The 56,535-nt window shown below is 59.3% G+C and carries 52 protein-coding genes and 2 pseudogenes (1 of these 54 only partly in view); 26 read left to right on the plus strand and 28 right to left on the minus strand.

What is annotated here, in order from left to right; translation table 11 throughout:
* Positions 1 to 70: 70 nt before the first annotated feature.
* From IC37_RS15640 to algW, 3 genes are all read right to left on the minus strand, one after another.
* Entirely contained in the window at positions 71 to 799 is a 729-nt protein-coding gene (locus IC37_RS15640) for a DUF4198 domain-containing protein (protein ID WP_030128616.1), read from the minus strand.
* Positions 800 to 813: 14 nt separating this feature from the next.
* Positions 814 to 2,919 carry a TonB-dependent siderophore receptor gene (locus IC37_RS15645; RefSeq protein ID WP_030128617.1) on the minus strand — a complete coding sequence of 702 codons (2,106 nt, stop codon included), beginning with the start codon at positions 2,917 to 2,919 and terminating at the stop codon, positions 814 to 816.
* Positions 2,920 to 3,064: 145 nt separating this feature from the next.
* Entirely contained in the window at positions 3,065 to 4,231 is a 1,167-nt protein-coding gene (algW, locus tag IC37_RS15650) for a Do family serine endopeptidase AlgW (protein WP_030128618.1), read from the minus strand.
* 103 nt (positions 4,232 to 4,334) lie between these two features.
* Between algW and IC37_RS15655 the strand changes: the two genes are divergently transcribed.
* From IC37_RS15655 to cysN, 3 genes are all read left to right on the plus strand, one after another.
* Positions 4,335 to 5,093, plus strand: coding sequence for a Nif3-like dinuclear metal center hexameric protein (locus IC37_RS15655; RefSeq protein ID WP_030128619.1), 759 nt, complete (start codon positions 4,335 to 4,337; stop codon positions 5,091 to 5,093).
* 270 nt (positions 5,094 to 5,363) lie between these two features.
* Positions 5,364 to 6,281: a sulfate adenylyltransferase subunit CysD gene (gene cysD / locus IC37_RS15660; RefSeq protein ID WP_030128620.1), complete on the plus strand. Its 918-nt coding sequence runs from the start codon at positions 5,364 to 5,366 to the stop codon at positions 6,279 to 6,281.
* A 9-nt stretch (positions 6,282 to 6,290) separates the two neighbouring features.
* The gene (gene cysN / locus IC37_RS15665) at positions 6,291 to 8,189 is read left to right on the plus strand and encodes a sulfate adenylyltransferase subunit CysN (RefSeq protein ID WP_030128621.1); all 1,899 of its coding nucleotides are present in this window, start codon (positions 6,291 to 6,293) and stop codon (positions 8,187 to 8,189) included.
* A 166-nt stretch (positions 8,190 to 8,355) separates the two neighbouring features.
* Here the strand turns inward: cysN and IC37_RS15670 are convergent, their stop codons facing one another.
* The 3 genes from IC37_RS15670 to IC37_RS15680 are packed head-to-tail and all read right to left on the minus strand — an operon-like array spanning position 8,356 to position 11,763.
* Positions 8,356 to 9,264 (minus strand): acyltransferase, encoded by a 909-nt coding sequence (locus IC37_RS15670; protein WP_030128622.1) that lies wholly within the window; start codon positions 9,262 to 9,264, stop codon positions 8,356 to 8,358.
* Positions 9,265 to 11,364: a phosphate acetyltransferase gene (gene pta / locus IC37_RS15675; RefSeq protein ID WP_030128623.1), complete on the minus strand. Its 2,100-nt coding sequence runs from the start codon at positions 11,362 to 11,364 to the stop codon at positions 9,265 to 9,267.
* 60 nt (positions 11,365 to 11,424) lie between these two features.
* On the minus strand, positions 11,425 to 11,763 hold the full coding sequence (locus IC37_RS15680; protein WP_030128624.1) for a DUF3565 domain-containing protein: 339 nt from the start codon (positions 11,761 to 11,763) through the stop codon (positions 11,425 to 11,427).
* Between IC37_RS15680 and IC37_RS15685 the strand changes: the two genes are divergently transcribed.
* From IC37_RS15685 to IC37_RS15695, 3 genes are all read left to right on the plus strand, one after another.
* On the plus strand, positions 11,732 to 12,217 hold the full coding sequence (locus IC37_RS15685) for a peptidylprolyl isomerase (RefSeq protein WP_007901600.1): 486 nt from the start codon (positions 11,732 to 11,734) through the stop codon (positions 12,215 to 12,217). The genes IC37_RS15680 and IC37_RS15685 overlap by 32 nt on opposite strands.
* A gap of 123 nt (positions 12,218 to 12,340) precedes the next feature.
* Positions 12,341 to 12,823 carry a glutathione peroxidase gene (locus IC37_RS15690; RefSeq protein WP_030128625.1) on the plus strand — a complete coding sequence of 161 codons (483 nt, stop codon included), beginning with the start codon at positions 12,341 to 12,343 and terminating at the stop codon, positions 12,821 to 12,823.
* 225 nt (positions 12,824 to 13,048) lie between these two features.
* The gene (locus IC37_RS15695; RefSeq protein ID WP_030128626.1) at positions 13,049 to 14,152 is read left to right on the plus strand and encodes an NADH:flavin oxidoreductase; all 1,104 of its coding nucleotides are present in this window, start codon (positions 13,049 to 13,051) and stop codon (positions 14,150 to 14,152) included.
* Positions 14,153 to 14,278: 126 nt separating this feature from the next.
* Here IC37_RS15695 and IC37_RS15700 read toward each other — a convergent pair whose 3' ends face one another.
* Both IC37_RS15700 and cysZ read right to left on the minus strand, forming a co-directional pair.
* A complete protein-coding gene (locus IC37_RS15700; RefSeq protein ID WP_030128627.1) occupies positions 14,279 to 15,478 on the minus strand; it encodes a glycosyltransferase family 1 protein in 1,200 nt (399 codons plus the stop codon).
* A gap of 40 nt (positions 15,479 to 15,518) precedes the next feature.
* Positions 15,519 to 16,274: a sulfate transporter CysZ gene (cysZ, locus tag IC37_RS15705; protein WP_030128628.1), complete on the minus strand. Its 756-nt coding sequence runs from the start codon at positions 16,272 to 16,274 to the stop codon at positions 15,519 to 15,521.
* Between the two features lie 315 nt (positions 16,275 to 16,589).
* Here cysZ and trxB point away from each other — a divergent pair, with 315 nt between their 5' ends.
* A complete protein-coding gene (gene trxB, locus IC37_RS15715; protein WP_030128629.1) occupies positions 16,590 to 17,546 on the plus strand; it encodes a thioredoxin-disulfide reductase in 957 nt (318 codons plus the stop codon).
* Positions 17,547 to 17,737: 191 nt separating this feature from the next.
* Here the strand turns inward: trxB and IC37_RS15720 are convergent, their stop codons facing one another.
* The 7 genes from IC37_RS15720 to IC37_RS15750 all read right to left on the minus strand — a co-directional run bounded on the left by IC37_RS15720 (position 17,738) and on the right by IC37_RS15750 (position 22,345).
* On the minus strand, positions 17,738 to 18,988 hold the full coding sequence (locus tag IC37_RS15720) for an aspartate aminotransferase family protein (protein ID WP_030128630.1): 1,251 nt from the start codon (positions 18,986 to 18,988) through the stop codon (positions 17,738 to 17,740).
* A 254-nt stretch (positions 18,989 to 19,242) separates the two neighbouring features.
* Entirely contained in the window at positions 19,243 to 19,581 is a 339-nt protein-coding gene (locus IC37_RS15725; protein WP_030128631.1) for a HopJ type III effector protein, read from the minus strand.
* Positions 19,574 to 19,870: a DUF1244 domain-containing protein gene (locus tag IC37_RS15730; RefSeq protein ID WP_030128632.1), complete on the minus strand. Its 297-nt coding sequence runs from the start codon at positions 19,868 to 19,870 to the stop codon at positions 19,574 to 19,576. Before IC37_RS15730 ends, IC37_RS15725 begins: the two co-directional genes overlap by 8 nt.
* Positions 19,871 to 19,938: 68 nt before the next feature.
* Complete coding sequence (folX, locus tag IC37_RS15735) at positions 19,939 to 20,310, minus strand: dihydroneopterin triphosphate 2'-epimerase (RefSeq protein ID WP_030128633.1); 372 nt, start codon at positions 20,308 to 20,310, stop codon at positions 19,939 to 19,941.
* A gap of 2 nt (positions 20,311 to 20,312) precedes the next feature.
* On the minus strand, positions 20,313 to 20,888 hold the full coding sequence (gene folE / locus IC37_RS15740) for a GTP cyclohydrolase I FolE (protein WP_030128634.1): 576 nt from the start codon (positions 20,886 to 20,888) through the stop codon (positions 20,313 to 20,315).
* A gap of 22 nt (positions 20,889 to 20,910) precedes the next feature.
* Positions 20,911 to 21,621 carry a dihydromonapterin reductase gene (folM, locus tag IC37_RS15745; RefSeq protein WP_030128635.1) on the minus strand — a complete coding sequence of 237 codons (711 nt, stop codon included), beginning with the start codon at positions 21,619 to 21,621 and terminating at the stop codon, positions 20,911 to 20,913.
* A 154-nt stretch (positions 21,622 to 21,775) separates the two neighbouring features.
* Positions 21,776 to 22,345, minus strand: a complete 570-nt coding sequence (locus IC37_RS15750; protein ID WP_030128636.1) for an antibiotic biosynthesis monooxygenase — start codon at positions 22,343 to 22,345, stop codon at positions 21,776 to 21,778.
* Positions 22,346 to 22,537: 192 nt separating this feature from the next.
* Between IC37_RS15750 and IC37_RS15755 the strand changes: the two genes are divergently transcribed.
* Positions 22,538 to 23,506: a MerR family transcriptional regulator gene (locus IC37_RS15755; protein ID WP_081729274.1), complete on the plus strand. Its 969-nt coding sequence runs from the start codon at positions 22,538 to 22,540 to the stop codon at positions 23,504 to 23,506.
* A gap of 3 nt (positions 23,507 to 23,509) precedes the next feature.
* Here IC37_RS15755 and IC37_RS15760 read toward each other — a convergent pair whose 3' ends face one another.
* Together IC37_RS15760 and IC37_RS15765 are read right to left on the minus strand one after the other, a co-directional pair.
* Positions 23,510 to 24,115: a hypothetical protein gene (locus tag IC37_RS15760; protein WP_030128638.1), complete on the minus strand. Its 606-nt coding sequence runs from the start codon at positions 24,113 to 24,115 to the stop codon at positions 23,510 to 23,512.
* A gap of 54 nt (positions 24,116 to 24,169) precedes the next feature.
* Positions 24,170 to 24,646 (minus strand): PAS domain-containing protein, encoded by a 477-nt coding sequence (locus IC37_RS15765; RefSeq protein ID WP_030128639.1) that lies wholly within the window; start codon positions 24,644 to 24,646, stop codon positions 24,170 to 24,172.
* A 105-nt stretch (positions 24,647 to 24,751) separates the two neighbouring features.
* On the opposite strand from IC37_RS15765, the gene IC37_RS15770 reads away from it, so the two are divergent.
* The 4 genes from IC37_RS15770 (at position 24,752) to IC37_RS15785 (ending at position 28,103) form a co-directional block, all read left to right on the plus strand.
* Complete coding sequence (locus IC37_RS15770; protein ID WP_030128640.1) at positions 24,752 to 25,234, plus strand: flavodoxin; 483 nt, start codon at positions 24,752 to 24,754, stop codon at positions 25,232 to 25,234.
* A 161-nt stretch (positions 25,235 to 25,395) separates the two neighbouring features.
* A complete protein-coding gene (locus IC37_RS15775; protein WP_030128641.1) occupies positions 25,396 to 26,178 on the plus strand; it encodes a class II aldolase/adducin family protein in 783 nt (260 codons plus the stop codon).
* Complete coding sequence (locus IC37_RS15780; protein ID WP_030128642.1) at positions 26,179 to 27,081, plus strand: alpha/beta fold hydrolase; 903 nt, start codon at positions 26,179 to 26,181, stop codon at positions 27,079 to 27,081.
* Between the two features lie 110 nt (positions 27,082 to 27,191).
* A complete protein-coding gene (locus tag IC37_RS15785) occupies positions 27,192 to 28,103 on the plus strand; it encodes an SDR family oxidoreductase (protein WP_030128643.1) in 912 nt (303 codons plus the stop codon).
* A 44-nt stretch (positions 28,104 to 28,147) separates the two neighbouring features.
* Here the strand turns inward: IC37_RS15785 and IC37_RS15790 are convergent, their stop codons facing one another.
* The gene (locus tag IC37_RS15790; protein WP_030128644.1) at positions 28,148 to 28,405 is read right to left on the minus strand and encodes a hypothetical protein; all 258 of its coding nucleotides are present in this window, start codon (positions 28,403 to 28,405) and stop codon (positions 28,148 to 28,150) included.
* A 240-nt stretch (positions 28,406 to 28,645) separates the two neighbouring features.
* Entirely contained in the window at positions 28,646 to 30,430 is a 1,785-nt protein-coding gene (locus tag IC37_RS15795; RefSeq protein WP_051414799.1) for an S-type pyocin domain-containing protein, read from the minus strand.
* A 911-nt stretch (positions 30,431 to 31,341) separates the two neighbouring features.
* On the opposite strand from IC37_RS15795, the gene IC37_RS15805 reads away from it, so the two are divergent.
* The 3 genes from IC37_RS15805 (at position 31,342) to IC37_RS15815 (ending at position 37,219) form a co-directional block, all read left to right on the plus strand.
* On the plus strand, positions 31,342 to 33,135 hold the full coding sequence (locus IC37_RS15805) for a DUF1302 domain-containing protein (protein ID WP_030128646.1): 1,794 nt from the start codon (positions 31,342 to 31,344) through the stop codon (positions 33,133 to 33,135).
* A gap of 23 nt (positions 33,136 to 33,158) precedes the next feature.
* Positions 33,159 to 34,526, plus strand: a complete 1,368-nt coding sequence (locus tag IC37_RS15810) for a DUF1329 domain-containing protein (RefSeq protein WP_030128647.1) — start codon at positions 33,159 to 33,161, stop codon at positions 34,524 to 34,526.
* 140 nt (positions 34,527 to 34,666) lie between these two features.
* Complete coding sequence (locus IC37_RS15815; protein WP_030128648.1) at positions 34,667 to 37,219, plus strand: LuxR C-terminal-related transcriptional regulator; 2,553 nt, start codon at positions 34,667 to 34,669, stop codon at positions 37,217 to 37,219.
* A gap of 37 nt (positions 37,220 to 37,256) precedes the next feature.
* On the opposite strand, the gene IC37_RS15820 is transcribed toward IC37_RS15815, so the two are convergent.
* Complete coding sequence (locus tag IC37_RS15820) at positions 37,257 to 38,045, minus strand: IclR family transcriptional regulator (RefSeq protein ID WP_030128649.1); 789 nt, start codon at positions 38,043 to 38,045, stop codon at positions 37,257 to 37,259.
* A gap of 164 nt (positions 38,046 to 38,209) precedes the next feature.
* Here IC37_RS15820 and hmgA point away from each other — a divergent pair, with 164 nt between their 5' ends.
* Genes hmgA through maiA form a run of 3 tightly spaced genes read left to right on the plus strand, consistent with a single transcriptional unit; the run spans position 38,210 to position 41,470 of the window.
* On the plus strand, positions 38,210 to 39,514 hold the full coding sequence (gene hmgA / locus IC37_RS15825; RefSeq protein WP_030128650.1) for a homogentisate 1,2-dioxygenase: 1,305 nt from the start codon (positions 38,210 to 38,212) through the stop codon (positions 39,512 to 39,514).
* Positions 39,515 to 39,517: 3 nt separating this feature from the next.
* Positions 39,518 to 40,822, plus strand: coding sequence for a fumarylacetoacetase (gene fahA, locus IC37_RS15830; RefSeq protein WP_030128651.1), 1,305 nt, complete (start codon positions 39,518 to 39,520; stop codon positions 40,820 to 40,822).
* 12 nt (positions 40,823 to 40,834) lie between these two features.
* Entirely contained in the window at positions 40,835 to 41,470 is a 636-nt protein-coding gene (gene maiA / locus IC37_RS15835; protein WP_030128652.1) for a maleylacetoacetate isomerase, read from the plus strand.
* Between the two features lie 113 nt (positions 41,471 to 41,583).
* Here maiA and IC37_RS15840 read toward each other — a convergent pair whose 3' ends face one another.
* Positions 41,584 to 42,387, minus strand: a complete 804-nt coding sequence (locus IC37_RS15840) for a SirB1 family protein (protein ID WP_030128653.1) — start codon at positions 42,385 to 42,387, stop codon at positions 41,584 to 41,586.
* Positions 42,388 to 42,570: 183 nt separating this feature from the next.
* On the opposite strand from IC37_RS15840, the gene IC37_RS15845 reads away from it, so the two are divergent.
* The 4 genes from IC37_RS15845 to IC37_RS15860 all read left to right on the plus strand — a co-directional run bounded on the left by IC37_RS15845 (position 42,571) and on the right by IC37_RS15860 (position 46,897).
* Positions 42,571 to 43,590 carry a Glu/Leu/Phe/Val dehydrogenase dimerization domain-containing protein gene (locus IC37_RS15845; RefSeq protein ID WP_030128654.1) on the plus strand — a complete coding sequence of 340 codons (1,020 nt, stop codon included), beginning with the start codon at positions 42,571 to 42,573 and terminating at the stop codon, positions 43,588 to 43,590.
* A 115-nt stretch (positions 43,591 to 43,705) separates the two neighbouring features.
* Complete coding sequence (gene pdhA, locus IC37_RS15850; RefSeq protein WP_030128655.1) at positions 43,706 to 44,800, plus strand: pyruvate dehydrogenase (acetyl-transferring) E1 component subunit alpha; 1,095 nt, start codon at positions 43,706 to 43,708, stop codon at positions 44,798 to 44,800.
* Positions 44,793 to 45,779, plus strand: a complete 987-nt coding sequence (locus IC37_RS15855; protein ID WP_030128656.1) for an alpha-ketoacid dehydrogenase subunit beta — start codon at positions 44,793 to 44,795, stop codon at positions 45,777 to 45,779. The genes pdhA and IC37_RS15855 overlap by 8 nt, the downstream gene beginning before the upstream one ends.
* A 14-nt stretch (positions 45,780 to 45,793) precedes the next feature.
* Positions 45,794 to 46,897, plus strand: coding sequence for a dihydrolipoamide acetyltransferase family protein (locus tag IC37_RS15860; RefSeq protein ID WP_030128657.1), 1,104 nt, complete (start codon positions 45,794 to 45,796; stop codon positions 46,895 to 46,897).
* A gap of 166 nt (positions 46,898 to 47,063) precedes the next feature.
* Here the strand turns inward: IC37_RS15860 and IC37_RS15865 are convergent.
* Positions 47,064 to 47,318: pseudogene (locus IC37_RS15865) on the minus strand (YebG family protein); the annotation flags it as partial.
* 471 nt (positions 47,319 to 47,789) lie between these two features.
* Between IC37_RS15865 and IC37_RS15870 the strand changes: the two are divergent.
* Positions 47,790 to 48,290 carry a phosphate-starvation-inducible protein PsiE gene (locus IC37_RS15870; protein ID WP_030128659.1) on the plus strand — a complete coding sequence of 167 codons (501 nt, stop codon included), beginning with the start codon at positions 47,790 to 47,792 and terminating at the stop codon, positions 48,288 to 48,290.
* Here IC37_RS15870 and IC37_RS15875 read toward each other — a convergent pair.
* A complete protein-coding gene (locus tag IC37_RS15875; RefSeq protein ID WP_007903270.1) occupies positions 48,287 to 48,601 on the minus strand; it encodes a DUF3509 domain-containing protein in 315 nt (104 codons plus the stop codon). The genes IC37_RS15870 and IC37_RS15875 overlap by 4 nt on opposite strands.
* Before the next feature lie 275 nt (positions 48,602 to 48,876).
* Between IC37_RS15875 and IC37_RS15880 the strand changes: the two are divergent.
* Positions 48,877 to 48,996 (plus strand): annotated as a pseudogene (locus IC37_RS15880) (LysR family transcriptional regulator); the annotation flags it as partial.
* A 199-nt stretch (positions 48,997 to 49,195) separates the two neighbouring features.
* Positions 49,196 to 49,603: an HPF/RaiA family ribosome-associated protein gene (locus IC37_RS15885; protein WP_008070486.1), complete on the plus strand. Its 408-nt coding sequence runs from the start codon at positions 49,196 to 49,198 to the stop codon at positions 49,601 to 49,603.
* Between the two features lie 137 nt (positions 49,604 to 49,740).
* Here IC37_RS15885 and fecA read toward each other — a convergent pair whose 3' ends face one another.
* The 4 genes from fecA to IC37_RS15905 form a co-directional block, all read right to left on the minus strand.
* A complete protein-coding gene (gene fecA, locus IC37_RS15890) occupies positions 49,741 to 52,074 on the minus strand; it encodes a TonB-dependent Fe(3+) dicitrate receptor FecA (protein ID WP_030128660.1) in 2,334 nt (777 codons plus the stop codon).
* 218 nt (positions 52,075 to 52,292) lie between these two features.
* Positions 52,293 to 53,231: a FecR domain-containing protein gene (locus tag IC37_RS15895; protein ID WP_030128661.1), complete on the minus strand. Its 939-nt coding sequence runs from the start codon at positions 53,229 to 53,231 to the stop codon at positions 52,293 to 52,295.
* A complete protein-coding gene (locus IC37_RS15900; protein WP_030128662.1) occupies positions 53,228 to 53,716 on the minus strand; it encodes a sigma-70 family RNA polymerase sigma factor in 489 nt (162 codons plus the stop codon). Before IC37_RS15900 ends, IC37_RS15895 begins: the two co-directional genes overlap by 4 nt.
* 248 nt (positions 53,717 to 53,964) lie before the next feature.
* Positions 53,965 to 54,840, minus strand: a complete 876-nt coding sequence (locus tag IC37_RS15905) for an AraC family transcriptional regulator (protein ID WP_030128663.1) — start codon at positions 54,838 to 54,840, stop codon at positions 53,965 to 53,967.
* A gap of 390 nt (positions 54,841 to 55,230) precedes the next feature.
* Between IC37_RS15905 and IC37_RS15910 the strand changes: the two genes are divergently transcribed.
* Positions 55,231 to 56,133: a DMT family transporter gene (locus IC37_RS15910; RefSeq protein ID WP_030128664.1), complete on the plus strand. Its 903-nt coding sequence runs from the start codon at positions 55,231 to 55,233 to the stop codon at positions 56,131 to 56,133.
* Positions 56,134 to 56,188: 55 nt separating this feature from the next.
* Here the strand turns inward: IC37_RS15910 and IC37_RS15915 are convergent, their stop codons facing one another.
* On the minus strand, positions 56,189 to 56,535 hold the 3' end of the coding sequence (locus IC37_RS15915; RefSeq protein ID WP_030128665.1) for a D-glycerate dehydrogenase. The gene runs 628 nt beyond the window's last position; only the last 347 of its 975 coding nucleotides appear in the window; its start codon lies beyond the right edge, outside the window — the gene reads right to left on this strand; it ends in the stop codon at positions 56,189 to 56,191.

Raw genomic sequence — 56,535 nt, forward strand, 5'->3', positions numbered from 1 at the left:
GCAGCCTTCAGCTATGAAACATGTTTACCGGACACTAGTGACGCAGAGCGTGGGAACGATCATACGGTGGTTATTCGTGATGCGGTTCGCCAAGGAAGGTCAGCGACGTGAACAGCCCGCGTGTCGCCACATCCGGGTTGTCCTTCAGCGCAATCTCCATCTGCGCCGCAATCACATTCAACCCTTCATTACGCACCAATACTTGCGCCCGACCCTCTGCATCGGTTTCGGTACTCAAGGTATTCGGCGCACTGCGATAGTCACCCACCAGCTTCACGCCCGCCGCCGGCTTGCCGTCCAATAGCACTCGAACCGGCAACGACTTGCCCGGCCCAACGGTCAGTGGATCAACCTCCGGCAGAATCAGCAATTTCATCTGATCAAGCTTCGGCAGTTTCGCCCCCGGCTGGTATATCGCCAGGCTGTACTTGAAGGTCTGGGTCGACTCAATGGCCCCCGGCACTTTGCTGCGTCCTTCGTTGATCCACTTTTTGTCGGCGGTCTGCGACCACATGCCATTGTCCAGTGCGACTGCTAGCGCCGCAGGTGGTTTGAGTGGCTGCAGGCGCGCGTGATCGGCCAGGCGTTGCACGGTAACCGGGATCATCTTTCCCTCGGCGTCGTAGGCCCAGGCTCCGCTGATTTTCTGCGCCTTGAAGGCATTGTCCTCGGCGCCATCACCATAAATGGCTTCGATATTGCCGCGACGTTGTTCGGTCCACAGGCCATGGGCCGAAACGTGGGTGGCGAACATCGCGCCGAACAGTCCCAGCAGGACCAATGATTTGCCTTGTTGCATGGAGATTTTTCCTTTTACAGATCGAGTGTCAGGCTGACAGTGAAATTGCGCGGCTCACCGGGATTGACCCAGTAGTTGCTGTAGGAGCGCTCGAAGTATTTCTCGTCGAACAGGTTGTTCAGGTTCAGGCCGAAGGTGACGTTTTCGCTGGCTCTATAATGCGCCAGCAGATCGACGGTGTGGTAGGCCGGCAGTTCGAAATCGCTGCCGGCTTCACCCGAGCGATCGCCAACATAAGTGAACGCGGCGCCGAGATCCGAACCGCGTAAATGGCCATCCTGAAATTCGTAAACCCCCAGCAAACTGCCGCTGCGTTTGGCCACGCCGAGAATCCGGCTGCCGGTGGGAATGACCTTGTCGCCTTGGGTGACTTCGGCATCGATGTAAGCGAAGGCGCCGATCACTCGCACGGCATCGGTGACTTGCCCGGTGACTTGCAGGTCGACACCCTGGCTGCGGGCCTTGCCCATGGCGCGGCTGGAATCGGTGCTCGGATCAAGCGCCAGGACGTTTTCCTTTTCGATATGGAAGGCGGCGAGGGTGGTGCTCAAGCGGTCGTCGAACAGCTCGCTCTTGATCCCGACTTCATAACCGACGCCTTCTTCCGGATCGAAGGATTTGCCGGCGGCGTCCAGCCCGTTGTTCGGTTTGAACGAGGTGGAGGCGTTGGCGAACAGCCCCACTTCGGGCGTCAGTTGGTAGAGCAGGCCAGCCCGCTGGGTCAGGGCATCGTGGCGCTGGCGGCTGGTTGCGTTGCGGCTGTGATCGTCGATGCTTTGTTCGAAATGCTCGAAGCGCGCACCGATCATGCCGCGCAGTTTGTCGGTGAAAGCGATCTGGTCCTGAAGGTTCAGCGCCTGGCTTTCGACGTGCTCGAAGAAGTCGGTCCCGGAGCGTGCGCCATCGGGTTTTGGCTGACCGTAAATCGGCCGATAGATATCGATGGCGTACGGGCCGCCGGCAATGGTCGTGACCCGTTCGTTCTTGCGGAAATTCTCGTATTCGCTGCCGATCAGCAGTTCGTGTTGCCAACTGCCGATGTCGAACAAACCGCGCAGTTCGAGTTGGGTGATGCTGTCGTGCCAGTTGGTATCGCGCTCGCGGTAGCGACGGTTGACGGTGTGGCCGTCAGCGTTCAAGGGACGGTTTTCGGAGGCGAAGCCCCAGAGTTTGCCTTCCTTGTAATGGCTGGCGAGGCGTAGTTTCCAACTGTCGTTGAGCTGATGTTCGAGGGCGGCCTGCAGCAGGTTGTTGTGGTTGTCGATGTCGCCGTCGTTGGGTTCGCCAAGGAAGGTCGAACGGGAGACGCCGCTCCATTTATTGTTCGGCGCGACGATACCGCGATCGAATGTCGAGCTGTGGCGCACGAACTCGCTCTCCACCAACAGGCTGGTGTCCGGGCTCAGTTGCCAGCTGAAGGAAGGCGCAACGAACACACGCTGGCTGTCGACGTGATCGCGGAAACTGTGGTTGTCCTCGACAGCCAGGTTCACCCGGGACAGAACATTGCCGTCATCATCCAGCGGTGTGTTGACGTCCACGGCGGTGCGATAGCGATCCCAGCTGCCGGCGCTGGTTTGCAGTGTGGTGAAGGCTTCAGGCTGGGGTTTCTTGGTGACGATGTTCACCGTACCGCCCGGATCACCACGACCATAGAGGCTGGCGGCCGGGCCTTTGAGCACTTCGATGCGTTCGATGTTGGCCACGTCCGGCGTGCTTGGATAACCACGGTTGGCGCTGAAACCGTCCTTGTAGAACTCCGACGTGGTGAAGCCGCGCACGCTGTATTCGTAGAGCGTCAGGCCGCCGAAGTTGTTCTGCTTCGACACGCCACCGGCAAATTCCAGTGCGCGTTCGACGCTGGTGCTGCCCAGATCCTTGAGCACACTGACGGGAATCACACTGATCGATTGCGGGATATCGCGAAGGGCGGTGTCGGTTTTGGTGGCGCTGGAAGAGCGGGCGGCGCGGTAACCCTTGACCGGGCCGGTGGGGGATTCGTAGTCGGAGGTGACGCTGATGGCGTCCAGCTCAAGGGGTTGAGGCTCTTCAGCGAAGACCGGATCCCCCAGCAAACTGAGGGCCAGACCTGCCAGGGACGCCATTGTTCGAGACGACATGTTAGGTTGTTCCAATAGTAATATTGAAACAATATAACATGCCTAATGAGAATGTCTGCTGTTAAGGCTGAATCTCTCTTGTGCCTTCAAAGGCCCTGAAAAGATCGTCCGAACGCGGCTCGAACCTTTGGCAGCGCCTACGGGCTTACTCTTCTTCTTTTTCCTTGATTGCCATCGGCGCGGGTGGCGGACGCAGACCGATTTCTGCCGTGAGCTTGAGTTCTTTGCCGTTGCGCATCACCTGAATGGTGACCTTGTCGGTCGGCTTGATTCGCGCCACCTGATTCATCGAGCGGCGACCGTCGCCGGCCGGTTCACCGTCGATGCTGAGGATCACGTCACCCAGTTGCAGGCCAGCCTTCTGCGCCGGGCCATCACGGAAAATTCCCGCGACCACAATCCCCGGACGTCCCGACAGACCAAACGATTCCGCGAGTTCCTGACTCAACGGTTGCACTTCAATACCGAGCCAGCCGCGAATTACCTGGCCGTGTTCGATGATCGACTTCATCACTTCCATCGCCAGTTTCACCGGGATCGCGAAGCCGATGCCCTGAGAACCGCCGGACTTGGAGAAAATCGCCGTGTTGATGCCGGTCAGGTTGCCATTGGCGTCCACCAGCGCACCACCGGAGTTGCCAGGGTTGATCGCGGCGTCGGTCTGAATGAAATCTTCGTAGTTGTTCAGCCCGAGCTGATTGCGCCCGGTGGCGCTGATGATGCCCATGGTCACGGTCTGGCCGACGCCGAACGGGTTGCCGATGGCCAGGGCCACGTCGCCGATACGGATGTTGTCGGAACGGCCGACGGTGATCGATGGCAGGTTTTTCAGGTCAATCTTCAATACCGCGAGGTCGGTTTCCGGGTCGCTGCCGATGATCCGGGCCAGGGTTTCACGGCCATCCTTGAGCGCTACCACGATCTGGTCGGCACCGCTGGTCACGTGGTTGTTGGTCAGCAGGTAACCTTCCGGGCTCATGATCACGCCCGAACCGAGGCTCGACTCCATGCGCTTCTGCTTGGGCGAGTTGTCGCCGAAGAAACGGCGGAACTGCGGATCTTCGAACAACGGATGGCTGGGTTTGTTGACCACTTTGGTGGTGTACAGGTTGACCACCGATGGCGCAGCCGTGGTCACCGCGTCGGCATAGGACACCGGACCCTGCTGCAGACCGAGAGTTTGCGGGGCTTGCTGCAGATTGACGTCCAGGCTCGGTAGCCCGACCCACTCCGGGTAACGCTGCATAATCAATAGAGCAACAAGCACACCGGCCAACAACGGCCAGCCGGAAAAACGCAGCGCCTTGAGCATTAAGCACGTCCTACAGAGGTTGCAGGCGGTGTGAGACCGCCCATAATGTCGCGCATTATACGAGGCCGCGCGCGCCTCTGAACGGGATATTTAGGAGTCTTTTATGGCCGTCGCCCTGAGCACCCTGGTCGAAGAAGCCGACCGCTACCTGGCAAGTGCGAAGATCGCCGATTACTGCCCCAACGGTTTGCAGGTCGAAGGCCGGCCGCAAGTGATGCGCATCGTCAGCGGTGTCACCGCAAGCCAGGCGTTGCTGGACGCTGCGGTGGAGGCCCAGGCCGATCTGGTGCTGGTACATCACGGCTATTTCTGGAAAGGCGAGAACCCGTGCATCACCGGCATGAAGCAGCGCCGGTTGAAAACCCTGCTCAAGCACGATATCAGCCTGCTGTCTTATCACTTGCCGCTGGATCTGCACCCGGAGGTCGGTAACAACGTGCAGCTTGCCCGGCAACTGGATATCACCATCGAAGGCCCGCTGGATCCGGACAATCTGAAAGTCGTTGGCCTGGTCGGCTCGTTGAGCGAGCCGATGACCCCTCGCGATTTCGCCCGTCGCGTGCAGGAAGTCATGGGGCGCGAGCCATTGCTGATCGAAGGCAGCGAGATGATTCGTCGGGTCGGCTGGTGCACCGGTGGCGGCCAGGGTTACATTGATCAGGCGGTGTTGGCTGGCGTCGATCTGTACCTCAGCGGCGAGGCCTCCGAGCAGACGTTCCACAGCGCCCGGGAAAACGACATCAGCTTCATCGCCGCCGGCCACCATGCCACCGAGCGCTACGGTGTACAGGCTTTGGGCGATTACCTGGCGCGACGTTTCGCCCTCGAGCACATCTTCATCGATTGCCCGAACCCTATTTGACGGGCGAATTTTTTGATGAACACCCCGGATCAAATGTGGGAGCGGGCTTGCTCGCGAAAGCAATATCTCAGTCAACATCTGCGTTGAATGTGAATCCGCATTCGCGAGCAAGCCCGCTCCCGCACAGATCCTCGAACACCCGAACGGGCAGGTATATTCATATACCCTTTCGATCTAGCCAGCGTCCTGATTAGAAGAGGGCGCTGTGCTAGGATTCCCCGCTCGAACACGGCCCGCCGGCCGTCCATAAGATCGTTTTCGTGAGTAGCCATGGTCGACAAACTGACGCATCTGAAACAGCTGGAGGCCGAAAGCATCCACATCATCCGCGAGGTCGCCGCCGAGTTCGATAACCCGGTGATGCTGTACTCCGTCGGTAAAGACTCCGCCGTGATGCTGCACCTGGCACGCAAGGCATTCTTCCCGGGCAAACTTCCGTTTCCGGTGATGCACGTCGACACCCGGTGGAAGTTCAAGGAAATGTACGCGTTCCGCGACCGCATGGTCGAAGAGCTCGGCCTGGACCTGCTGGTGCACGTCAATCCCGAGGGTGTTGCTCAGGGTATCAACCCGCTCACCCACGGCAGTGCCAAGCACACCGACATCATGAAGACCGAAGGCCTCAAGCAGGCCCTCGACAAGTACGGCTTCGATGCTGCATTCGGTGGCGCCCGTCGCGACGAAGAGAAATCCCGTGCCAAAGAGCGCGTGTATTCCTTCCGTGACACCAAGCACCGCTGGGACCCGAAAAACCAGCGTCCCGAGTTGTGGAACGTCTACAACGGCAAGGTCAACAAGGGTGAATCGATCCGCGTATTCCCATTGTCGAACTGGACCGAGCTGGACATCTGGCAGTACATCTACCTCGAAGGCATCCCGATCGTGCCGCTGTATTTCGCCGCCGAACGCGATGTCATCGAGATGAACGGCACCTGGATCATGATCGACGACGAACGCCTGCTCAATCACCTGAGCGACGAAGACAAGGCGCGCATCGTCAAGAAGAAGGTCCGTTTCCGTACGCTCGGCGACTACCCGTTGACCGGTGCGGTCGAGTCCGAGGCCACCAGCCTGACCGACATCATTCAGGAAATGCTCCTGACGCGAACTTCCGAACGCCAGGGCCGAGTCATCGATCACGATGGCGCAGGTTCGATGGAAGAAAAGAAACGTCAGGGTTATTTCTAAGGGGTTGTCATGTCGCACGCATCTGATTTGATCAGCGAGGACATCCTCGCCTATCTGGGCCAGCACGAACGCAAGGAAATGCTGCGCTTTCTTACCTGTGGCAACGTCGACGACGGCAAGAGCACCCTGATCGGGCGCCTGCTGCACGACTCCAAAATGATCTACGAAGATCACCTTGAAGCCATTACCCGCGACTCGAAAAAAGTTGGCACCACCGGCGAAGACATCGACCTGGCGTTGCTGGTCGACGGCTTGCAGGCCGAGCGTGAGCAGGGCATCACCATCGATGTCGCCTACCGCTATTTCTCCACCGCCAAACGCAAATTCATCATCGCCGATACCCCCGGCCATGAGCAGTACACCCGCAACATGGCCACCGGTGCATCCACCTGTGACCTGGCGATCATCCTGGTCGACGCCCGTTATGGCGTGCAGACCCAGACCCGTCGCCACAGCTTTATCGCCTCGTTGCTGGGCATCAAGCACATCGTTGTCGCCATCAACAAGATGGACCTCAACGGCTTCGACGAAACAGTCTTCGAGTCGATCAAGGCCGATTACCTGAAGTTCGCCGAAGGCATCGCGTTCAAGCCGACCACCATGGCGTTCGTGCCGATGTCCGCGCTCAAGGGCGACAACGTCGTGAACAAGTCCGAGCGCTCGCCGTGGTACACCGGCCAGTCGCTGATGGAAATCCTCGAAACCGTCGAAATCGCCAATGACCGCAACTACACCGACCTGCGTTTCCCGGTGCAGTACGTCAACCGTCCGAACCTGAACTTCCGTGGTTTCGCCGGCACCCTGGCCAGCGGCATCGTGCACAAGGGCGACGAAGTCGTTGTGTTGCCGTCGGGCAAGAGCAGCCGCGTGAAATCCATTGTCACCTTCGAAGGTGAGCTGGAACATGCCGGTCCTGGTCAAGCGGTGACGCTGACCATGGAAGACGAAATCGACATTTCCCGCGGCGACTTGCTGGTGCATGCCGACAACCAGCCGCAAGTGACTGACGCCTTCGACGCCATGCTGGTGTGGATGGCCGAAGAGCCGATGCTGCCGGGCAAGAAATACGACATCAAGCGCGCCACGACTTACGTGCCGGGTTCGATCACCAGCATCGTCAATCGCGTGGACGTGAACACCTTGGCCGAAGGGCCGGCCAGTTCTCTGCAGCTGAACGAGATCGGTCGGGTCAAGATCAGCCTCGACGCTGCCATCGCGCTGGACGGTTACGACAGCAACCGCACCACCGGTTCGTTCATCGTCATCGATCGACTGACCAACGGCACGGTCGCGGCCGGCATGATCATCGCCCAGCCGTTGAGCCATGGCACCAGCACCCACCACGGCAAACTGGCTCACGTGGCTACCGAAGAACGTGCCCAGCGCTTCGGTCAGCAACCGGCCACCGTGTTGTTCAGCGGCCTGTCGGGCGCTGGCAAAAGCACCCTGGCCTATGCGGTTGAACGCAAGCTGTTCGACCTGGGTCGTGCGGTGTTTGTTCTCGATGGCCAGAACCTGCGTCACGACCTGAATAAAGGTCTGCCACAGGATCGTGCCGGGCGTACCGAAAACTGGCGTCGTGCGGCGCACGTTGCGCGTCAGTTCAACGAAGCCGGCCTGCTGACCTTGGCTGCATTCGTTGCGCCGAGTGCTGAAGGTCGTGAGCAGGCCAGGGAACTGATCGGCAAGGAGCGTCTGCTGACGGTCTACGTCCAGGCCTCGCCGACGGTCTGTGCCGAGCGTGATCCGCAAGGTCTGTACGCGGCGGCTGGCGACAACATCCCGGGCGAATCCTTCCCGTACGACGTGCCGCTGAATGCCGATCTGGTGATCGACACCCAGTCGCTGTCGCTGGAAGAGAGCGTCAAGCAAGTGCTGGATCTGCTGCGTAAGCGTGGCGCGATCTAAGCGTTAGCTGCAAATAAAAAACCCGCAGATGAGTGATCGTCTGCGGGTTTTTTTTGTCTGCGCTATTCAAATGTGGGAGCGGGCTTGCTCGCGAAGGCTGACTGACATTCAACAATGATGTTGGCTGACACACCGCTTTCGCGAGCAAGCCCGCTCCCACAGGAGATCAGTGTTTGCCAGGATACTCACGGTGCATCTGCCCCAACAGCGCATCCTTGTCATTCCACAGCTGATTGATCCAGCCCTGAAACTCCAGGCGATACACACCGTCCTGGTCGTAGTTCTTGCCGACGAACTGCGGTGGAATCTTCAGCTCCTGAAAATGCACCACCACGTCTTTCACGTTTCCACAGAGCAAATCCCAATAACCCGGACGCCCCGCCGGATAGTGAATGGTCACGTTGACGATGGCCTCCAGCTGGTCGCCCATGGCATCCAGCACGAAGGCAATACCACCCGCTTTCGGCTTGAGCAGATAGCGGAACGGTGAACCCTGTTGTACGTGTTTGCCCTCGGTGAAGCGCGTGCCTTCGACGAAGTTGAAAATCCCCACCGGGTTATTGCGGAACTTGTCGCACGTCTTGCGGGTGGTCTCCAGGTCTTCGCCTTTCTTCTCTGGATGCTTCTCCAGATAGGCCTTGGAATAACGCTTCATGAATGGAAAACCGAGTGCCCACCACGCCAGACCAATCACCGGCACCCAGATCAGTTGCTGTTTGAGAAAGAACTTCAGCGGGCGGATCCGACGGTTGAGTACGTACTGCAACACCATGATGTCGACCCAGCTCTGGTGGTTGCTGGTGATCAGATACGAGTGCTGATAGTCCAGGCCTTCCAGCCCGCTGAGCTGCCAGCGCGTGTGCCCGAGCAGGTCCATCCAGGCCTTGTTGTTGCTGATCCAGGTTTCGTGGATATGGCCCATCAGCCAATCGGTGAAACGCTGGGCGGCGGGGAAGGGCAGCAACAGTTTGAAGATCGCCACCACGAACAGCGGCGTGCAGCAGACAATCGTGTTCAGCGCCAACAACAGCGAGGCGATCACGCCGCGCAGGGGTGCAGGTAGAAAATCCAGCATTTAAAGATCCATAGGTCGGTTGGCAGCCTGGATCGCGGTCAACGCGATGGTGTAGACAATGTCGTCGACTTGCGCGCCGCGCGGAAGGTCGTTCACCGGTTTGCGCAGGCCTTGCAGCATCGGTCCGAGGCTGACGCAGTCGGCGCTGCGCTGCACGGCTTTGTGGGTGGTGTTGCCGGTGTTCAGGTCGGGGAACACGAACACCGTGGCACGCCCTGCCACCTGACTGTTCGGCGCCAGTTGCTTGGCCACGGTTTCGTTGGCGGCGGCGTCGTACTGCAATGGGCCGTCGATCAACAATGAGTTCTGTTGTTCGTGGGCGAGCAACGTGGCCTCGCGAACCTTCTCGACTTCTTCACCGCTGGCCGACTCACCGCTGGAGTAACTGATCATCGCCACGCGCGGAGTGATGCCGAACGCCGCTGCCGAATCGGCGCTTTGCAAGGCGATCTCGGCCAGTTCGCTGGCACTCGGGTGCGGGTTCATCACGCAGTCGCCGTAAACCAGCACTTCTTCCGGAAACAGCATGAAGAACACCGACGACACCAGTGTGCAGCCCGGCGCGGTCTTGATCAGTTGCAGGGCCGGACGGATGGTGTTGGCCGTGGAGTGAATGACTCCGGACACCAGCCCGTCGACTTCATCCAGCGCCAGCATTACGGTGCCGATCACCACGGTGTCTTCCAGTTGTTGCTCGGCCATGGGTGCGTTGAGGCTTTTGCTTTTACGCAGGGCGACCATCGGCTCGACGTAACGCTCGCGGATCAGGTCCGGGTCGAGGATTTCCAGCCCCGGTGGCAACTCGATGCCTTGGGCGCGGGCGACGGCTTCGACATCCGCCGGTTTCGCCAGCAGTACGCAACGGGCAATGCCGCGGGCCTGGCAGATTGCAGCGGCTTGCACCGTCAACGGCTCGCTGCCTTCGGGCAACACGATGCGCTTGTTGGCGGCCTGGGCGCGCTGGATCAGTTGATAGCGGAACACCGCGGGCGACAGGCGCATTTCCCGTGGCGTACCGCAGCGCTGGTGCAGCCAGTTGGCGTCGAGGTGGCTGGCGACGAAGTCGGTGATGATCTCCGCACGCTCGCGGTCGTCGATCGGGATTTCCTTGTTCAAACCGTTCAACTGGTTGGCGGTGTCGTAGGAACCGGTGCTGACCGACAACACCGGCAAGCCGGCCTGCAAGGCGCCACGGCACAGGTCCATGATGCGTGGGTCGGGCAGAGTGTCGCTGGTCAGCAACAGGCCGGCCAGAGGCACGCCGTTCATCGCCGCGAGGCTGACCGCGAGGATGATGTCGTCGCGATCGCCGGGGGTCACCACCAGCACGCCGGGCTTGAGCAGCTCCACGGTGTTGCGCATGGTGCGGGCGCAGATGATGATGTTGGTCATGCGCCGCGTTTCGTAGTCGCCGGCGTTGAGCACCTGAGCGCCCATCAGATCGGCTACGTCACGGGTGCGCGGGGCGTTCAATTCGGGTTGGAACGGGATACAGCCGAGCAGACGGAAATCGCCACTGCGCAACAACGGCGAGTGTTCCTTCAGGCGCGAGGCGAAGGCCTCCATGCTTTCGTCGGTCTTGACCTTGTTGAGGATCACGCCCAGCACTTTCGGGTCTTTCGGCCCACCGAACAATTGCGCCTGCAACTCTACCCGGCCCGACAATTCGGTCAGCACTTCGTTTTCCGGCGCCGAGACCAGAATCACATCGGCGTCGAGGCTCTTGGCCAAATGCAGGTTGACCCGCGCCGCGTAACTGGCGCTGCGGGTCGGGACCATGCCTTCGACGATCAGCACGTCTTTGCCGACAGCGGCTTGCTGATAAAGGGTGATGATTTCTTCGAGCAGTTCGTCCAGCTGACCGTCGCCGAGCATCCGCTCAACGTGGGCCAGGCCCAGTGGCTGAGGCGGTTTCAAACCGTGGGTGCGGGCCACCAGTTCGGTGGACCGTTCAGGGCCCGTATCGCCCGGGTGCGGCTGGGCAATCGGTTTGAAAAAGCCGACTTTGAGACCGGCCCGCTCAAGCGTACGCACCAGCCCGAGGCTGATGGAGGTCAGACCCACACCAAAATCTGTGGGCGCGATAAAAAAAGTTTGCATGCGGATTCTCTAAGGGAGCATGGCAGTGGTGAGCGCCTATGGCTGGCGTTCTACCGATATTCAGTCGCCAAGGTTATCGCTAACCGAGCCCTGTGCGCACCAACCGCAATCAAAGGGCTGGCCTATTTTTTCATTGCGCTGCAAAGGGTCCAGTACCCAGGCCCGGGATTGCCACGGTGGCTGGTGCCGCAGGTGTTGGGTATGGCCGCAGGAAAGCTCGGCCACCCAGTGCCCGTCCTCGTCCTGATGAAAGCCTGTGACGGTCGAGGCTTTCGTCACGTCCCGTCTGTCCGGGTTGTGTTCGCTTTCGGGCGATTGCTTCGCTAAACTTGGTCTTTCTATATTCTTATGCAAAAGGTCTCGCCCCATGCTGATCGCCGCCAATAAGGCTGTCTCCATCGACTATACCCTGACCAACGACGCTGGTGAGGTCATCGACAGCTCCGCCGGCGGCGCGCCGCTGGTCTACCTGCAAGGCGCAGGTAATATCATCCCGGGCCTGGAAAAGGCACTGGAAGGCAAAGCAGTCGGTGACGAACTGACTGTCGCTGTAGAACCTGAAGATGCCTACGGCGAATACGCTGCCGAACTGGTCAGCACTCTGAGCCGCAGCATGTTCGAAGGCGTTGACGAGCTGGAAGTGGGCATGCAGTTCCACGCTTCCGCGCCGGACGGCCAGATGCAGATCGTCACCATTCGCGATCTGGACGGCGACGATGTTACCGTTGATGGCAACCACCCGTTGGCCGGTCAGCGCCTGAATTTCCAGGTCAAGATCATCGACATCCGTGACGCCAGTCAGGAAGAAATCGCTCATGGTCACGTCCATGGCGAAGGTGGCCATCACCACTGATTTTCTGCGCTAAGCTTTCGAGAGCTGGAGAGGCGCCCGAGGGCGCCTTTTTAGTCCGCGGCTGTCCTTGATGACACCGCCAAGTGGCTGTTTCGAGAAGAACACGGGAATTTGGAGTTCGTCATGAGTGCTTTTCACGACCTTAAACTGACAGCCCTGGATGGTCAGGAGCTACCTCTGGCGCCCTTCAAGGGGCGTGTCGTGCTGGTGGTCAACGTCGCCTCCAAATGTGGCTTGACCCCACAGTATGCGGCGCTGGAAAACCTTTACCAGCAATACAAGGACCAGGGTTTCAGTGTGCTGGGCTTGCCGTGCAACCAGTTTGCCGGGCAGGAACCGGGCACCGAGCAGGAGATCCAGGCGTTCTGCAGTCTCAACTATGGCGTGACCTTTCCGTTGTCCAGCAAGCTGGAAGTCAACGGTCATGAGCGTCATCAGTTGTATCGTTTGCTGGCAGGCGAGGGCGCGGAATTCCCGGGCGACATCACCTGGAACTTCGAGAAATTCCTGCTGGGCAAGGACGGTCGCGTGCTGGCGCGGTTTTCGCCTCGAACGGCGCCGGATGATCATTCTGTCATCCAGGCGATCGAAAAAGCGCTGAGCTGAGTTCCTCCTCTGTAGGAGCGAGGCTTGCCCGCGAAGGCGTCATGTCATTCAACATTGATATCGACTGACATGACACCTTCGCGGGCAAGTCGGATCGCCGCACCGCTCGCTCCTACAATGCTTTCTGTCTTTTGATCCTTAATCACCTAAATCAATAGTGCTGTTCAAGCCTTGCGACTCTCCATATTATCGCCGTCATAAAGTCTATGTCCCGTGGAGCGTCCCATGCCTGTCAAAGCCCTGTTCAAGCCTTTTCACCTAGGCGCTCTCGAGTTGCCGACCCGCGTCGTCATGGCGCCGATGACCCGCTCGTTTTCGCCGGGCGGCGTGCCCAATTCCAAAGTGATCGAGTACTACCGTCGTCGCGCCGCCGCAGGGGTTGGGCTGATCATCACCGAAGGCACCACCGTCGGTCATAAGGCCTCCAATGGCTACCCGAACGTACCGCACTTCTATGGTGAAGTGGCATTGGCCGGCTGGAAGAAAGTCGTCGACGCGGTGCATGCCGAAGGCGGCAAGATCGTTCCACAACTGTGGCATGTGGGCAGCGTGCGCCGCATCGGCACCGAGCCGGACGCCAGCGTGCCGGGTTACGGTCCGTCGGAAAAACTGAAGGACGGTCAGGTCGTGGTTCACGGCATGACCAAGGAAGATATCCAGGACGTGATTGCCGCGTTCGCCCAAGCCGCCAAGGATGCTCAGAGCATCGGCATGGACGGCGTGGAAATCCACGGTGCCCACGGTTATCTGGTGGACCAGTTCTTCTGGGAAGGCAGCAACCAGCGCACTGACGAATACGGCGGCAGCCTGGCGAACCGTTCGCGCTTTGCCATCGAATTGATTGAGGCAGTGCGTGCAGCGGTCGGTGAGGGTTTCCCGATCATCTTCCGTTTCTCCCAGTGGAAGCAGCAGGACTACACCGCGCGTTTGGTACAAACCCCGGAAGCTTTGGGCGAATTCCTCAAGCCATTGTCCGACGCCGGCGTGGACATTTTTCACTGCTCGACACGGCGTTTCTGGGAGCCGGAATTTGATGGTTCCGAACTCAACCTGGCCGGCTGGACCCGCAAGCTCACCGGCAAGCCAACCATCACCGTCGGCAGCGTCGGCCTGGACGGTGAGTTCCTGCAATTCATGGTCAACACCGACAAGATCGCGCAACCGGCCAGCCTGGAAAAACTGCTGGAGCGTTTGAACAACGACGAGTTCGATCTGGTGGCAGTGGGCCGTGCATTGCTGGTGGACCCGGACTGGGCGCAGAAAGTGCGCGACGGTCGCGAGGAAGACATCCTGCCGTTCAGCCGTGAGGCGTTGATGACGCTGGTTTAAGCGGCGACAGGACTGACGCCTTCGCGAGCAAGCCCGCTCCCACATTCGACCGAGTTCTCTTAGGGGAATGCGATCAAAGGTGGGAGCGGGCTTGCTCGCGAAGGCTGACTCAATGTCATCAAGGATTCAGGGTAATGTCTGTGCATCAGGAACCACCTGCTCCCCAACACAAGCCCCCCGCAACTGCCCCTCGAACTGCTCGATAATCGCCGCCCACCCCTGACGACTCGCATGCTGGCGCGCATTTAACCGCACGCAGCGCAAGGTTTCGCGCTCCTCCAGCAGCCAACGTGCCGCATCGCAGAACGCCTCTTCATCCCCAGGCATGGCCAGTACGCCGTTGTAGCCATGGCGAATATGCTGGGCCGCCGCAGCCTGATCGTACGCCACCACCCCCAGCCCCGAGGCTAATGCCTCAAGCACCACATTGCCGAAGGTTTCGGTCAGGCTCGGAAACAGAAACACATCCCCCGACGCATAGTGACTGGCCAAGGCTTCGCCGCGTTGTGAGCCGCAGAAAATCGCCTCCGGCAATTCCTTCTCCAGCATCGATCGTTGCGGACCGTCACCGACCACAATCAATTTCATCTTTCGCTGTGGATAACTCATTTTCAGCGTGTCGAAACTGCGCTTGAGCAAGCCAAGGTTCTTCTCCTGGGCCAAGCGTCCTACGTGGATGAAAGCAATATCATCCTCGGCCAGTCCCCATTGCTCGCGCAGCAGCTTCTGCCGTTTGGCTGGATGAAACAACTGGCTGTCGACGCCTCGAGAGAGCAGCGCCAGGCGCTCGAAACTGCGGCGTTCCAGTTCCAGTCGCTGGCTGGCACTGGGCACCAAGGTCAGGGTCGAGCGATTGTGAAACCAGCGCAGGTAGTGGGTCAGCAAGCGCGTCAGCAGCCCGAGGCCGTACTGGCTGGAGTACTGCTGAAAATTGGTATGAAAGCCGCTGACCACCGAAATCCCCAAGCGCCGTGCGGCGCGCAACGCCGACAACCCCAGCGGTCCTTCGGTGGCGATGTACAACACGTCCGGGCGATGCCGTTTCCAGCGCCGCAGCAGCTTGTGCATCGACGACTGACCCCATTGCAAGCCGGGATAACCCGGCAGCGGCCAGCCTCGACACAACAGCAACTCATCGCTGCTGCCCATAAGTGGGTCGCCACCCTGACGTGGCCGCACCAACTCGACCTGATGCCCACGCGCGCGCAAACCGTCGAACAAGCGACCAAGAGTATTGGCCACGCCGTTGATTTCCGGTGGGAAGGTTTCGGTGATCAGGGTGATATGCAGAGTTGTCGTCATGACCTCAGTGTCGGCTGAGGCCATGTCGTCATTGTGACGGTGGGATGATGGATTTGTGACGCGATCAGCGGCGTTCTGCCACCAAATTCTCCGCGCCACGCTCACGCACCCAGAACAGCGTCGCCCCGGCCACTGCCGCCGGCATCATCAGAATGTTGACCACCGGAATCAGCAACACCAGATACACGCTGCCGCCGAAGCCGAGGCTCTGCCAGCGTTTCTGTCGCAGCCAGGCGAGCATTTCGTTCCAGCCGAGTTTGTGGTTATCCGCCGGGTAGTCGATGTACTGAATCGCCATCATCCACACCCCGAACAGCAGCCATAGCGGCGCGGCGATGATGTTGACCACCGGGATGAACGACAGGATGAACAGCCCGATGGCCCTGGGCAGGAAGTAGCCGAGTTTGCGCATTTCACGGGACAGGGTGCGCGGGATCATGGCGATCAGTTCGCCCCAGCTGAAGGCCGGGAAGTCGTCGGTGCCGCGCACCACCACTTCGACTTTCTCCGCGAGAAAGCCATTGAACGGCGCGGCAATGATGTTGGCGAGCATGGTGAAGGTGAAGAACACCATAAACACCACCAACACGACAAAAATCGGCCAGAGGACGTAGCTGAGGAAGTTCAGCCAATCGGGCAGGGACGGCATCAGCGTATCGACCCACATACTGAACTGATGGCCAGCCAGATAGATCAATCCGACGAATAGCACCAGGTTGATCGCCAGCGGCAACAACACGAACAAGCGCAGGCTTGGGCTCAGGACCAGCTTGAGGCCCTCGCGCAGGTATTGCGGGCCAGACAGAACGGGGGCGGGCATAACGTGCTCCGAGCAAAGGGTAAACGCGCCGACCTTACCGGCTTTGCCTGACAGGCGAAAGCGCGGTAGCGGCATCGACATTAACTGTAACAAAGGCGTCTATATATTCACCTCGATGGGATAGAGACCGCCTATGAGCTGGATTGTTAAACCGTATTTCCTTAATCTTCGCCCCCTCGATACGCTGCACCCATTCTTTTACAGGACTGTCGAACCCAAGCCTTCCCCAAGTGCTTTCAACGGTCCTTTTTTATTCCCGCCGGCAATCCGGCGTTCCGCGCTCAGTGTTTCGGGCCCGGTCAACAGGAGCAGGTCATGTCTGAAGTTCGTCATTCGCGAGTGATTATTCTCGGTTCCGGCCCTGCCGGTTATAGCGCCGCGGTCTATGCCGCCCGTGCCAACCTCAAGCCACTATTGATCACTGGCATGCAGGCTGGCGGTCAACTGACCACCACCACCGAAGTCGACAACTGGCCGGGCGACGTCCATGGCCTGACCGGCCCGGCGCTGATGGAACGGATGAAAGAGCACGCCGAGCGCTTTGAAACCGAGATCGTGTTCGATCACATCAATGCCGTGGACTTCGCCGCCAAGCCATACACCTTGATTGGCGACAGCGCGACTTACACCTGCGACGCACTGATCATCGCCACCGGCGCCAGCGCTCGTTATCTGGGCCTGCCATCGGAAGAAACGTTCATGGGCAAAGGCGTTTCGGCCTGCGCGACGTGCGATGGGTTCTTCTATCGCAACAAGCCAGTGGCCGTGGTGGGTGGCGGTAATACTGCCGTGGAAGAGGCGCTGTACCTGGCCAACATCGCCAGCACTGTGACCCTGATTCACCGTCGCGAGACGTTCCGCGCCGAGAAGATTCTGATCGACAAGCTGAATGCCCGGGTTGCCGAAGGCAAGATCATCCTGAAGCTGAACTCGACCCTGGACGAAGTGCTGGGCGACAACATGGGCGTGACCGGTGCTCGCCTGAAGAACAACGACGGCAGCTTCGACGAGCTGAAAGTCGACGGTGTGTTCATCGCCATCGGCCACACCCCGAACACTTCGTTGTTCGAAGGCCAGTTGACGTTGAAAGACGGCTATCTGGTTGTGCAGGGTGGCCGTGATGGCAACGCAACGGCGACCAGCGTCGAAGGCATCTTCGCCGCCGGTGACGTGGCTGACCACGTTTACCGTCAGGCCATCACCTCGGCTGGTGCCGGTTGCATGGCGGCACTGGATGCCGAGCGTTACCTCGACGATCTGCAGAACGCTTGATTCTGATTCTGTAGAAAGTAAAAAACCGGCTTCGGCCGGTTTTTTTGTGTACACGATTTAATGCCTGATCACATTTCCAGTGTGGGAGCGGGCTTGCTCGCGAATGCGATGTGTCAGGCAATATGAATGTCGACTGACAGGCCGCATTCGCGAGCAAGCCCGCTCCCACATGGACTGCATGGAATTTATGTTCAAGCCAATTTCTTCAGGCACGCCTCAAGGATATCCAGCCCTTCCTCCAGCACGGCGGCCTCAGTGGTCAATGGCGCCAGCAGCCGAATGATGTGACGCGACTTGCCGCTGGGCATCAGCAGCAACCCCGAGTTTCGCGCCAGGGCCAGCAGCTGCGTCAGCTGGGCCGAGGCCGGTGTGCCGTCGGCATTGATCAGCTCGATGCCGCGCATTGCCCCGACACCGGTCAAGCGGCCCAGATACGGTGACAACTCGCGGGCTCGCCAGGATTCGTAGCGGCTGACAATCGCCTCTTCCTGTTGCGCACCCCAGGCTTGCAGAGGCGCGTCAGTCATTTCGTCCAGGGTCGCCAACGCGGCGGCGCAGGCGATGGGGTTGCCCGAGTAGGTGCCGCCCAATCCGCCCTTGGGCAAGTTATCGAGTAGCGACTTGCGCCCGACAACCGCACCCAACGGCACGCCGCCGGCAATGCTTTTGCCCAGCAGGATCAGGTCCGGCTCAATGCCCAGTCGCGAGAACGCAAACCGCTGGCCGGTGCGGCCGAAGCCGGACTGGATTTCATCGGCGATCAGCAGGATGCCTTTGTCATCACAGAAACGTCGCAGCGCCTGGGCGAACTCCACGTCCAGCGCCAGGAAACCCGCTTCGCCCTGCACCGGTTCAACGATAAAACAGGCCACGTCATCAACGTCGATTTCGACGCTGAACAGTCGATCCATCGCCTTCAGGGCCTCGGCGCAGGTCACCTCATTGTCTTTGCTGGGGAAGGGCAGGTGATACACGGGACCTGGCAGCGCGCCGACTTTCTGTTTGTAGGGCGCGACTTTACCGTTGAGGTTGAGGGTGGCGAGTGTGCGACCGTGGAAGGCGCCGTCGAAGGCAATGACTGCTGTGCGACCCGTGGCGCCACGGACGATCTTCAGGGCGTTTTCCGCCGCTTCCGCACCGCTGTTGGTGAGCATGCCGCTGACCGGGTAATCCACCGGAATAAACGTAGTGAGGCGATCCATGAGTTCAATGTAAGGCACATGGGGCGCAGCATTGAACGCGTAGTGGGTCAGCCGGGTGGCCTGTTCGCGGATGGCTTCGACGATGCGCGGATGGCAATGGCCGAGGTTCAGCACGCCGATACCACCGACAAAATCGATGTAGCGCTTGCCATCGGTGTCCCAGACCATGGCATTTTTGCCGTGGCTGAGGGTGATGGGGTGAACGATGTTGATCGACTGACTGACGGATTCGCTGCGCATGGATGGCTGACTCTGAAGAAGGGATGCTTCTTTTATCTAAGCCGCGAGCAGAGGTGCCTGGCAAACGAAATAAAGTGGCCGGGTCAATCTTAAAAGTCGGGATGTGACCTGATACCGATCGATGGCGACGCATAATCTGTGGCGAGGGAGCTTGCTCCCGTTGGACTGCGCAGCGGTCCCCTTCTTTATTAAGATAAGCAGGGTCGCTTCGCGACCCAACGGGAGCAAGCTCCCTCGCCACAGGCGGGCTTCAGTCAGCGACGTGTCAGCGGCTGCTGAGTGAGCTTCACACCGGCCAAGCCATGGGCGATCAACGCGCGGATATTGCCGTGGTCACTGCCTTCAGGCGTGGCCACCACCGAACGGTAATGCTCACCGAATGCCAACAGCGTTTCTTCATCGCTCAAACCTTCCAGCAATGCCAGACCCAGGGTCTTGCACGAACCTTCGTTCTGCCCGGCGGCGTTTTCCACGCCGCCGTTATTGAAAGCCTGGGGCTGATAGTCGTAACCGGCAGCGATGAATGCCAAGGTATCGGCGAAAGCATGTTCGCCGCTCTTGAGGCTGGCGCGCAGGGTGTTCAGATCACTCATTGGGTTTTCCTTTGGCGAACGCCGCTTGCTGGTCGGCGCTGGCTTCTTTCTGGTATTGGGTTTTCCACTCGGCGTACGGCATGCCGTAAACCACTTCGCGGGCTTCGTCGAGACTGACGTCGATCTGGCGTTCATCGGCGGCGGCTTTGTACCACTTGGACAGGCAGTTACGGCAGAAACCCGAGAGGTTCATCAGGTCGATGTTCTGCACGTCCTTGCGGCTATCCAGGTGGGCAACCAGCCGGCGAAAGGCAGCGGCTTCAAGTTCCAGGCGTTGTTGATCGTTCATGATGGGCTCTATGCAACCAAATCGTGGCGCGGATGATAAAAGCCTGGCGACCGATGCGCCAGACGCGGTCAGCGGCTGGCGGCCAGGGTAATCGATACCGACTCGGCGAAGCGCAGGGCGTGGGGCTTGTCGACTTCGACTTCGGCGTACAGCACCGACTGGTTGACCATGATCAAGTCCAGCAACTCCTGGGTCAGGCGCTCGAGCAGGGCAAAGCGATTGCCCTCCACGTGGGCGATGATCGCCTTGGTGATGGTGCGGTAATTCAACGCGTGATCGATATCGTTGTCACGCACCGCATCCTGAGCGGCGTACAGAATGGTCAGGTTGATCAGCACATCCTGCTTGTTGAGGATTTCGTCCTCGTTGATCCCGATGAAAGTTCGCAAACACAGGTCCTTGACCCTGATGCGCGCCATTCCTGGTTGAAGTTGTGGCATTGCTACTTGCTCCGTCCAATCAATTGCAGGAACTCCTGGCGGGTGTTGCTCGACTCGCGGAAGGCGCCGAACATCACCGAGGTGTTCATGGTCGAATTCTGTTTTTCGACGCCGCGCATCATCATGCACATGTGCTGGGCTTCGATGACCACCGCGACACCGGCGGCGTCGGTCACTTGCTGCACTGCGTCGGCGATTTGCCGGGTGAGGTTTTCCTGGATTTGCAGCCGGCGGGCGAACATATCCACAAGCCGCGCAATCTTCGACAGTCCCAGCACCTTGCCCGTTGGAATATAAGCCACATGAGCCTTGCCTATGAAGGGCAGCATGTGATGTTCACAGAGCGAGTACAGCTCGATGTTGTCGACGATGATCATTTCATCGTTGTCTGAGGCAAACAGCGCGCCGTTGACGATTTCTTCGACACTTTGCTCGTATCCATGACACAGGTATCGCATCGCCTTGGCGGCGCGAACCGGGGTGTCTTGCAGTCCTTCGCGGTCTGGGTTTTCACCGAGGCCGATCAGGATCTCGCGATAGCTCTCGGACAAGGAGTTGTGTGGCGGGAATAACGTCATGGGACATCCTCGCGGGAGCGGCTTATTTGACGTGCCGTCCGCCGTTGACGGTCAGGGTCGTGCCAGTGACATAAGGGTTGTCGAGCAAATAGCGCAGGCTCTGGTAGATCACTTCGCTGCCGGGCTCGATGCCCAGCGCCGATTTGGCCAGAACCCTGGCTCGGTACGCCGCGTCGTCGTCGGGATTGAACAGTAGCAGGGCTGGGGCGATACCGTTGACCTTGATGCTGGGCGCGTATTTCGCGGCAAAGGACAGGGTCAGGCTGTCGAGTCCGGCTTTACTGGCGCAGTAGCCGATGTGCTTGCTGCTGCCTCTGCGGGTCACATCATCGCTGATGTGTACGATGTCGGCGGGACTTGAACGCCGTAGCAAGTCAGCACAGTGCAGGTTGATCAGGTAAGGCGCCAGCATGTGCACGCTGAACATGCGGGTGAAGGCTGCGGCTTCGGTGCCCGGGGTTTCGGCCAGCCATTCAGAAGCGTTATGGACAATCGCCCGCAAACTGTCGGTGTGGTTTTTCAGTTCGCCGATGAACGCAAGGATTCCGGCCTCGTTGGAAAAGTCCGCAAACACCGCGCTCGCCCCCAGATCGCGCAGGGTTTGCACACCAGGGCGCTCGCTGCGGTAGCTGAAAATGACCGGATGGCCGTCTTCGAGCAAACGCTGCGCACAGTGCAGACCGATACGCTGTCCGGCACCGGTGATGAGAATTGGGGCTGCGGAAGAGGTCATGAACGGCTCGCGTCGCGGTGAGAGCAAAACTATACCAGCGACGGGAGGCGTACACCTATTGTGGGAGCGGGCTTGCTCGCGAATGCGGACTGACAGTCAGCAATATGTCGGCTGTTACACCGCCTTCGCGAGCAAGCCCGCTCCCACAGAGGGATCAGCGATGCTGGGTTGAGGGTTCGGCGGGCAACGGATGTGCCGGTGTACTGTGCAGCCAGTTAGCCAATAGACGGGTCGATAACGGAATGAAGAGATACACCATCAATGGCGTCAGGCACAGGGTGCTGACAAACACGCGGGTCAGCAAACCCGTTTCAGCCAGCAACGGCCCCAATACAAAGTTGAACAACAAAGACACCGGAAAGAACGCCAGCCAGATCGCCACGGCCTGTTTCCAGCGTGGCGGGCGTTGACCGGCAGCGCCGAACCAGCCTTCGATGCCACTGACCCGATGCTCCGTAGGATGGGCAAACAGATCACTGCCGCGTCCCAGCCAGGCGATGCGCGACGCAGAATGCTCCCAAGTGTGCATTGTCTGCTCGTCGGTGAAGCGAAAGATAATCTGGAATTCGTCATCGTCGGGCGGTGGAGCGAGCACGCCAGAGCCGAGGTAACCGGGGAAGTCGGTGGCCAGTTGTTCGCCTTCGCGCAACCAGGCCATCAGGTCCTGATAACGCCCATCGGCAACGCGGCGCGCAACCATCAGCGTGACGGGTAAGGTAGACATTATGTATCTCCGTATTACAAATGCATCGCTCCGGATAAGAGCTTCGCCAGACACAGCGCCGGGGTAGTGGGCTGCATCTCAAGACAAGCAAGGATTATTCCTGATTCTTTCTGGGACGTCAGTGCTAATTAATTCAGCGGACGTGTTGAATGCTACCGGGGTAGGAGAGTTAGAATGTATCAAAATATAAACATGGACGTAGATCCTGTGCTGACAGACCTTGCACCCGGCTTGCCCCCCATCGCCTGCCTGACTCGAGAAGAGCTGTTTCCAATCCGTGAGGTCGCGCGCCTGACGGGGGTCAACCCGGTCACGCTACGCGCATGGGAGCGGCGGTACGGTCTGATACAGCCAACGCGCACCGAAAGCGGGCACCGTTTGTATTCGATGACCGATATCGAACGTGTTCGCAGCATCCTTGGCTGGATAGAACGCGGTGTAGCGGTCAGCAAGGTCGGCAAGATATTGGCCAAGACCGAACCGTTCAAGGTGCTGGCGCAGATCATCCCCAACGAACTCGTTCAAACTGACTATGACCAATGGCAGCAGCAGGTCAAGGCAGCGGTGAGTGCTTTTGACGAAGTTCAACTGGAGCAAGTCTACGGCCAGATTTTTTCCAGTTACCCGCTGACGGTGGTGTTTCAGGACATTCTGATTCCGATCTGGAAGCTATTGCTACAACGCCATGAAGCCTTCGGGCAGACCAGCGAATGGCTTTTTCTGGATGGTTTTCTGCGTGCTCGAGTGTTGCAACGCTTGCTGCTGGTGCGTGTCATGCAACCGCGACGAGTGATTGTCTGCGCTTTGGCCGATCAATGTCGTGAACTCGAAGTGCTGGTCACGGCGCTGTATCTGAGCAACGTCGATTCGGCTATTCAGTTGTTGGCGATCGGTCAGCCCTTCGACGAGTTGATTCTGGTCTGTGAGAAAATCAAGCCCAAGGCACTGGTGCTGGTTTCCAATCAAGCGCCAGCCGCCGAACTGCCTCGACGTTTGAACCGCCTGGCCATGAGCCTGGATTGTCAGGTGTTGCTGGCCGGGGATGCATCGGACCTGGCACAGGAGAGCCTGGCCGGATCGTCGATCGGTTGTTTGGGAAACGAGGGCGTGTTAATGCGTCAGCGTCTGAAGCAGTTCCTGGTGGGGAATCTGGATACCTGAGATTCAGATATGCAGTGCGGGATGGGTCAGGCGATGCTGCTGAAGGATGTATTGACGCAGACGTTCGGTTTCATCCGTATCGCTCTGGCTCAACTCATAGGCGTAGAAACCCTGCTCGGTTTCACGCTCGAAGGTGCCGCGCAACGCGATCCGCTCATAACCTGACGGGCTGAACCACAACGCGAAGTGTTTTGGCGCCTTGGTCTTGTTGCGAACTTCCAGCAAAACCCCTTTGAACGATATTTCATGCACCCACATCGTGCCGGGTTGGCCCTTGGCATTTTCCAGCGCCACGGGTTCTTCGAGCGCCAGGCGCCATGGCCGAATCATCGGCCCATCTTCATAAATACTGGGGACGCCGAGGCGCAGATGCATCGCATGGAATTCATCTTCCACCAAGTGCAGCGGGAAGGTCATTTGCTGATTTTCAAAAGTGGCCTGGATGGTGACTTGCTCATGAGCGGCCAGGCGTGTGAGCAAGTCACGAATCTGCGAACCACTGTTAACGAGCAGGCTCGACGTCGCATCCCGCACATTGAGTTGCGGGTTGTGTTGCATGTTCTGGATAAAATCCAGCTCATCCTGCGTCAGGAGTGCGTCGCGCTGCATGATTTGCTCGAAAGGAATAATTACAAAGTCATCGGTGATTGTAGTAAATGACCACTAATTCGCAGATTGGTTTGAGCCGTTCGTCGATTTTAGTGCGGCAATTTCTTCCTGCGCCTCGGCCAATTGCGCTTCCAGCTGCGCGACTCGCTGCTGCGCCTTGACCTGAACCGTGACGTCTTTCTGCACCCCGACAAAATAAGTCTGTCCGTCGTGCGGGTTTTTTACCGTGGAAAGCGACAGTTCGTTCCAGAACGGCGTGCCGTCCTTGCGGTAATTCCTGAGGATTTCCCGGCAGGAGCCGCCACTGCCCAACGCCTGCCGAATCAAGGCGAGGGCTGCCTGATCCCGGTCTCCTGCCTGCAAAAAACGGCAATCCTGATAGAGGATTTCTTCGCTGGTATAACCGGTCAGGCGTTCGAACGCCGGGTTTACGTAAATCAGGATGTTGTCCTGCTCGCCTTCCTTTTCGGCAATCACAATGCCGTCGTTGGAGGCGTCGATCACCATTTGCAGCAGTGAGGCATTGATCATCGCAGAGTCCTTTTGCATATGGATCGATACGCTGCATTCTAAAAGATCAATGAGGGCCGTGCTGTTAATATCTCGACCCTTTTACTCAGCTTCAGGATCAGATTGATGAAAGTCGCCATCCTTTCCGGCTCGGTGTACGGTACCGCTGAAGAAGTCGCTCGCCACGCTGCAAGCATTTTGAACGCCGTCGGTTTTGAAACCTGGCACAACCCGCGCGCGACACTCGCCGATGTTCAGGCCTTTGGCCCCGAAGCATTTCTGGCGGTGACCTCGACCACCGGCATGGGCGAGTTGCCGGACAATCTGCAGCCGTTGTATTTCGCAATTCGCGATCAGTTGCCGGCGGCCTGGCGTGGTTTGCCGGGCGCGGTGATCGGTTTGGGCGACTCCAGTTATGGCGATACGTTCTGCGGCGGCGGTGAGCAAATGCGTGAATTGTTCGGCGAACTGGGCGTGCGTGAAGTCCTGCCGATGCTGCGCCTGGACGCCAGCGAAACCGTGACGCCGGAAACCGATGCCGAGCCTTGGCTGGCAGAACTGGTCAGCACACTGCGAGCCTGCTCGCTCCCACAAGGTTGCTCGGCTTAACTTACCGCTCTGACATGGATCCAGACTCCACCGCGTACTGACTCGCTCGGCCATCAAGCTGGCTGCCAATGCAACTACCCGAAGTCCGGGGGCTGACTAGACTGCTGTAACGCAGCAAAAAACAATAAAAAACCAGAAAAATAAAAAAGGGAATTCTTGCCGTGAGCGTAGCCCCCGTCCAATCGCCACACAGCATCAAAGACAAGGTCAGTGCCGCCGAATGGCAGACTCGCGTCGATCTGGCTGCCTGTTATCGTCTGGTGGCCCTGCATGGCTGGGATGACCTGATCTTCACGCATATTTCCGCCAAGGTGCCGGGCACTGAAGACTTCCTGATCAACCCCTTCGGGCTGATGTTCCATGAAATGACCGCGTCGAGCCTGGTCAAGGTCGATCAGGCCGGCAACAAGTTGATGGACAGCCCTTACGAGATCAACCCGGCGGGTTACACCATCCACAGCGCCGTGCATGAAGTCCGTCATGACGTCGCGTGTGTACTGCACACCCACACCGCGGCCGGGGTGGCGGTATCGGCGCAGAAGCAGGGCATCTTGCCAATCAGCCAGCAGTCCTTGTTCGTCCTGTCCAGCCTGGCCTGTCACGCCTACGAAGGCGTTGCGCTGAACCATGAAGAAAAGGCGCGACTGCAAGCCGACCTTGGAGAAAACAATTTCCTGATGCTGCACAACCACGGTCTGCTGACCTGTGGCGGCAGCATCGCCGACACGTTCCTGATGATGTTCACCTTCCAGCGCGCCTGCGAGATTCAAGTGCTGGCGCAGAACGGTGGCGCGGAGCTGATCACCATCGAACCGCAGATTCTGGCGGGCGCCAAGGCGATGATCGCCGGTGTCACCAAAAGTGCTCAAGGGATGGGCGGCGCGCTGGCCTGGCCGGCGCTGCTGCGCAAACTCGATAAACAAGACCCGGGTTATAAACTCTAAATGGCCCTCGCCGAGATTCCACTGTGTGTCTGGCGCAAGCGCAGCCAGGCGTTCGTATTCCGCGGTCAGACCCTGCGCTATTGGGCCGCGGGGCAGGGCGAGCCGCTGTTGCTGATCCATGGTTTCCCGACCGCCAGTTGGGACTGGCATTACCTGTGGCAGCCGCTGGCGCAGCGCTATCGGGTGATTGCCTGCGACATGCTCGGCTTCGGCGATTCGGCCAAACCGGTGAACCACGACTACAGCCTGCTGGAACAGGCTGATCTGCAACAGGCCTTATTGGTGCATCTGAATGTTGAACAACCCGTTCACGTGTTGGCACACGATTATGGCGACAGCGTGGCCCAGGAACTGTTGGCTCGGCACTACGAAGCGCGCGCTCATATCGCCAGTTGCGTATTCCTCAATGGCGGGCTGTTTCCCGAAACCCATCGCCCGGTGTTGATACAAAAACTCCTGCTCAGCCCCTTGGGCTGGATGATCGGGCGAGCGTTTACCCGTGATGCTCTGGTGAAGAGTTTCAAACAAATTTTCGGTCCGCAGACCCGGCCCACCGAAAGTGAGCTGGATGATTTCTGGAGCCTGATTGGCAGCAATCACGGGCAACGGATCATGCACAAATTGATCAGTTATATCCCGCAGCGGCGTGTCCAGCGTGAGCGTTGGGTCAGTGCCATGCAGCGTGACGAGGTGCCGCTACGCTTCATCGATGGCGAGGTCGATCCGGTTTCCGGCGCGCACATGGTGGCACGCTATCGGCAACTGATTCCCGACCCGGACACCGTCCTGCTGCCCGAGATCGGCCATTACCCGCAAATCGAAGCGCCGGCGCAGGTGCTCAAGCACTATCTGGAGTTTCGCAACCGGCTGATTTCACCGCCGCGCAAGGTGGCGTGTTCCTGACTATCCCGCTGCCTTATTGCGCACCATTCAGCTTCCTCCGTGTTTATTGTGACCAGCCGCCTTGTGCCTGACACTGGGATTCATTGTCCCCTGGCCTGCTGGAATTCCCCATGAATGAGTCTGTGCGCTTCGAAGATAAAGTCGTGATCGTCACCGGTGCGGGCGGGGGCTTGGGCCGGGCGCACGCGCTGCTGTTCGCGAAGCAGGGCGCCAACGTGCTGGTCAATGATCTTGGTGGTTCGGCTCAAGGTGACGGCGCCAATGCTTCGGCAGCGGACCGCGTAGTGGCGGAAATTCTCGAGGCGGGCGGCACCGCCGAGGCCAACCACGACTCCGTCACCGATGGCGACAAAATTGTGCAGCACGCCCTCGATTCGTTTGGCCGTGTCGATGTCGTGGTAAACAACGCCGGCATCCTGCGGGACAAGACCTTTCACAAAATGGACGACAGCGACTGGGACCTGGTTTACCGCGTCCACGTCGAGGGCGCCTATAAGGTCACCCGCGCTGCCTGGCCACACATGCGTGAGCAAAACTATGGCCGCGTGATCTTCACCGCGTCGACTTCGGGCATCTACGGCAACTTCGGCCAGTCCAACTACGGCATGGCCAAACTCGGCCTCTATGGCCTGACCCGCACACTGGCCATCGAAGGCCGCAAGAACAACATCCTGGTCAACGCCATCGCCCCGACCGGTGGCACCCGCATGACCGAAGGCCTGATCCCGCCGCAAGTATTCGAACAACTCAAACCGGAACTGGTCAGCCCGCTGGTGGTGTACCTCGCCAGCGAACATTGCCAGGAAACGTCCGGGTTGTTCGAAGTGGGTGGCGGCTGGATGGGCAAGGTGCGCTGGGAGCGCAGTTTGGGTGCCGGGTTTGATCCGCGGGTGGGGTTTTCGCCGGAAGATGTGGCGGCGCATTGGCAGCAGATTTGTGATTTTGAGGGGGCAGCGCATCCGAAGGACAATATTGAGGCGTTGAAGGAAATGATGGGGAATTTGCAGAGGTATTCGGTTTAAGTGGAGCAGGCCACCAAGCTGAGCCTTGGTGGCCAAATTGCTTGTTAAGAATATTTATTTTCGGTAATAAACTGAGGGGCTTTCCAGTTCGGTCCCTTTACGGTTTTTCCATTTTCATCGCTTGCCAGTACGCCATCGCTGAAGAGCGAGTTGTAAGTTTTTACCAGTTCACCATTTAAAATTATCTCCTGGCGGTGTCGCCCATACATCCTGTCGACCGCTTGGGCAGACCTGAAAAGCGCGAAATACGAAACGACATCTTCTACCGATTCGTTTTTGATGATTTGTTCGATAGGGCTCATTGTTCGAAGCTCCTCATGTCTTTTTCGTACTCTCTTTGGTCTTGTGCATTCATTGCGCTGATTGCTTCTTCGCTATACAAAAGTGTCAGTTCGCTTCCTAGCTTGTAGTCCTCAAGAGTAGCCGTATGTGCATTGTTCCATATTTGAGACTCGTCGGAAGGAGATGCGGTGTCGCTATAGCCGAACGCCCTGTAACGCTCTAGTTCTCGTATCTCATGAGTGTAGTAGCGTAAATCTGTGTCAGTTATTTTCCCGTGTTGGCTCAGAATTTTTTCTAGGCGTCGAACCATTATGTCGTTGGCGTCCGATTGGTCGAGACGTGATATGTAATTTCACGGCATCAATTCCAGCTTGAGTGATGACCGCTGTGCGCCAATCCAGATCAAGTATTGGACCTCCGGCCTGCTCTGGGTTAAACAAACGCCCGCTGTATTTACCTTTAACATGCGCCCCCGCGTAAGGACTGCTAAACACGACATAAAGCGGCGCAATCCCTGAGTCATCGGGAAACACAATGATGAACCTGTCCCAGCCCTCCACCAGGATTGGATTCAGGTCCAGTCGCCCTTCAATCGGAATAATCGGGGCGCCGGAGTATGCAGGAGTTTCAGTTTGAACAATCGGTTGTTCGGTTGAACTGTTCCCCGGCGTGATGGCAGGTGTCCAGGTCAGGAAGTCGGTTGGTGAGTCGGGGAGGACTGTCTCATAGACGTCGTTGAGCAAGTCGTAAGTGGCGTGCAACACCGGCACGCTAGAGCGAATGTCGAAGTCGTTGGCCGTGATGACGAACACCTCTGCGCCTGAGTCGATGGGTCTGTAACCAATCCCGACCGGCAGATCCAGTGTGCCTTGTCGGTCCGCGATCGCTCGCAGTGACTGTGCGCTTTCTGGCGTCAGTTCCGCGAGCGGTACGCTCATGGAAAAGCGCTCGCCATTACCCAGGCGCGAAGGCGTCAGCAGTGCAGCGAAGCCAATCAGCACTGAGCCCAAAGTTGCTGCCCCTGCCGCAGTCACCACCTGCAAGGCTGAACGCAGCGCGGTCAGTACCGCTGCCGATTTATCGGGCGCGAGGATGACGGCGGTCGAGGCGAAGGAAAATACCGGGCCGGACGTCGCCATTGCGCCTGAGGCGGGATAAACCGGCTGGGCTGCCAATGTCGCCTGCTGTTGCTCCTGGGCTTGCCGTTCAGCTTCAAGCCGAAGAAAATCCGCTTGTCGTTGAGCCTCGGCCAGTGCGGCCAGGTGTGCCCTTTCTGCCGCCACTTGTTGCGCTGCGGCTTCGGCGGCAATCCGTGCTTGTTCGATAGCCAGTCGTTGAGTCTCAGCCAGCGCCTCGAGCCGTGCCTGTTCCCGGGCCCTGATCGCGGCTTGCTCGTTGATGTGGGCCAATTCGGCGGCGACTCGACGGGCTTCCTGTTCCGCCGCCATTCGAGCCTGATCATTGGCTTGCACGGCGGCCAGCCAATTGAGCACGTTGACCTGTTGCTGGTTGAGCATCTGGATCGATTGCGACAACAGCCTTGCTTCGTATGCCGCCCGGTACGATGCGACCCAAGCCTTTAGCGCGATCCCGTTCGCGGGGACCGGCTTTTCCATGGTCAAGGCTCTTGGGTAGAACTCCTGCAAACGCCTGCCAATGGGGTCGACGCCATAAAAACTATTGGCGAGTGCCGTTTTGTGGTGAAAGTCGGCGGTCTTGCGCGCGAGAAGCCTGTTGCGCACGCCCAGTTCGCGAATGATTGCCTCTGCAGGGGGAAGCGGGTGGGTCGATCCCTCTAGTCTTGTGGCTGCCAGTTCTTGTTCGATAGTTTGCGGGAGTTGACTGAGTCGGATTTGATACTCCTGTTCTGAAGTCTTGGTAGTGGTTCGCAATGTGTTAAGAATTGTCCCGACTGCCGGATGGAAACCGAAATGGCCACTGTTAGGATACCGTGGTGCAGTTGCGGGTACGGGGTTCATGCCCGGAGGAGCTAGTGCTGTGGTGTGCACAGCTTCAGTCAACTCAAATGTCGGAGGTTTTTGCATATTCATATCCTTTTGAATGTGCGTTGGATTCAAGAAAGTATTTTTTGTGGGTGATTATTTCGCGCCATTTAACGTTACAGCAGAAGCAGCAGGTATGAATCCGAAAGGGGGATAAGGAATTACATATAAAGAAGAGAGAGGATTCGGTGAGATAAAAATAAAAGCAGGATGTTCTGTTGCATAAAAAGACATTTCCTATCCTAATAAAGGAAACATCTGACAAAGTAGTCGCAAGTAACGATGAAGCTGCTTTCGGGGTAAAACCCATCACCCATAAAAAAGGCCGCTGCAAACGCAGCGGCCAAAGTAAGACGTTTGATCAAGGAGCAATAAATCAACGTCAGTGAACACCGGGTGATGAGTCGAAAAAAGTACGCTTCAAATCATCTGGATTCTGTCGCCAAAGGGGCGGGTCTATCCTCCCGTCGCTTCATGCTTTCAGGCCGTTTGCCGTGAAAGCCCGGTAAGAATAAGGGCTTGAGCGCAAAGGAAAATAGCGATTACAGACATGCACTGTTGCAGTCTCAGCAACAGTCTCGGGCGGCCCTATGTAGCAGCTGCCGAAGGCTGCGTTCGGCTGCGAAGCAGTCGCAAAATCAGGTACCGCCTTCCATCAGGTGTACCGCGGACTCAGGGTTTACGACTGCTGCGCAGCCGAACGCAGCCTCGCAAGCTCGACAGCTGCTACCAGCGAACGCAGCCTGCGGCAGCTGCTACGCACCCCGGCTTCACTCTGTCCCATGCGCTGCGCTGATAACCCTCCATCCAGCCCATCCATACCCTGCGCAAACCCCCGCCCCATGCGGCCATTCATCCTTTGGAGGTACACCACGAATACCTCCTTGGTGCGCTTATCGCTCCCGGCGTGCGGCAGTAGGGTGGGGCCTTCTGTCACTCACCGGGGAAGACGCATGACAAAAACAACAATGCGCGCCATCTTCAAACCGCAAGCGCTGGCCGCTGCGGTGGCCTTGGGCTGCTGTGCCCAGGCGCAGGCTGTTTCATTCAACATCGGCGAAATCGAGGGGCAGTTCGATTCCTCGCTGTCCGTCGGCGCGAGCTGGGGCATGCGCGATGCCGACAAGTCGTTGGTGGGCACCGTCAACGGCGGCACCGGCCAGGCTTCGACCGGTGATGACGGACGCCTGAACTTCAAGAAAGGCGAGACCTTCTCCAAGATCTTCAAAGGTATCCACGACCTCGAATTGAAGTACAGCGATACCGGTGTATTCGTCCGTGGCAAGTACTGGTACGACTTCGAGCTGAAGGACGAAGACCGCGAGTTCAAACAGATCAGTGACAACGGCCGCAAGGAAGGCTCCAAGTCTTCGGGCGCGCAGATACTCGATGCTTTCGTCTATCACAACTATTCCATTGCCGATCTGCCGGGCACCGTGCGCGCCGGCAAACAGGTGGTCAGTTGGGGTGAAAGTACCTTCATCGGCAACTCGATCAACAGCATCAACCCGGTCGACGTTTCCGCGTTCCGGCGTCCTGGCGCAGAGATCAAGGAAGGCCTGATTCCGGTGAACATGCTGTTCGCTTCCCAGGGCCTGACCGATCAGCTCACGGTGGAAGGGTTCTATCAACTGGAGTGGGATCAGACCGTTCTCGACAACTGCGGCACCTTCTTCGGTGGTGACGTGGCGGCGGATGGTTGCAACACCGGTTACACCGTCGGCAGCCCGGCGATCGCCCCGTTGGCGCCGCTGGCGGCAGCCTTTGGCCAACCTATCCAGGTCACCAGCGAGGGGGTGATCATTCCTCGCGGCGGCGACCGCGATGCCCGGGATTCGGGACAGTGGGGCACGGCCTTGCGCTGGCTCGGTGACGACACCGAATACGGCCTTTACTTCATGAACTACCACAGTCGCACACCGACCGTCGGCACCACCACCGCCGGGTTGTCGACGCTGGCCAGCCTGCCAGGCATGGTCAGTGTTGCCAACAGTCTGGCGGCTGGCAGCGGTTCGGCCCTGGCCCGAAGCGTGATGCTCGGGCGCGGCCAGTACTACCTCGAATACCCGGAAGACATTCGCCTGTACGGCGCGAGCTTCTCCACCACCTTACCCACCGGTACTGCCTGGACCGGCGAAATCAGCTACCGGCCCAACGCTCCGGTGCAGCTCAACACCACCGACCTGACCCTGGCGTTGCTCAACCCGATCGCCGGCGGCGCGGCTTCGCCGATCGTGACCACGGCAGGTGCCGACAACACCGGTTATCGCCGCAAGGAAATAACTCAGGTCCAAAGCACCCTGACGCACTTCTTCGATCAAGTGCTGGGCGCCCAACGTCTGACTCTGGTCGGTGAGGCAGCGGTGGTACGGGTCGGTGGTCTGGAGTCGAAAAGCGAGCTGCGTTATGGCCGTGATTCGGTCTACGGCCAGTACGGTTTCGGTGGCGATACCGACGGCTTCGTCACCTCTACCTCTTGGGGCTACCGCGCCCGGGCGATCCTCGATTACGCCAACGTGATCGGCGGGATCAACCTCAAACCCAACCTGTCCTGGTCCCATGACGTCGCCGGCTATGGTCCCAACGGGCTGTTCAACGAGGGCGCCAAGGCGGTCAGCGTCGGTGTCGATGCCGATTACCGCAACACCTATACCGCGAGCCTCAGTTACACCGATTTCTTCGGTGGTGACTACAACGTCCTGGAAGACCGTGACTTCCTGGCGCTGAGCTTCGGTGTGAACTTCTGATCTGGCTGAGAAGGATGATGTTAATGCACAAGATGATTCTGCAATGCGGCGCCCTGGCCCTGAGCCTGCTGGCCGCCAACGTGATGGCGGCGGTCTCGCCGGAAGAAGCCAACAAGCTCGGCACCACACTCACGCCGCTGGGCGCCGAGAAGGCCGGCAACGCCGAGGGCTCGATCCCGGCCTGGACCGGTGGCATCCCGAAAAACGCTGGCGCTGTCGACAGCAAAGGCTTCCTGGCTGACCCGTTCGCCAGCGAAAAACCGTTGTTCACCATCACCGCCGCGACTGTTGATAAGTACAAGGACAAGCTTTCGGATGGCCAGGTGGCGATGTTCAAGCGCTACCCGGAAACCTACAAGATTCCGGTCTACCCGACCCATCGCACCGTGGGCCTGCCGCCGGAAATCTACGAGTCGGCCAAGCGCAGCGCACTGAACGTAAACAGCATCAATGACGGTAACGGCCTGGCCAACTTCACCGGCAATCGCTACTACGCGTTCCCGATTCCGAAGAACGGCGTCGAAGTGCTGTGGAACCACATCACCCGTTACCACGGCGGCAACCTGCGACGCATCATCACCCAGGTGACCCCACAGACCAACGGCAGCTACACGCCGATCCGCTTCGAGGAAGAGATCGCCGTACCGCAACTGATGAAGGATCTGGATCCGGAAAAAGCCGCCAACGTGCTGACCTTCTTCAAGCAGTCGGTGACCGCGCCGGCGCGGCTGGCGGGTAACGTGCTGCTGGTGCATGAAACCCTCGATCAGGTAAAAGAGCCGCGTCTGGCGTGGATCTACAACGCCGGTCAACGTCGAGTGCGACGCGCGCCGCAAGTGGCCTACGACGGCCCGGGCACCGCCGCCGATGGTCTGCGCACGTCGGATAACTTCGACATGTTCTCCGGTGCGCCGGATCGCTACGACTGGAAACTGATCGGCAAAAAGGAAATGTACATTCCCTACAACAGCTACAAACTCGACTCGCCGAGCCTCAAGTACGATGACGTGGTGAAGGCCGGGCACATCAACCAGGACCTGACCCGTTACGAGCTGCACCGGGTCTGGGAAGTGGTCGGCACGGTCAAGCCGAGCGAGCGGCACATCTACGCCAAGCGTCACATGTACCTCGACGAAGACAGCTGGCAAGTGGCGCTGGCGGATCACTACGACGGTCGCGGCCAACTGTGGCGAGTGGCCGAAGGTCACGCCCAGTATTACTACGATCACCAGACGCCGGCCTACACCCTGGAGGCGCTCTACGACATCATTGCCGGCCGATACATTGCCCTGGGAATGAAGAACGAAGAGAAGCACAGCTTCGAGTTTGGCTTCGACGCCAAGTCTGCGGACTACACCCCGTCGGCCCTGCGCGCCGAGGGCGTTCGGTAAGGGTTTTGATACATTGGCATCACGAGAGGCGACCTGCGGGTCGCCTTTTTTATGGGCGCCAATCAGCGTCCTGAATACTTCTCAACAAGCAGGTTAGAGAGGGCTAGGGTGGCCGGACAATTATAAAAAGGCACGCCGCAATGACCGCCATGACTCCATGTCTGGACCGTTCTGGATTCCTGCCCCGCCTGTCCTCTCATCACCTTTCGCGGGCTCGTTTGAGCGAGCCGTTACTGGCTTCGACGGCCCGGGTGAAATTACTCTGCGCACCCGCCGGCAGTGGCAAGAGCGCGCTGCTCGCCGAATGCCTGTTGCAGGCGCCAACCCTATGCCGAGTGCATTGGTTGCCATTGTCTGGCGTGGCGTCGAGCGCGGCGGATTTTCGTCATCGTCTGGCGCAGATGCTGGGGCTGGCCTCATCGGATGAAACCGGGTTGCTCGGCGGTCTGGCGCGATTGCAGACGCCGACCTGGCTGTTTCTTGATGACTATTCCCGCCTGCCGAACCCGGAGCTGGACTCGCTGCTGGATCGCATGCTGGCGATCAGCAGCCCGATGCTGACGTGGTGGCTGGGTGCCCGCCGTCGGCCGCAATGCAACTGGCCACGGCTGTTGCTCGATGATGAGTTGTACGAGTGCGAAAGCGCTTCGCTGGCTTTCACGAAAGGTGAGGTCGAGCAGATATTGCAGCCCTGGGTACCGGAGCAGGCCAGCAAGGTGGCCAGTCGGCTCATCCAGCGCACGGGTGGTTGGTGTGCGGGTGTGCGGATTGCGTTGTTGCACAAATGCGACTGGTCGCGTCAGGACAACCCCCCGGGACGGGCAGCCACCCTGCTCGATTATCTGGAGCATGAGTTGTTCAGCTCGCTGACGCCTGAGTTGAGCGAGGCCTGGCGGGTGCTGGCCCACTTGCCCCGCTTCAATGCCCGGCTGTGCGATCACCTGTTCGGGGCCGGGGAGGGCGCTCAGTACTTGCGAACCTTGCAAGCGCTGGGCTGCTTTATCGAACCTTGGCGGGACTCCACCGACTGGCTACAGATTTTCACCCCGTTCACCCAGTTGTTGCGCGACGAACAATGGCCGGCGGGACGCTCCTGGCATCGGCGCGCCTGCCAGTGGTTCTGTGCCGAACAGGACTGGAAGTCGGCCTTTGAACAGGCATTGCTTGCCGAGGAATACGAAGTGGCGGTCAGCCTGTTGCAGCACTTCAGTTTCGAGCATTTGTTCGAAGAGCAAACGGTGGTGCTGTTGCTGCGTTTGCATGAGCAGCAAGGCGAGGAACTGACGCTGGGCAGTCCGCAATTGGTCGGCTTGATTACCGCCGCTCTATTGTTTGCCGGACGTTTCGACCAGGCGACCGCCTGCATCGCTCGTTTGGCGCATTTCACGCCTCAACCCTCGGCGATGCTTCAGCGTCAATTGATTGCCCGCTGGCAGGCCCTGCAGGGTTGGTTACTGCATTTACAGGGACGAATGGAGCTTGCGCGTGCGCACTTTCTGGACGCGTTGAATGCGCTCGATCCCGAATGCTGGACGGCGCGCCTGATGTGTTTGTCCGGTTTGATGCAACAGGCACTGCTAAGGGGCGAACTTGATGTCGCGCAAGCCCATAATCGCGAGGCGCTGTGCCTGGCGCGGGCGCAGGGTTCGCTGGTGTTTGAGGGCTTGATGGAGCTCGATCATGCGCAATTGCTGGAGCAACGGGGCGCGGCGGTGCGGGCCGAAAGTCTGCTTTGCGAGATCGATGAATTGCTTCGCCAGCGTTCGGACCGACCTGCGCCCTTGTTGGGGCGAATTGCGTTGCGGCGTGGGCGGTTGGCCCTGTGCGTGGGCGCAGACGAGCGCGCTGTCGAGTTCTTTCAGGCGGGCCTGGACGATTGCACGCGCAATCACGACAAGCGCGTGTTGTATGGGTTTCTGGGTCAGGCCCAATTAGCTGCGAACAAAGGCGATTACGCCCAGGCGTTTGTCTGCTTGCGCGACGCTGAGCGGCTGATGCAACAACGGCATATCCCAGACACCGTCTACCGCGGTGTTCTGCTGCAAGTCAGCAGTCAGCTCTGGCTGCAACAAGGTCGTCCGGAACTGGCACACGAGGCTCTGAGCCGCGTGCTGCGTCACTATCGCGGGCCGAATGGCCGGCAGGCCCCACCGGCGACCCTGGAGTTGATTGCGCGGGTCGAATATCAGTTGGTGCTGGCAGAGACCTATCTGCAACAGGCGAAAAATCCGCTGGATCAGCTCAAGGCCTTGCTCGATCACGCGCAACGTCATGCCATGCTGGCGCTGGAAACCGAACTGCACTTTGCGATCACCGAAGTGGCGGACCTTATCGGCGAAGCCACGCTGGCCAGGTCAGCACTGAGGGCAGGTCTGGAACGGGTGGACCGCTGCAACTTGCAGCAGGCCTTGCGCGAATTGCGCCTTCGCCAACCGAGCCTGCTGAGTCGCCTGGGTGAAAATGGACAATTAAGTTCAACGGCGATCGAGGCCAACCCGCTGAGCGGGCGAGAGCTTGAGGTGCTGGGTCTGATCGCCCAAGGCAACTCGAATCAGCAGATTGCCGAGCAGTTGTTTATTTCATTGCATACGGTGAAAACCCACGCGCGACGAATACATGGAAAGTTGGGCGTAGAGCGTCGAACCCAAGCCGTGGCCACGGCGAAGAAGTTGGGGCTTATATCGCAAGCCTGATAGTCGGCAGCGAGGAACTGTATGCACAACCGTTTTTTTATGAGATCGGCGCGGCGGGTTCAAATCCCATTCGCCAACTGACGGCGCGGGTGGCGGATAACAATCGTTGCGCCGCGGGGCCGTTTTCATCGGCGTGAAATAACGAGGTCGGGCCGACGATGGTCATCACTGCTGCCACCTGTCCGACCGCATTGAACACCGGCGCCGACAACGCATCCACGCCGGGCATCAGCAAGCCATGAACATGGTGCAAGCCGCGTTCGCGGATCTGCTCGCACAAGCTCGCATAAGTCTTTTCGTCCGCCAGCGGATGGGCATCGACGGCGATTTCCTGCTCGCGCAATTCATCCGTTTCCCGGTGGGGCAAATAGGCACTGAACACCAGCCCCGTCGATGAGCTGAGCAACGGTAAAACCGAGCCCAATTGCGTGACCACCGTCACCGCCCGAACCGCCGGTTCGATGTGCACCACTGTCGCGCCCTGATTGCCCCACACCGCCAAAAAACAGGTTTCGTTCAGCTCATCTCGCAACTCGGCCAAGGGCAGGGCGGCGACTTTCAGCACGTCCATACTGTTCAGGGCAGCCAGACCGACTCGAAGCGCTTCGCGGCCGAGGCCATAGTGGTTGGTGGCGGTGTTCTGCTCGGCAAAACCGCTGGCGATCAGCGCCTGTAAATAGCGGTGAACCTTGCTCGCCGGCATGTGCACGTGTTCGGCCAGGCGCGACAAAGAGGTCGACGGCGACAGCTCGGCAAGCGCCTTGAGGATGTCGGTGCCGACCTCGGCTGAGCGGACTTTCTGTTTACCGTTGCTTTCGCTGGTCATGGAGGCGATGTGATCCCGGGACGAATGGGCGTCTTTATAGCTTGACGGTCAATACCAATCAAATTACGTTATGCGTAATTGAATTACGATAAAAATAACCCGGGCGTGCCAAGACCTCTTCAGCAGAACGTCAGGCCATTGCCTACTCCCGTTCAGGAGGCTCCATGAACCTCGATTCAACGGCGCCAGCGCTGGCTTATCAGTCAGGCTTTGGCAACGAATTCAGCAGCGAAGCGTTGCCCGGCGCACTCCCCGTCGGCCAGAACTCCCCGCAAAAAGCCCCTTACGGCCTGTACACCGAACTGTTCTCCGGTACGGCCTTTACCATGGCTCGCAGCGAAGCACGACGGACCTGGATGTACCGCATTCAGCCGTCGGCCAACCACCCGGCTTTCGTCAAACTGGATCGGCAACTGGCCGGCGGCCCATTGGGTGAAGTAACCCCCAATCGCCTGCGCTGGAATCCGTTGGACATTCCGACCGAACCCACCGATTTCATCGACGGGCTGGTGAGCATGGCCGCCAACTCGGGCGCGGAAAAACCGGCCGGGATCAGCATTTATAACTACCGCGCCAACCGTTCCATGGAACGGGTGTTTTTCAATGCCGACGGCGAACTGTTGCTGGTGCCGGAACTGGGCCGCTTGCGCATCGCCACCGAATTGGGCGTGCTGGAGCTTGCGCCGCTGGAAATCGCCGTGTTGCCTCGCGGGCTGAAATTCCGTGTCGAGCTGCTCGACCCGCAAGCCCGTGGCTACATGGCCGAAAACCATGGCGCGCCGCTGCGCCTGCCGGATCTGGGGCCGATTGGCAGCAACGGCCTGGCTAACCCGCGAGACTTCCTGACGCCGGTGGCCCATTTTGAAAACCTCAAGCAACCGACCACCCTGGTGCAGAAATTCCTCGGTCAGTTGTGGGGTTGTGAGCTCGACCATTCGCCGCTGAACGTGGTCGCCTGGCACGGCAATAACGTGCCGTACAAATATGACCTGCGCCGCTTCAACACCATCGGCACGGTCAGTTTCGATCACCCGGATCCGTCGATCTTTACCGTCCTGACCTCGCCAACCAGCGTGCACGGTCTGGCCAACCTCGACTTCGTGATCTTTCCGCCACGCTGGATGGTGGCCGAGAAAACGTTCCGTCCACCGTGGTTCCACCGCAACCTGATGAACGAATTCATGGGCCTGATTCAGGGCGAATACGATGCCAAGGCCGAAGGTTTCGTACCCGGCGGTGCGTCGTTGCACAGCTGCATGAGCGCCCACGGCCCCGACGGCGAGACCTGCACCAAGGCGATCAACGCCGAACTGGCGCCGGCTAAAATCGATAACACCATGGCCTTCATGTTCGAGACCAGCCAAGTGTTGCGCCCGAGCCGATTCGCCCTGGATTGCCCGCAACTGCAAAACAATTACGACGCCTGCTGGGCCACGTTGCCCGCCACTTTCGACCCGACCCGGAGATAACCCATGACTCAGACTTCCATCACTCGTAGCTGGGTCGCCTCCGCCAACGGCCACGCGGATTTTCCGCTGCAAAACCTGCCGTTGGGCGTATTCAGCGTGAAGGGCACCGCGCCGCGCAGTGGCGTGGCGATCGGCGACCATATTTTTGATCTGGAAGCGGCACTGGAGGCCGGGCTGTTCGATGGCGTTGCGAGAACTGCAGTAGAAGCCACCCGAGGCGGCCAGTTGAATGCGTTTTTTGAACTGGGTCGCGAGGCACGCAGCGCTTTGCGTGAACGCTTGATCGAGTTGTTCAAAGAAGGCAGCACCCTGCACGGCAAGATCGAAGCCCAAGGCGCAAAACTGCTGCCGCTGGCGGCGGATTGTGAAATGCACCTGCCGGCGAAGATCAACGACTACACCGACTTCTACGTCGGCATCGAGCATGCGCAAAATGTCGGCAAGCTGTTCCGCCCGGACAACCCGTTGCTGCCGAACTACAAGTACGTGCCGATCGGTTACCACGGCCGCGCCTCGACCATCCGCCCGTCCGGCACTGACGTGCGTCGGCCAAAAGGCCAGACCCTGCCGGCCGGCCAGACCGAGCCGACGTTTGGCCCGTGCGCACGTCTGGACTACGAACTGGAACTGGGTATCTGGATCGGTCAGGGCAACGACATGGGCGACTCGATCGCCATCGGTGACGCCGCCGAACACATCGCCGGTTTCTGCCTGCTCAACGACTGGTCGGCGCGGGACATCCAGGCCTGGGAATACCAGCCGTTGGGTCCGTTCCTGTCCAAGAGTTTCATCACCAGCATTTCGCCGTGGGTGGTGACGGCCGAAGCGCTGGAGCCGTTCCGTCGTGCGCAGCCTGCGCGCCCTGAAGGCGATCCGCAGCCGTTGCCGTATCTGTTCGATAAACGTGATCAGGCCGGTGGTGCCTTCGACATCGAACTCGAAGTGCTGCTGCTGACCGAATCGATGCGCGAGCAAAATCTGCCGGCCCATCGCCTGACTCTCAGCAACACACAACACATGTACTGGACCGTCGCGCAGATGGTTGCGCACCACAGCGTCAACGGTTGCCAGTTGCAGGCGGGTGATCTGTTCGGTTCGGGCACATTGTCCGGTCCTGAAAACGGTCAGTTCGGCAGCCTGCTGGAAATCACCGAGGGCGGTAAAAAGCCGATCGAACTGGCTTCGGGCGAAGTGCGTAAATTCCTTGAGGACGGCGATGAAATCATTCTGCGCGCGCGTTGCAGCCGCGAAGGTTTTGCTTCCATCGGTTTTGGCGAATGCCGCGGCAAAGTGTTGCCTGCGCGCTAAGAGGATCGGGTCATGGAACTCTATACCTACTATCGTTCGACCTCGTCTTACCGGGTGCGTATCGCGCTGGCGCTGAAGGGACTGGATTACCAGGCACTGCCGGTCAACCTGATCGCGCCACAAGGTGGCGAACATCGGCAGGCGGCGTATCTGGGCATCAACCCGCAAGGCCGGGTGCCGGCCTTGCGCACCGACGAAGGCGAGTTGCTGATCCAGTCACCGGCGATCATCGAATACCTGGAGGAACGTTATCCACAGGTGCCGTTGCTGTCCAAAGACTTCGCCGCCCGCGCTCATGAGCGTGGTGTGGCGGCGGTGATCGGTTGCGATGTTCACCCGCTGCACAACGTCAGCGTACTCAACAAGCTTCGGCAGTTGGGACACGATGAGCCGCAAGTGCTTGAGTGGATAGGTCACTGGATCAGCCAAGGGTTGGCGACGGTGGAGCAATTGATCGGTGACACCGGTTATTGCTTTGGCGATCAACCGGGGCTGGCGGACGTCTATTTGATCCCGCAGCTGTATGCAGCCGAGCGCTTCAATATTCCACTGGACGCCTACCCGCGAATTCGTCGAGTGGCGGCGCTGGCGGCGACACATCCAGCCTTCTTCCTGGCCCATCCGGCGAACCAGCCCGATACCCCGTAAAAGCCTTCACATAGACCCAATGTGGGAGCGGGCTTGCTCGCGAAGAACGATAACGCGGTGCGTCAGAAATACCGCGGAGCCTTCTTCGCGAGCAAGCCCGCTCCCACATGAGGTCAGTGAACCACTGAGTTGGGCGGTAGGTGCCCTAATCGTTCTGTCAGGCGAATCCGCTGGATCGGATCGTCACTGAGCAGCAGGGCATGCTCCAGGTCAAAGCGCTCGGCATTCGGGCAGTCCAGTCGTTGGTAGAGGCTGGCCCGGGCCAGATAGTCGGAGGCGCTGGCGTTGCCCAGTTCAAGCACGCGCTCTGCGTCGATCAGGGCGTCGATATAATCGTCATTCGTGAGGTACAACTGGCGCAGGTTGCGCGACAGCCGTTGCAGCATCTGCACCGGTTCGGCGGTCTGCAAATGCTCGGCGCTGAGCTTCATGTTCGGGCCGTACTGGCGTTGCAGCAGTTCACGGCAATCATTGGGGTACAGCCGTCGCCCGCCGCACGGGTCGAGCAGGTGATCGGCGCCTTGTACCCGCAGCAGGAAATGTCCGGGAAAGTTGACCCCGACCATGGGAATCTCCAGCCTTCTGGCCAGTTCCAGCGCAATCAGGCCCAGCACCAGCGGCTGGCCCCGCCGACGTTCCAGCACTTTATTGAGTAGCGCCACTTGCGGGCGCAAGGGCGTGGAGTCGTCCTGGGCGAACCCCAGGTCATTCATTCGCCGCAACAACGGTTGCGCCAATTCACTCACCGGCACCATCGGCAACCCGTAGCTGACCCGCTGTTGCAGGTCCTTGAAGTCCGCCAGTACCGTCTCGGGATCCAGTTCCTTATCGTGTTCGACGGCCATCCACAGCGCCGCCTCGAACAGCGCGGGCGGTGATCGTTGCAGACAGTCGAAAAAACGTTGGCGCGGGGTCATCAAAATCTCCGGGGAATGCCTCGTTTTAGCCCCGTCACACGCTTTCGTCCAGTACTGCACATAGGTAGTGACAGGTTATGTCCGAAAGCGTTCAAAGCAACGCCGCTTATTCCGGTGCGCTTCTGCAATTTTTGTGCGCAAGCCTATACTGGCGACTACAAGAAGTGATTCGGGAGCCCTACGATGTTCGCTCTCATGCAAAGCACTCGCCTTGAATCGCTGCACCTGAGCGTCGATCCGGTCACCGGGTTGAAGGCGGTGATTGCCATCCACAACAGCCGTCTGGGACCTGCCCTGGGCGGGTGTCGTTACCTTGCTTACCCCAGCGATGAATCCGCGATCGAGGATGCTGTGCGCCTTGCCCAAGGCATGAGTTACAAGGCGGCCCTGGCTGGCCTGGCTCAGGGCGGTGGCGTTGCGGTGATTCTTCGCCCGACTCATGTGGAAAACCGCGCCGCGCTATTTGAAGCCTTCGGGCGCTGCATCAACGAACTCGACGGTCGCTACATCACCGCCATCGACGCCGGCACCTCAGTGGCGGACATGGATTGCATCGCCCAACAGACCCAATTCGTCACCAGCACCACTGCCGCGGGCGACCCTGCACCCCATGCGGCCATGGGCGTGTTCGCCGGCATTCGCAGCACCGCCATGGCCCGCTTGGGCAGCGATAATCTCGAAGGACTGCGCGTTGCCATTCAAGGCTTGGGCAACGTCGGTTATGCCCTGGCCGAACAGTTACACGCTGCCGGTGCCGAGCTGCTGGTCAGCGATATCGATCACGGCAAAGTGCAGCTGGCCATGGAGCAGCTGGGCGCTCATCCGATCGCCAACGAAGCGCTGCTGAGCACCCCCTGCGATATTCTCGCACCCTGCGGCTTGGGCGGCGTGCTGAACAGCAACAGCGTGACGCAGCTGCGGTGCTCGGCGGTTGCAGGTTCCGCAAACAACCAATTGATCCATCTGGAAGTCGCCGATCAGCTGGAGCGCCGGGGCATTTTGTATGCGCCCGATTACGTGATCAATGCCGGCGGGCTGATCTACGTGTCGCTCAAACACCGCGGGGAAGAGCTGACGACCATCACCGCGCACCTGTCGAAAATCAGTTCACGGCTGACCGAAGTCTTCGCCCATGCCCAGGCGGAAAAGCGTTCTCCGGCCCGGGTGGCGGATGAGTTGGCGGAGAAAGTGTTGTACCGGTGAAGTTGAACTGATGAAGGAGTGACGGCCTATCCGGTCGACTTGCTCCCCAAGCCCTGCGCCACAAACGTCGGGCCTGACAAATGCACGCCGACTCCCGCGTGCCAGGAGCCCTGTGATGCCTCACAAGGTTGAGCTGCCGTACACCCGATTTTTATCCCCTGACGGCCAGTTGCTCGGCAATCTTCCCTCCTGGGCTGACGACTTCAATCTGTTGACGCACCTGTATCGGCAGATGGTCCTGACCCGCCTTTTCGATCAGAAAGCTGTCGCCCTGCAACGCACCGGGCGCATCGGCACTTATGCGCCGACCTTGGGCCAGGAAGCCATTGGCGTCGCGGTCGGCAGCCTGATGCACGCCGAAGACGTACTGATCCCGTATTACCGCGACACCGCCGTGCAATTGATGCGCGGCGTGCGCATGGAAGAAATCCTCTTGTATTGGGGCGGCGATGAGCGTGGCAGCGACTTTGCCGACCCGGCGGTCGCTGAGGATTTCCCGATCTGTGTGCCGATAGCCACCCAGGCCCTGCATGCCTGCGGCGTCGCCAGCGCCTTCAAGATTCGTGGCGAGCACCGGGTCGCTGTCACCACTTGTGGCGACGGGGGAACCAGCAAAGGTGACTTCCTCGAGGCCCTCAATGTCGCTGGCGCCTGGCAGTTGCCGGTGGTGTTTGTGATCAACAACAACCAATGGGCGATCTCGGTGCCGCGACGCATTCAGTGCGGCGCCCCCACCCTGGCGCAGAAAGCCATTGGGGCCGGGTTCCACGGAGAGCAAGTCGACGGCAATGACATGCTCGCCGTTTATGACCGGGTGCAAGCGGCCCTCGAACGGGCGCGCCACGGGAAAGGTCCGGTGTTACTCGAATGCCTGAGCTATCGCCTCGGCGATCACACCACGGCCGACGATGCCACGCGCTATCGGTCGGCGGACGAGGTCAAGCAGGCCTGGCTCGAAGAACCGATCAAACGCCTGCAACGCTTCATGGCCGGGCAAGGCGTATGGGACGAGGGCCGCGAACAGGCACTGATCAGCGAATGCCAAGGCTTGGTGCAGGGTGCTGTGGATAACTTCGAAGCGGCGGGTACGCAGGCACCGGAATCAGTGATCGATCATGTCTACGCCCAGTGGCCGCAAGCGCTGGCAGAACAGCGCGAAGAGTTTCTGGAACGGGTGGCGCGCCGGACGGGAGGTTCGGGCCATGAGTAACGGTAAGGTGACGCTGCTGGAAGCGGTGAATCTGGCGTTGCATCGGGCCATGAGCGAAGACGAAAACGTTATCGTCCTCGGTGAAGACGTCGGGGTGAACGGTGGGGTGTTCCGCGCCACGCTGGGCCTGCGCGACAGCTTTGGTTTCAAGCGGGTGATCGACTCGCCGCTGGCCGAAACCATGCTCGGCGGGCTGGTGGTGGGGATGGCGGCCCAAGGCCTGAAACCGGTGGTGGAAATCCAGTTCATGGGGTTCATCTACGCCGCCATGGAGCACCTGGTGTCCCACGCCAGCCGCATGCGCAACCGCACTCGCGGGCGGATCACCTGCCCGATGGTGATGCGCACGCCCATGGGCGCAGGGATACGCGCGCCAGAACATCACAGCGAAAGCACTGAAGCCCTGTTCGCGCATATACCGGGGTTGCGGGTGGTAATCCCGTCCTCACCGGCCCGGGCCTATGGCTTGTTGCTCGCGGCTATCGACGACCCGGATCCAGTGATATTTCTCGAACCCACCCGACTCTATCGAATGAACCCGCAACCGCTGCTGGATGACGGCAAGCGCCTGCCGTTGGACAGCTGCTTCACCCTGCGTGAAGGCAGCGACATTACCTTGATCAGTTGGGGCGCCAGTGTGATGGAAACCCTGCAAGCCGCCACGCAACTGGCCGAGCAGGGCGTCTCGGCGGAAGTGATCGATGTCGCCAGTATCAAACCGCTGGACCTCGACACGATGGAAGCCTCGGTACGCAAGACCGGTCGCTGCGTGATTGTGCATGAGGCGCCACGCTCCTGCGGGGTCGGCGCGGAAATCGCCGCCAGTCTCTACGAACGGGTACTTCTGGAGTTGCAGGCACCGATCCAGCGAGTCACCGCGCCAGATATTCCGCCGCCGCTGTATCGACTGGAATCGCTGTACATGCCCAGCGTCGAAGACATTCTTCATGCTTGTGACATCGTGCTGCACCACGCCTGACAGAGGAGGTTGCGATGAAATATTTCAAACTGCCAGATCTGGGCGAAGGCTTGCAGGAGGCGGAAATCGTCCGCTGGCACGTCAAGGTCGGCGATACCGTCAAGGCTGACCAACTGCTGGTGTCAGTGGAAACCGCCAAGGCGCTGGTGGACATTCCCGCGCCCTACGACGGCGTGGTGGCGAAAACATTCGGTGGCGAGGGCGACATTCTTCACGTTGGCGAACCTCTGCTCGGTTACGAAGGCGAAGCGGATGCGGGCACCGTGGTGGGACGCCTCGAGGGCGGCGGCACGAATCAGGAGGATGCCTTTTTTATCGGCGCTGCGCCTTCGACCCGTGAGCACCTGGCGAACCGTGCCACGCCGGCGGTGCGTCAACTGGCTCGGCAGCTCGGCGTTGAACTGAGCGGCTTGACGGGCTCCGGCCAGGAAGGCCAGATCACCCGCAGTGACGTGGAAAACGCGGCCCAGACGGAACGCGAACGCTTCGGCGGTGAGAAGCTGCGGGGTGTTCGACGCAGCATGGCGCTGAACATGGCCAGGTCCCATGCCGAAGTGGTGCCGGTGACGATTTTCGGTGATGCCGATCTGCATCGCTGGGGGCAGGCGCGAGAACCGCTGATTCGTCTGGCCAAGGCGATGGCGGCCGCCTGCGCGGTGGAACCGGTGCTCAACAGCGCCTTCGATGGTAAAATCCTGGCGCTCAAGCAACACAAACGACTCGATCTGGGCATCGCCGTGGATACGCCGGACGGCTTGTTCGTGCCGGTGCTGCGCAATGTCGGTCAGCGCACGGCGGCGGATTTGAAGGAAGGTGTGATGCGTCTGCGGTCCGACGTGCAGGCGCGCTCGATCCCGCCCCAGGAAATGATGGGCGCGACCCTGACCCTGTCGAACTTCGGCACCTTGTTCGGCCGCTACGCCAACCCGGTGGTGGTGCCGCCGCAAGTGGCGATCCTCGCCGCGGGGGCGATCCGCGATGAACCGGTGGCGGTCGAGGGTGCGGTGGTGGTGCATCCGATCCTGCCATTGTCCCTGACCTTCGATCATCGGGTGGTCACCGGTGGCGAGGCGGCGCGGTTCTTCAAGGCGTTGGTCGAGGCGCTGGAACAACCCTAGATCCAGGTTTCCCGCAGGCATGAAAAAGACCCTGAGCCATTTGGACTCAGGGCCTATTCAATTCGGGCATTGCTTACTTTGGTGTCTTGGCAGCTTTGGCTGGCTTGGTCGGCTCAACGCCCGCTACTTCAATCGGTGCAGCTGCTTCAACAGGTTCACTAACTTCGGCGGGTGCATTCAGCAATTCGGACAGTGCGTCCGGCTGGCTCTTGAATGCCTTGGCGAATACATCACGGTTTTTCGCCATGTAGATCCCGGCTTCTTCCACCTGCTGTTCAGTCAAGGACGGAACGGCTTTTTGCAACACTTCAGCCAGCAATTCTGCCAGTTCGAGCATTTTGTCATGACGGTCAGCTTCGGCTTTATCCATGAACAAGCGCTCCAGATCTCGGCTGCTGCGGTATACCACTTCGACGGCCATTCACCACCTCACATGCCTTCACATTAGTTGTCTGTTTCGACTACTGTATTTATATACAGCGAAAAGGATAAGCGAATCCCTGCGCTTTGGGTAGTGGCTTTTTAATGTAGACCGAATTCAGGGTTTGTCAGGTGAACCGAGTTGTCCCTATTCGCGGGCAAGCCTCGCTCCTACAAGGATCACCGCTGAACCCTGTGGGAGCGGGCTTGCTCGCGAAGACGGCGGCATAGTCAACATTGATGTCGCCTGATACACCGCTTTCGCGAGCAAGCCCGCTCCCACATTGAATTGCGCTTAACTGACTGGCATTTAGGGCTTGCCCGCGATGGCGTCCGTCCAACCACCACTAACGTGTCTCAAATCACGCAGCCATCATCTCACCCAACAGTATCTGGCCTTTTTTCTGCATGCAGAACAACCGTCACGTCCAACCCGCATCATCCGCTCGAACCGAGCTAAGGAACAATCATCGTGAAAATAAACTGGGCCGAGAACCTGCGGCAGAACGTGCACCAACTGGCCGAGTCCCTGGGCAACCTGTTCGTCGAGACCTTCCACTACCTGGCGCTGTTCGCCATCGGTGCGGTGACCGCCTGGGCGGCGGTGATGGAATTCCTCGGGATGCTCGAGCAAGGGGACATCAAGATCGATGACATCTTGCTGCTGTTCATCTACCTGGAACTGGGGGCGATGGTCGGGATTTACTTCAAGACCAACCACATGCCGGTGCGCTTTCTGATCTACGTGGCGATCACCGCACTGACGCGGCTGCTGATTTCCAACGTTTCGCACCACAATCCGCCGGACCTGGGGATCATCTACCTGTGCGGCGGGATTCTGCTGCTGGCGTTTGCGATTCTGGTGGTGCGTTACGCCTCGTCGCAATTTCCTTCGGTGAAGATCGAACACCCGCAGCGCAAGATCGGTGCGGGTTCCGGTGAGCATCCCGAAGTGGAGAAGGGCGAGATTTAAAGCCCCATTGAAGGTCGAGGCCGGGATTTGACCAAGGGCGGCGGGTTGCGATTGTCGCCGTCGGTCATGGCTTCGAGGATGGCCACGGCGCTGTGGCCCTGTTCGATGGCGATGCCGAATTGAATGCTTTGCACCAGGCGTTTGAGGCGCTTGGGATCATTGCGCTGTTCGGCGCTGATCATCCGTTTGGCCACCACGCGGCCACTTTTGGAGAGGGTCAGCATGATGCTGCCGTCCAGCCCCTGAATGCTCAGGTTGACTTGATAATCCGGTGCAAAGGCATCGGTAATGAGTTGAAAGGGGTTGTCCATGATGCGTCACCGCCTGATTGAACGTGCAGTTGTTGACCGGCCGTGATCGGGATTAGTTCGCAACACCAGACCATCGGCCTTCCATGTTCATGTACTTCCATCCGTGCACCGTAGGGCAAAGCAAGGGGCATGCCGGGAAAACGATGGAGCAATGAACACGGCAAAAAAGCGGCGGGCACTCTGGCCTCGCCTTCTTTTTGCCTGCCCGTTTCAGGGCATGAACGAGTAGATGATCGCTGACAGTGCAATCAAATCGACCAGCCACGAACCGATTTTATGCGACGGGCGCGCTGAGTCATCCGGGCGAGCGTGCGGTGCATGACTGGCTGGTGGAGGAGGCGGGGATTTTTCGTGATCTGCATCCGTTGGGGCGGATTGTGAGCAATTGTGACTGAAGAGCGGGGCGACCAAACTCCCGACCTTAACAGCGCTTTTGCCCGTTGTCCGGCTTTTTTTGCGAATCAATATTTATCTTTTTTTAGGGGTTGAAATGTTCAGCGTACAGACCGATTGTGTAACCAAGAGGTCACGGTGATGACGCCCAAGGGCTAGCTGACCGGCCTCTCGCGAGCTAGCTGAAATAAGGGAAGAACTATGCAAATCCAAGTCAATAGCGATAACCATATTCAAAGCAGCATCCGACTGGAGGAGTGGGTACGTACGACCATTGAGAGCACGCTCGAACGATACGAAGAGGACCTGACCCGCGTCGAGGTCCACCTGCGGGACGAGAACGGCGACAAGCCCGGTCCCCACGATATGCGCTGCCAGCTGGAAGCGCGGCCAAAAGGCCATCAACCGATTTCTGTCACTCATAAAGCCGCTAACCTGGAACTGGCGATCGACGGTGCGGCCGAAAAACTCGAACATGCGCTTGAACATCTGTTCGGCAAACTGCGGGGCAAACCACGTGCCGCTGTGGTGCCGTTCGAAAGGCCTACTGCCGATGCGCTGCTGGAAGACGAGTTTCTCGAGAACGAACAGGCTGCACAAAACGGCTGAGGCCTGATTCACTTTTTACCTTCCCACTTCCACCTAAAAAACGGGCCTGCTTATGCAGGCCCGTTCTTGTTTCTGGATTTAATGATTTCTGACTGATCGTTCCCACGCTCTGCGTGGGAATGCCTCAATGGGTGAGGTCAGAGCGCTACCGACGTCTGCACATACACCGTCCGCGGTTCCCCCGCGTACTTGCCCTTGTTGTTGTCATCGAACGAGCGGGTGAAGTACTGGTGGTTGAAGATGTTCTTCACCCCCACCGCCACATTCAGGTCCGACAACTTCGGCCCGAAGTCATACGCCGCGCGGCTGCTGAACAACATGTACCCCGGAATCTTGCCGGTGCTGCCATCGGCGCTTTCGGCCGAGGTGTTGGCGTTATCAGCGAACTGATCACTCTGATAACTGCTATCCAGATTCAGTTTCCACGCGCCTTCGGTATAACCGACGCCGACCGTGCCTTTGTGTTTCGAGGAGAACGGTACACGATTACCCTTGTTCGCCCCGTCTTCGCGGATGGTCGCGTCTACGTAGGCATAAGTCGCGTACACATCAAAACCGGCCAGCGCCGGGCTCAAGTCGTCGAGGGCGTAGTTGACGCTGGTTTCGATGCCTTGATGACGTGTTTCGCCTCGGGCGATCACCGAGTCATTGGTTTGATTGCTTTCATATTGGTTGTCGAAGTTGATCAGGAACGCACCAATTTCTGCGCGCAACGCGCCGTTGTCGTAACGGGTTCCCAGCTCCCAGGTGCGCGCCTTCTCCGGTTTGACTTCGCCGCTGGTCACCCGGTTAGGCATCTGGCTGTACTGCACGCTGCCAAACGAGCCTTCGGTGTTGGCGTAGAGGTTCCAGCTGTCGGTCAGGTGATAGAGCACGTTCAGCGCCGGCAGGGCGGTGTTGTAGTCGCCCTTGTATTTCACGTTGGTCAGGTTGTTGGTCTGCTGCGACTCGATCATTTCGTAGCGGATGCCGGGGGTAATCGTCCACTTGCCGATATCGATCCGGTCATCGACAAAGAACGCGTTGGCCTCGGTGCCGCCCCGGGTATCGCGGTCGTTGCGACTGTTGGTGGTCGGGTATTCGTTGCTGGCGATCGGCGTGCGGTAGCGCAGTTCGTGACCGGCCTCGTTGATGTAGCGATAGCCGACGCCGACTTCATGGCTGGTCGCGCCGAGATCGAAGCCTTGGGCGAAACGGGTTTCCAGGCCGCGTACCCAATACTCCCGTGGCGACAGCGAGAGGAACGTGCCCTGATCCAGATAACCGCTGCGCAGGGTTTTGGTGAAGAATGTATTGGCGGTGAACTCGCGGCGATCTTCCTGATAGCGATAGCCGAAGTTGAACATCGTGCGGCGGCCCCAGAACTGGTCTTTCGGGCGGGTCGATTGATACGGATCGGCGTCGTAATCGGCGACGTTCAGGCCTCCGGGCATGTCGGCCTTGCCTTCGTAATACTGGGCCATGGCATTGAAGCTGTTAGCCTCATCGAGCTGGTATTTGCCCTTGAGGATCAGGTCGTCGATTTCGGTATCGCTGTGTTCGCGCCAGTCGCCACCGCGGGTGCCCGAGTACAAAATCGCGCCGCCCAGACCGTTATCGGCCGTGCCGCCGGCCATTAAGTTGCCGGTAGTTTTGAACCCGTCGTGGCTGGACGATGGACTGGTTTCGCTCTGGAAGCCACCCTTGACCGTCGGCTCATCGGGAATGGCGCGAGTTACGAAGTTGACCACACCGCCGACGTTCTGCGGCCCGTAGCGCACCGCACCGCCGCCGCGCACCACGTCGACCGCGTCCATGTTGCCCATGCTGATCGGCGCGAACGAAAGCTGCGGCTGACCATAAGGAGCGAAGGGCACCGGAATGCCGTCCATCAATACCGTGGAGCGCGACGCCAGCCGAGGGTTGAGCCCGCGAATGCCGAAGTTCAGCGCCATGTCATGGCTGCCGGTGCCGTTGTTGTCTGGCGCGTTGACCCCCGGAATGCGGTTGAGCACGTCCCTGGCCTGAGTCGCGCCCTGGCGTTCGAATTCTTCGCGGCGGATCACGTCGCGAGCGCCGGGGTGTTCGAAAACGTTGGTCTGCGCCGCATCGCCAAGCCAGTCGCCGACCACTTTCGAGGTGTCCAGCTCCAGCGCCGCATCACCCGCTGGTTGCAGGCTGAAGGCATTGTTACCCTCGGCGCGGGCTTGCAAACCGGTGCCTTCGAGCAAAGCGTTCAAACCCTGCGAAGGGGTGTAGTTGCCTTCCAGGCCGCGACTTTGCACACCGCTGGTGACTTGCGAGCCAAAGGAGATCAGCACGCCGGCTTCACGGCCAAACTGGTTAAGTGCGTTCTCCAGCGAGGACGGTGCGATGTGGTACGGCTTGGCATCAGCGGCATGCGCCAGGGGCAGAGCGCCGAAGCTCAGGCTGGCGCCCAGCAAGAGTTGGCGCAAGGTGCGGGTCAGCGGTGTGACGCGGATGGGTTGCATGAAGGGCGATCCTGAGAAGGTTGAATCAAGGGGGCTTTCCTTCTCTGTCACGCCAGATCTGAAAAACGGCTCACTTTTTTTGAAGATCGTTTGATCGTTCCCACGCTCTGCGTGGGAATGCCTCAACGGACGCTCCGCGTTCGGCTCTGGAAGTGACGCGGAGCGTCACGGGCTGCATTCCCACGCGGAGCATGGGAACGATCATTTATCTCTTGCTGTTAAACCTTCGCCTCGACCGTCACCCAATACCGGGTAAAACGCCTCACCTTCACCGGCAAACTGATTTCCAGCAGATCAAGAATCCGCTCGCTGTCGTCCAGTGGATAAGTCCCGGAGATCAGCAGATCGGCAACGTTCTTATTGCAATTGAGCTGCCCCCGGCGATAGCGACCGAGTTCATCAAGGAAATCTCCCAAGCGCATGTGCGCGGCCACCAGCATGCCGTCGGCCCAGGCGCCGCTGTTGGCGTCCAGTGGCAGGGGAGCGCCGATGCCGCGTGCGCCGAAGCTCAATTGTCGGGCGGTTTGCAGCATCCGTGGCGACCCGCCATTGGGCGTCAATTCGACGCTGCCTTCGAACACCGCCACCTGAGTGTGACCGGAAAACTGCCGCACGTTCAGCCGCCCACCTTGGGTTTTCAACAGGCCTTGTGCGGTCTGTACTTGAAACGCTTGGGTGGCGGTCAGCAGAACCTCGCCTTCGAGCAAGCGGATCAGCCGTTGCTGACCTTCGATTCGCACATCGACCGAGCTGGCGGTGTTGAGCTGTACTTGGCTGCCATCGCCGAGCGACACTTTACGTCGCTGGCCGATCGGGCTGCGGTAGTCGGCCAGCAACGGCGTCAGCGGATTGTGCTCGCGCATGCCCCAGGTGACCGCCGAACCCGCGCCGAGAATCAGCAACAGCTTCAATGCCTGACGACGGCCGGCGGATTTCGGTGCGTTGAGGGTGGCGTGGGCCAGCGGTGAAGACAAACCGCGCAAGCGTTGATTGACCCGCTGAATGTGTTCCCAGGCCCGCCGATGTTCACCGTGAGCATCGAGCCATTGCTGCCAGGCGATTTGCTGGCGCGGGTTCAACGGCCCTTGCTGGATTTCCATCCACCAGTGCACGGCCTGCTCGGCCACTTGAGATGAAAAATCCGCAGGGCTGTTCATCGTGCGAAGTAGCAGCGCATCGCCGCTTTGTTCAGGTGCCGTTTGACCGTGGCAATGGAAATGCCCAATTCGGCGGCGATCTGTGGATAAGTCAAACCATCGAGCTGAGCCAGCAAAAAGGCGCGTTTGACCAGACGCGGCAAACCGTCGAGCAACTGGTCGAGCTCCATCAGCGTTTGCAGGATGATCGCCCGATCTTCCTCCGACGGCGCGACGAGTTCCGGCATCTGCGCCAGCGCATCGAGGTAGGCGCGCTCCAGATCCTGACGACGATAATGATTGAACAGCACACGCTTGGCGATGGTGGTGAGGAACGCTCGCGGCTCGATGATCTGGGACGTTTCCCGTGCCGTCAGTACTCGAATGAACGTGTCCTGGGCCAGATCCGCGGCGCTGTCAGGGCAGCCGAGTTTGCGCCGCAGCCAACCGGTGAGCCAGTTGTGATGGGCGTGATAAAGGACTTCGACGGTAGAGGCTGACGACAACGGAACCGCTCCGGACGCATTTCGATACGTTAGAGAACAAGAATTGTTCGCATTGTAGGGGCGAGGCCTGGATCCGGCAATCGGCTCTTGGTCGGTTTCTCTGATCCGGAGACCGTGTCATCGTTCTTCGCGAGCAAGCCCGCTCCCACATTCGACCGAATTCCTCTGAGAGAACTCGGTCACTTGTGGGAGCGGGCTTGCTCGCGTAGGCGGCTCCACAGGCACCGAAAACCCACCGGATTGCAGTGCTAGCGCAAAAACGCCTGCCGATATTCCCCGGGCGTGCCACCCAGCGCCTGGCGAAACCGGTTGGTGAAATGGCTCGCACTGGCAAACCCACAGGCCAACGCAATCTCCCCCAACGGCTGCGACGTCCCACGCAACAATTCCCGCGCGCGGCTCAGTCGTCGAGCCAACACATACTGATGCGGTGGCAAACCGAAGCTCACACGAAACATCCGCGCAAAGTGATATTCGGACAGCGCACATAACCCCGCCAATTGCCCAAGGCTGATGGCCTCGGCCATTTGATGGTCGATGAATTCCACCAACTGGCGCCGTTGATGCGCCGCCAATCCACCTTTGAGGCGCAAGCCCTGACGCACGCCTACCTGGCTGAGCAGGGCGTGGCTGAGCATTTCGTGGGCCAGGCTGCTGGTGAGCAGGCGTTCGCCCGGTTCGTCCCAGTTGAGGGCGATCAACTGCCGAAAGCGCCGGGCTTGCGGCGGGTCTTCGAGGAACGTGCGCTCGCGCAACTGCAATTCACGCGGTTCACGATCCAGCAGCGTGACGCAGCCGAGGGCAAATTGTTCGGGGCTGAAATACAGGTGGGCCAGGCGAATGTCGCCATTGATCACCCAGCCTGACTGATGGTCGGCCGGGAGAATGCACAGCTTGTCCGGACCGCCCTTGGTGCCGGGCTGGTCGCGGCGAAAGGTGCCGGTGCCGCCGGCGATGTAGCACGACAGGGTGTGATGGCTCGGCGCTTCGTAATTTTGGGCGTCGTGGTGGTTGCTCCACAAAGCCGCAGCCATGCCGTCACCGAGCTCGGCGCTGTGCTCCAGGCGAGCATTGGGTGAGCGGTTGAGGGCTTGAAAGACTTGCAACGTTTCCAGTGCGGCCATGATCGGTTCTCTCCAACGCCTTGCATCCTACTCCGTAGACATTGGCCTGCCAGCCCAACGGCCGACAAAAGCGCAAGTTTATGCAAGTGCGCCCACGATTGGTGCAGCACACTGGCCCCCTAATCAGGCAATGCACTGTGGCGAGGGAGTCCGCCCAGCCTGCGATGAGGCTGCGCTGTCGCGCAGAGAACATGCCGATAAATCGGCAAATAAATTTATCTTTAAAATCAATGAGATAAATTTTGTTCTATAAGAGCTTGCTCCCGCTTGAGTGCGCAGCGCTCACAAAACTGGCGAAATTTGCCAGGACTTGGGGCCGCTACGCAGTCCAGCGCGAGCAAGCTCGCTCGCCACAAAGTGAACAGCATTGCCCATCCCGGAGCTGTCGCCATGAACCTTTCGCTGTATCTACTGACCGTGCTGATCTGGGGCACCACCTGGATCGCCTTGAAATGGCAATTGGGCGTGGTGGCCATTCCTGTGTCGATCGTTTATCGCTTCGGCCTTGCCGCATTGGTGCTGTTCGTGATGTTGCTGCTCAGCCGGCGCCTGCAAGTGATGAACCGTCGCGGGCATCTGATTTGCCTGGCACAAGGGCTGTGCCTGTTCTGCATAAATTTCATGTGCTTCCTCACTGCCAGCCAATGGATTCCCAGCGGTTTGGTCGCCGTGGTGTTTTCCACTGCCACCCTGTGGAATGCCTTCAACGCACGGGTATTTTTCGGTCAGAAAATCGCTCGCAATGTATTGATGGGCGGTGCACTGGGTTTGCTCGGATTGGGCTTGTTGTTCTGGCCAGAGCTGGCCGGTCATACCGCCAGCCCCGAAACCTTGCTCGGGTTGGGTCTGGCGTTGCTCGGCACCTTGTGCTTCTCGGCGGGTAACATGCTGTCGAGTCTGCAACAGAAGGCCGGCCTGAAACCCCTGACCACCAATGCCTGGGGCATGGCTTACGGCGCGGCGATGTTGACGGTGTGGTGTCTGGTTAAAGGCATACCGTTCGACATGGAATGGAATGCCCGCTACATCGGGTCGTTGCTGTACCTGGTGATTCCCGGCTCGGTGATCGGCTTCACCGCCTACCTGACGCTGGTCGGGCGCATGGGGCCGGAGCGGGCCGCGTATTGCACCGTGCTCTTTCCTGTGGTGGCGCTGAACGTGTCGGCGTTTGTCGAAGGCTATCAATGGACGGCGCCGGCACTGGTGGGGCTGGTGTTGGTGATGTTGGGGAATGTGCTGGTGTTCCGTAAACCCAAGGCGTCGATGGTGCAAGGAAACGGCAAATTGGCGTGAGGTGCCCGAATCTGTAGTGAGCGGGCAGGCGTTTGAACCGCCTGCCCTTATTTAGTCAGCCTTTCCACACTTGTGGATTCACCAGATCCTGCGGTCGTTCACCCAACAAGGCGCTGCGCAAGTTGGCCAGGGCACGGTTAGCCATGGCTTCACGGGTTTCGTGGGTCGCGGAGCCGATATGCGGCAAGGTCACGGCGTTTTTCAGTTGGAACAGCGGTGATTCAGCCAGTGGTTCTTTCTCGTAGACGTCCAGCCCGGCGCCGCGAATGCGGTTGTTTTGCAGCGCTTCGATCAGCGCCGGTTCGTCCACTACGGGGCCGCGGGCGATGTTCACCAGAATGGCGCTCGGTTTCATCAGTGCCAGTTCACGGTGACTGATCAGGTGTCTGGTTTTTTCGCTGA

Origin of the sequence: Pseudomonas sp. QTF5 (assembly GCF_000512695.2) — a bacterium.
Taxonomy (GTDB): Bacteria; Pseudomonadota; Gammaproteobacteria; order Pseudomonadales; family Pseudomonadaceae; genus Aquipseudomonas.

Bases quoted from the DNA above. Each gene is read 5' to 3' on its own strand.
- IC37_RS15765 (WP_030128639.1), bottom strand. From the start codon at position 24,646: ATGATCAATGCCTCACTGCTGCAAATGGTGATCGACGCCTCCAACGAC.
- folE (WP_030128634.1), bottom strand. From the start codon at position 20,888: ATGACGTTATTCCCGCCACACAACTCCTTGTCCGAGAGCTATCGCGAG.
- IC37_RS15685 (WP_007901600.1), top strand. From the start codon at position 11,732: ATGCTGATCGCCGCCAATAAGGCTGTCTCCATCGACTATACCCTGACC.
- IC37_RS15855 (WP_030128656.1), top strand. From the start codon at position 44,793: ATGAGTAACGGTAAGGTGACGCTGCTGGAAGCGGTGAATCTGGCGTTG.
- IC37_RS15690 (WP_030128625.1), top strand. From the start codon at position 12,341: ATGAGTGCTTTTCACGACCTTAAACTGACAGCCCTGGATGGTCAGGAG.
- pta (WP_030128623.1), bottom strand. From the start codon at position 11,364: ATGCAAACTTTTTTTATCGCGCCCACAGATTTTGGTGTGGGTCTGACC.
- algW (WP_030128618.1), bottom strand. From the start codon at position 4,231: ATGCTCAAGGCGCTGCGTTTTTCCGGCTGGCCGTTGTTGGCCGGTGTG.
- IC37_RS15840 (WP_030128653.1), bottom strand. From the start codon at position 42,387: ATGACCCCGCGCCAACGTTTTTTCGACTGTCTGCAACGATCACCGCCC.
- IC37_RS15645 (WP_030128617.1), bottom strand. From the start codon at position 2,919: ATGTCGTCTCGAACAATGGCGTCCCTGGCAGGTCTGGCCCTCAGTTTG.
- hmgA (WP_030128650.1), top strand. From the start codon at position 38,210: ATGAACCTCGATTCAACGGCGCCAGCGCTGGCTTATCAGTCAGGCTTT.
- IC37_RS15720 (WP_030128630.1), bottom strand. From the start codon at position 18,988: ATGCGCAGCGAATCCGTCAGTCAGTCGATCAACATCGTTCACCCCATC.
- IC37_RS15785 (WP_030128643.1), top strand. From the start codon at position 27,192: ATGAATGAGTCTGTGCGCTTCGAAGATAAAGTCGTGATCGTCACCGGT.
- folM (WP_030128635.1), bottom strand. From the start codon at position 21,621: ATGACCTCTTCCGCAGCCCCAATTCTCATCACCGGTGCCGGACAGCGT.
- IC37_RS15795 (WP_051414799.1), bottom strand. From the start codon at position 30,430: ATGCAAAAACCTCCGACATTTGAGTTGACTGAAGCTGTGCACACCACA.
- fahA (WP_030128651.1), top strand. From the start codon at position 39,518: ATGACTCAGACTTCCATCACTCGTAGCTGGGTCGCCTCCGCCAACGGC.
- IC37_RS15790 (WP_030128644.1), bottom strand. From the start codon at position 28,405: ATGAGCCCTATCGAACAAATCATCAAAAACGAATCGGTAGAAGATGTC.
- IC37_RS15700 (WP_030128627.1), bottom strand. From the start codon at position 15,478: ATGGCCTCAGCCGACACTGAGGTCATGACGACAACTCTGCATATCACC.
- IC37_RS15910 (WP_030128664.1), top strand. From the start codon at position 55,231: ATGAACCTTTCGCTGTATCTACTGACCGTGCTGATCTGGGGCACCACC.
- trxB (WP_030128629.1), top strand. From the start codon at position 16,590: ATGTCTGAAGTTCGTCATTCGCGAGTGATTATTCTCGGTTCCGGCCCT.
- fecA (WP_030128660.1), bottom strand. From the start codon at position 52,074: ATGCAACCCATCCGCGTCACACCGCTGACCCGCACCTTGCGCCAACTC.
- IC37_RS15780 (WP_030128642.1), top strand. From the start codon at position 26,179: ATGGCCCTCGCCGAGATTCCACTGTGTGTCTGGCGCAAGCGCAGCCAG.
- cysZ (WP_030128628.1), bottom strand. From the start codon at position 16,274: ATGCCCGCCCCCGTTCTGTCTGGCCCGCAATACCTGCGCGAGGGCCTC.
- IC37_RS15750 (WP_030128636.1), bottom strand. From the start codon at position 22,345: ATGTCTACCTTACCCGTCACGCTGATGGTTGCGCGCCGCGTTGCCGAT.
- pdhA (WP_030128655.1), top strand. From the start codon at position 43,706: ATGCCTCACAAGGTTGAGCTGCCGTACACCCGATTTTTATCCCCTGAC.
- IC37_RS15730 (WP_030128632.1), bottom strand. From the start codon at position 19,870: ATGAACGATCAACAACGCCTGGAACTTGAAGCCGCTGCCTTTCGCCGG.
- IC37_RS15895 (WP_030128661.1), bottom strand. From the start codon at position 53,231: ATGAACAGCCCTGCGGATTTTTCATCTCAAGTGGCCGAGCAGGCCGTG.
- IC37_RS15860 (WP_030128657.1), top strand. From the start codon at position 45,794: ATGAAATATTTCAAACTGCCAGATCTGGGCGAAGGCTTGCAGGAGGCG.
- IC37_RS15760 (WP_030128638.1), bottom strand. From the start codon at position 24,115: ATGCAGCGCGACGCACTCCTGACGCAGGATGAGCTGGATTTTATCCAG.
- IC37_RS15755 (WP_081729274.1), top strand. From the start codon at position 22,538: ATGGACGTAGATCCTGTGCTGACAGACCTTGCACCCGGCTTGCCCCCC.
- IC37_RS15725 (WP_030128631.1), bottom strand. From the start codon at position 19,581: ATGAGTGATCTGAACACCCTGCGCGCCAGCCTCAAGAGCGGCGAACAT.
- IC37_RS15640 (WP_030128616.1), bottom strand. From the start codon at position 799: ATGCAACAAGGCAAATCATTGGTCCTGCTGGGACTGTTCGGCGCGATG.
- folX (WP_030128633.1), bottom strand. From the start codon at position 20,310: ATGCCACAACTTCAACCAGGAATGGCGCGCATCAGGGTCAAGGACCTG.
- IC37_RS15905 (WP_030128663.1), bottom strand. From the start codon at position 54,840: ATGGCCGCACTGGAAACGTTGCAAGTCTTTCAAGCCCTCAACCGCTCA.
- IC37_RS15815 (WP_030128648.1), top strand. From the start codon at position 34,667: ATGACCGCCATGACTCCATGTCTGGACCGTTCTGGATTCCTGCCCCGC.
- IC37_RS15770 (WP_030128640.1), top strand. From the start codon at position 24,752: ATGAAAGTCGCCATCCTTTCCGGCTCGGTGTACGGTACCGCTGAAGAA.
- IC37_RS15885 (WP_008070486.1), top strand. From the start codon at position 49,196: ATGCAAATCCAAGTCAATAGCGATAACCATATTCAAAGCAGCATCCGA.
- maiA (WP_030128652.1), top strand. From the start codon at position 40,835: ATGGAACTCTATACCTACTATCGTTCGACCTCGTCTTACCGGGTGCGT.
- IC37_RS15810 (WP_030128647.1), top strand. From the start codon at position 33,159: ATGCACAAGATGATTCTGCAATGCGGCGCCCTGGCCCTGAGCCTGCTG.
- IC37_RS15680 (WP_030128624.1), bottom strand. From the start codon at position 11,763: ATGGAGACAGCCTTATTGGCGGCGATCAGCATGGGGCGAGACCTTTTG.
- cysD (WP_030128620.1), top strand. From the start codon at position 5,364: ATGGTCGACAAACTGACGCATCTGAAACAGCTGGAGGCCGAAAGCATC.
- IC37_RS15670 (WP_030128622.1), bottom strand. From the start codon at position 9,264: ATGCTGGATTTTCTACCTGCACCCCTGCGCGGCGTGATCGCCTCGCTG.
- IC37_RS15820 (WP_030128649.1), bottom strand. From the start codon at position 38,045: ATGACCAGCGAAAGCAACGGTAAACAGAAAGTCCGCTCAGCCGAGGTC.
- IC37_RS15875 (WP_007903270.1), bottom strand. From the start codon at position 48,601: ATGGACAACCCCTTTCAACTCATTACCGATGCCTTTGCACCGGATTAT.
- IC37_RS15845 (WP_030128654.1), top strand. From the start codon at position 42,571: ATGTTCGCTCTCATGCAAAGCACTCGCCTTGAATCGCTGCACCTGAGC.
- IC37_RS15695 (WP_030128626.1), top strand. From the start codon at position 13,049: ATGCCTGTCAAAGCCCTGTTCAAGCCTTTTCACCTAGGCGCTCTCGAG.
- IC37_RS15655 (WP_030128619.1), top strand. From the start codon at position 4,335: ATGGCCGTCGCCCTGAGCACCCTGGTCGAAGAAGCCGACCGCTACCTG.
- cysN (WP_030128621.1), top strand. From the start codon at position 6,291: ATGTCGCACGCATCTGATTTGATCAGCGAGGACATCCTCGCCTATCTG.
- IC37_RS15805 (WP_030128646.1), top strand. From the start codon at position 31,342: ATGACAAAAACAACAATGCGCGCCATCTTCAAACCGCAAGCGCTGGCC.